Source organism: bacterium (assembly GCA_035945995.1).
Lineage (GTDB): Bacteria > Sysuimicrobiota > Sysuimicrobiia > Sysuimicrobiales > Segetimicrobiaceae > DASSJF01.
In genome coordinates this window covers 1-54,479 of the sequence record DASYZR010000096.1, presented here as the reverse complement: position 1 = coordinate 54,479, position 54,479 = coordinate 1, and the positions used below count along the sequence as shown (strand labels likewise).

Genomic DNA, 54,479 nt, shown 5'->3' with positions numbered 1-54,479 from the left:
CGGGGCGCCGCGGCCGCTCCGTCCCCGGCGGGCGACCGGCCGGTGGCGGTGTCGTAGGATGTCGAGCCGCAAGCTCATGTTCTGGGGCCTCTTGATCGCCGCGGTGCTGACGCTGAGCCAGTTCCTCGCGGCCTGGCGGAGCTGGCGGACCGTCCCGACGTTCGATCACGCGGCGGCGGCCGCGGTCCTCGGCCTGGCGCTGGTGCTGGTCATGGGCTGGCTCGGATTCCTGCTCTACGAAGTGGACCGTGCGGCCGGCCGGGTTCGTCATCAAGTCGGCGTCTACGAGTGGGTGATCGCGATGCGCCGGACGGGACAGGAGGCCGCCTGCAGGCGGCCGGGGGTCCCGCGCCCGACGGGAGGAGCGGGCCGATGACCGACCGGGAAGCGAGATACGGGTCCTGGATCATCGCGCTCGCGCTGGTGAGTCTCGTTGCCGTCGTGACGATCGCCTGGGGCGAGCTCGTGGGACGCCGGCTGCTGGCCGGCGGCGCGATCGGCGTCGTGCTGCTGGCGTATTCCTTCATCCTTTTGTTCTTGAGGAAGGGAGGGTTCACAGGTGTATAGCCGGTTGCTCGCGCGCCTGCTCCAGTGGACGCTGCGGCTCGACGTCGCGATCAACCGCGTCTACCCGGAAGACTTCAATCCGCTGTACTACACCGGCGGGCTGGCCAACCTGTTCCTGACCGTGCTCGTGCTGTCGGGGATCTTTCTGTTCCTGTACTACATCCCGTCGTTCAACGACGCCTACACGTCGGTGCAGTTCATCACCGCGCAGGTCCCGTACGGGCAGGTCATCCGGGGCATCCACCGGTACGCCGCGGACGCGTTCATGATCGCGATCCTGCTGCATTTCTTCCGGAATTGGTTCACCGACCGGTTCCGGTTCTCACGGGACGAGCCGTGGCTGAGCGGCATGATGCTGATTCTGTTCTCGGGCTTTCTTGGGGTGACCGGATACGTGCTCGTGTGGGACCAGCGCGCCGAGCTGCTCGTCGCCATGACCGCGCGGATGCTCGGGGCGGTCCCGGTTGCCGGCGGCTGGCTGCAGTCCATCTTCCAGGGCAGCGCCGGGATCTCGAACCTGCTGCTGCCGCGGATGCTCTACCTGCACGTGGGCGCCGCGGTCGTGCTCTACGTGCTGCTGTGGTGGCACTACGTGCGGATCCGGCACCCGAAGGTGTGGCCGCCGGCCGTCTGGACGCTGTTCTCCCTGGGCCTCATCGTGCTGCTGACCGCGCTCGTGCCGGCGACCAGCCAGGCGCCGGCCCGCGCCACCGTTACGCCGACGACGCTCGCCGTCGACTGGTTGTTCCTGCTGCCGTACGTCGGTCTCAAGGTGCTGCCGCCGCTCGTGCTCGTCGCCCTGGCCGTCGTGATTACGGTCTACGGCCTCTACATCCCGTATCAACTGCCCGAAACGCCCCAGGCGCTCGGCATCCGCGATTCCGGCATCGCGCAGGTCATCGACGCCAACTGCACCGGCTGCGAACTGTGCTACTATGACTGTCCGTACAGCGCGATCGTCATGGTGCCGAGTCCGCATCCGGGGGTGACCAAGGCGGCCCAGGCCCGGAAGCTCTTCGCGATCGTGCTCGAATCGCGGTGCGTCGAGTGCGGCATCTGCATCGGTGCGTGCCCGTTCGAGGCGCTCGAGTTGCCGCGATTCTTGGAACGCGACATCCAGGAGAAGGTGGTGCAGGCATGCCGGAGCTAGCCCGGCGGGAACCCGCCGCCGGAACGGGCCGTCCGCGCATCGTCGGCTTTCTGTGCGATTTCGCGGTCGACGCCTCGGCCCTCGTGGCCCCGGACGGCACGATGCGGGACCTCCCCAACGTCACGCTGATCAACATCCCGTGCTCGGGGTTCATCCGGCCATCGTGGCTGGAGTTCGCCCTCCGCAACGGCGCCGAGGGCACGTTCGTCTGCGGCTGCCCGCTCGGCGACTGCTTCAACCGTTTCGGCAACAACCTGATCGGCGACCGCGTGGCACAGTTGCGGCGCCGGTTCGAGCGGCAGAAAATCCATCCCGATCGGATCGCGGCGATCTATTTCGGCCTGCACGATCAGGCGGGCTTCCTCGCGGCCGTTCGGGCGTTCAGCAACCAGGTCGCGCAACTGCCCGGTCCGGTCGTGCCGGCACCCCGGGCGGCGGCCCCGCGGCCCGCGGCCCGGCAGGGCGCCCCGGAGCCGCCCGGCACCCCGTCTGGCGCGGGGCAGGCCCCGTCTGGCGCCCCGTCTAGCGCCCCGTCTAGCGCGGGGCAGGCGGGGCAGGCGGACCAGGCGCAGGAGGAATCCTGAATGGCAGAGCATCGGCCGGCCGCGGACGCCGCCGGCGCCGCGCGCGCCTCGCAATCCCCATCGCAGAGCGTTATCTACTGGCGCTATCTGATCTTCTGGCTGCTTCTCTTCGGCCTGATCTACTTCGTCTCGCTCTACGGAATTGTCGCCGAAGCCTAACGGCCCGCGTCGGGAGCCGTTCGTGAGGGACGTTCTGGAGGCGCGACCGTGACGCAGGCCGCAGCGCTGGACCGCATCTACGCCCCGGTGCGCGAGGATCTTGAGGCCCTCGAGCGGCTGTTCCGCGCGGAACTGTCCTCGGAGGATGCGTTTATCGGCGAGCTTGTGACGCACGTCCTCACCACGCGGGGGAAGATGCTCCGGCCGGCGCTCGTCTGTCTCTCCGCCAAGGCCACGGGCGGCGGGAGCGCGGCGCGGCTCGGCGTCGCCGCCGCCGTCGAACTGATCCACGTGGCGTCGCTTATCCATGACGACGTGATCGACGCGGCCGATCGCCGCCGCGGGCTGGCTTCCGTGAACGCGGTGTGGGGCAATCAGGTCGCGGTCCTGCTCGGCGACTATCTCTTCAGCAAAGCCTTCCATATATTGGCGCGGCTGCGCGCGGACGACGTGGCCGCCGCGATGGCGGCCGCGACCGTGCGCATGGCCCAGGCCGAAATCAAGCAGATCAAGTACGGCAACACCGCCCACACCGACGAGGCCGTTTACTTCGACATCATCGACGGCAAGACGGCGGCGCTGACGAGCGCCGCGTGCCGGTGCGGGGCGCTGACGGCCGGCGCCCGGGCCGAGTCGGCCGAGGCCCTGGGCGCGTTTGGCCTCGAGTGGGGCATGGCGTTCCAGATTACCGACGATACGCTCGACGTCACCGCGAGCGCCGACCACCTCGGCAAGCCGATCGGCAGTGATATCCAAACCGGCAAAGTGACGCTGCCGGTCATCTACGCGCTGCGCGACGCGCCGGAGCCGGATGGCCGGCGGTTGCGGGAAATTCTCGACGCCGACGGGGCGGCGGGCCTCGGGGCCATCAACGGCGACGTGGGCGGCACCGCGGCCCGGGCGGCCGCCTGCGGCGCTGCTCCCGATGAGGTGCAGGGCATTCTCACGCGGAGCGGCGCGATCGACCGCGCACTCGCCGTCGCGCGCGACCGCGCGACGCGGGCCGCCCAGGCGCTCGCCGGCCTGCCGCCGTCCGCGGCGCGGGACAGTCTCGCCGCCCTCGTGGAGTTCGTCACGGTCCGCACCCGATGACGCGTCGCTGCGCCGGGCGCGCTCGCTCAGGCGCGTCCGCCCGGGGGTGGACCCGAGTCGTGACTTGCGGTCGCGGGAACGGTCGCCCATCCGGCGGCGCTTCGGTTTGTGGTGTATAATCGAGCCGGAGGTGCGTCATGGGGCCCAAGTTTTGGGAACTGATCATCGTGCTGGCGATCGTTATTCTGTTGTTTGGCCCGAGCCGGCTCGCGGGGTTGGGCGGGGCGGTCGGCAAGGCGATGCGAGAGTTCAAGGAAGCGACGAAGCCGGAGGAGCCCAAAGGCCCGTCGGCCGACCGAAGCGGCGAAACCGGCACGAAGGCCTGATCGGCATCGAACCGCGTCCGGCCGGTCCCCGCCGGGGGACGCCCGCCGGGCGCCGCCGAGTGGATATGGGATGGGAGCGGCAGCCCGCCGCTCCCGTTTTGTATGCGCGCCGCACGGCGGGGGTGCGCGGCGAAACTCCGTTATGCGCCCGCCGCCGGAGATGAGGGTGGCGAGGACCGCCAAGCGGACCGCGCGCGACCCGTGGTGGATCTTCATCATCGTCGTCGTCGCCGGGGCGATGCTGGGAAGCGTGGTGGCCGATGCGCTGGGGCAGTTCACGTATCTTGCACCGCTCGGGCACTCCGTCGCCTTCGGCATGGATCCGCCGGTCACGCTCGACCTCCGGGTCGTGACACTGACGCTCGGCTTCGTCGTCCGATTGAACCTCGGCATCGTGCTTGGTATAATCGCAGCGATATTCGTGTTTCGCGCGCTGTAGTCGGCTCGTCGTCCGATACACCGAGGGGTGGGGCGCGTCCCAAGGGGCGCCGGCTCCGCCCCGTTCTTTGTCTATCCGGCCTTCGAAGACGGGGGTGCTGTGACGTCGGCATCCGTGAGGGCGCCGCGAATCAAGGACCTGCCGGCCGAGCTGCGCCCGCGGGAACGGCTGCTCCGCCACGGCCCCGACGCCCTCAGCACGGCGGAACTCGTTGCGGTGCTGCTCCGGACCGGATCACCGGCCCGCAGCGCGCTCGACGTGGCGGCCGATCTGATCGGTCGGTACGGAGGCCTCGCTCGGCTGGCGGCGGCCGGCGTGCGCGAGTTGTGCGGGACCGACGGGGTCGGGCCGGTGAAGGCCCTGCATCTCCTCGCCGCGTTCGAGTTGGGCCGCCGGCTCGGCACGCTGCCCGCCCGGCGGCGTCCGCGCGTGTCCGGGCCGGCCGACGCCGCCTCGGTGGTGATGGACCGGCTGCGCTTCGCGGAGGTGGAGCGTTTCCTCGTCCTGCTGCTCAACACCCGGCACGAAGTCCTCGACGCGGTCGAAGTCACGCGGGGAGGGCTGGCGAGCTCACCGGTCCACCCGCGTGAGGTCTTCAAGATCGCCGTCCGCGAGGGCGCCGCGGCGGTCATTTTGGTGCATAATCACCCGTCGGGAGACCCGACGCCGAGCCGGGCCGATCTTGCGGTCACGGCGCGCTTGTGCCGGGCGGCGGCGGTATTGGGCATTCCGGTATTGGACCACCTGATCGTCGGAGACGGCCGGTGGGTCAGCCTGCGGGAACGGATGCCCCGAGGCTGGGAATGCGGCGGCGCGGACGCTCATGAGCGAGGCCGCGGCGGGCCTCGACGCGAACGGGAGGCCGTCGAAGGGTCGCCGTTCGCCGACGCCTAACTGGGGCACAGGCAGGATAGACGGGCCTCGCGGTCCGACAGGAGGCCGCCGGGAGGCGACCGGGGGCCCCGTGTCCAGACGGGGGAGGAGTGTGAGGGGAGTGCTGAACGGATTGCTGGCCCGATTCACCCGCGACATGGGAGTGGACCTCGGCACGGCCAACACGCTGGTCTACGTGCGGCGCGAGGGGGTCGTGCTGCGGGAGCCGTCGGTGGTGGCCCGGCGCGTCGACGGCGGCGAGGTGCTGGCCGTCGGTGAGGAGGCCAAGCGGATGATCGGCCGCACGCCCGGCGACATCATCGCGACGCGCCCGCTGCGCGACGGCGTGATCGCCGACTTCGACACGACGGCGTCCATGCTGGCCTACTTCATCCGCCGCGGGTTGCGGGGCCGCAGCCTGATGCGGCCCCGGGTGATCGTCGGCATCCCGAGCGGCGTCACCGAGGTGGAGAAGCGCGCCGTGATCGACGCGACGCTGCAGGCGGGCGCGCGCGAAGCCTACCTGATCGAGGAGCCGATGGCCGCGGCCATCGGCGCGGGCCTGCCGGTGTCGGAGCCCGTGGGGAGCATGGTCGTGGACGTCGGCGGCGGCACCACGGAGGTCGCCGTGATCGCGCTCGGCGGCATCGTGACCGCCCGAAGCATCCGCATCGCCGGCGACGAGATGGACGAGGCGATCATCCAATACGCCCGCAAGGCGTACAATCTGCTGATCGGCGAGCGCACCTCGGAAGACATCAAGATCAAGATCGGCTCCGCGTACCCGCAAAAGGACGAGCAGTCGATCGAGGTGCGCGGCCGCGACCTCGTGTCCGGGCTGCCGCGGACGGTACGCATGACCAGCAACGAGATCCGCGAGGCGATGGCGGAGCCGATCGCGGCGATCGTGGAGGCGCTAAAGATGACGCTGGAACGGACGCCGCCGGAACTCGCCGCCGACATCGTCGACCGCGGGATCATCATGGCCGGCGGCGGGTCGCTGTTGCGCGGACTGGACCGGCTGCTCAGCGAGGAGACCGGGATGCCGGTGATGCTGGCCGAGGATCCGCTGAGCGCCGTCGTGCTCGGCACCGGCCGCGCCCTCGAGGAGATCGAGACGCTGAAGAAGGTCTTGATCACGAGCAAGAAGATGTGACGTGTTGCAGTCGCCCACCCTGGTCCGCCGCCGGCTCCTCGTGGCGGCCACGCTCTGCGTGCTCGCGCTGGTGATCCTTACCACGCAACTGCGCGCCCCGGACGGCCGGCGCATCGGATGGATCGGCACCGCCGTCGAGGCGGTGCTGGCGCCGCCGGCCGTGGCGCTGGCGCGCATGAGCGGCACGTTCGTGGATGCGTGGTCGTTCATCACCGAAATCGGCACGCTGCGGACGGAAAATCAGCGCCTGCGGACCGAGGTGGCTCGCCTCCGTGAGGAAAACGCACGGCTGCGCCCGGACGCCCAGGAGAACGCGCACCTCCGGGCGCTCCTCGCATTCAAACAGCAGCTGCCGTACCGCGCGGTCGCCGCGCGGGTCGTCGGCCGCGATCCCAGCCGGTGGTTCAGTACGGTGCTCGTCGACCGCGGCGCGGCCGACGGCGTGCAGCGGGACGATCCCGTGATCACGAGCGACGGCGTCGTGGGCCACGTGGTCGAGACGGCGGGGGGATGGGCGCGCGTGCTGCTCGTCTCCGATCCGCGCAGCGCGGTGAGCGTCGTGCTCGAGCGGTCGCGCGAAGTGGGCGTCGCGCTCGGCCAGGGCCAGACGCCGCTCAAAGTGACGTACCTGTCGCGGGACGCCGACGTCCGGCCCGGGGACGTCATCCTCACCTCGGGACTCGGTCCGATCTATCCCCGCGGGCTGCCGCTCGCGACCGTCACCGGCGTGACCCGCGGGCCGATGTTTCAGGATGCGGTCGCCCGGCCGGCGACGGACCTCGGCCACCTGGAGGACGTCTTGATCGTTCTGCACGGCCCCGCCCGGTGACGCGCTTTGTGGTCTACGGGGTGGCGGCGGCGGCCGGGACCGTGCTGCAGACGGCGTGGCTCGGCTATCTGCCGCTCGGCGGCGGCATCGCCGATCCGCTGCTGCCCATCGTCATGACCGTGGGGCTGCTCCACGGATCCGAGGAAGGGGCCCTCGTCGGGGCGGGCATCGGCCTGCTGCACGACGTGATGTCGGGATCGCCCCTTGGGCTCGGCATGCTGGCCGCCGTCTCCGTCGGGTTTGTCGCGGGACTGGGCGAGCGAAGTCTTTCCGCGGAGAGCCTGTGGCTTCCGGCCGTCGGCGGTGTGGTGCTCACGGTGATAAGCGGGGCGCTCTCGGCCGGGGCCGCGCACCTCGTCGGGCTGCTGCAGGCGCCGCTTCCCGACGTCGCCCGGGCCGTCCTCGGGAGCGCATGCTATAATGGCGTCATCGCCGTGCCCATCTTCCGCGGACTCCGCCGGCTCGATGCGGCGTTGGTCCGTCTGTACGAGCGGTCTCACCCGGTCTGACCATGGAACGGGACGTCTTCGAACGCCGCCTGCTCACGCTGCTCGCCGTCGTCGGCCTGCTGCTCGGGATCCTGGTCATCCGCCTGTGGCAGGTGCAGATCGTCCAAGGCGATTATTTCCTCAGGCTGTCGGAGGAGAACCGCCTGCGGGTGACGCCGCTTGCGGCCCCCCGCGGGTCGCTCGTCGACCGGCACGGCCGCACGCTCGTCGCGAACCGCCCCGCCTTTACCGTGGCGCTGCTGCCGCTCGAGCTCCGCCACCCGGGGCCCGAAGCGGCCGCCCTCGGCAAGGTGCTCGGGATGGACCCCGCCGAGATCCTGTCGCGCCTGGCGGCGGGCCGCGACCGTCCGTTTGACCCCGTGCGGCTTCGGCGCGACGTGCCGAAAGAGATCGTCGCCGGGATCGAAGAGAGCCAGCTCGATCTGCCCGGGGTGCTGGTCGAGGTCGAGCCGGTGCGACAGTACCTTTACAAGACGCTCGGCGCGCACGCGTTCGGGTATGTCGGTGAAATCAACGAGCAGGAACTGCGGCGCCTGCGCGCCGCGGGGTATGAGTCCGGCGACCTGATCGGTAAGGACGGCGTCGAGCGGACGTACGACGCGTACCTTCGGGGCCGCAGCGGAGAGTTTCAGGCCGAGGTCGACGCGCAGGGGCACGTGGTCAGGACGCTCGGGACGGTCCCCGCGGTGCCCGGCGATACGGTCGCGCTCGGCCTCGACCTCGCGCTGCAGCAGGCCGCCGAGGCTGCGCTCGGCGATCGACCCGGCGCCGTCGTGGCGATGGATCCGCGCGACGGGGCGGTCGTGACCTTCGTCAGCCATCCGGCGTTCGACCCCAACGTGTTCTCGGCCGGGATCACGGCGGCGGCGTGGAACGGGTTGATGAAGGATCCGCGGCAGCCCCTGCTGGACCGGGCCGCCCAGGGCACGTATCCGCCCGGCTCGGTCTTCAAGATCGTCACCGCGTCGACCGCGCTCCAGCTCGGCCTGGTCCAGCCCGACAGCCGTTTTTTCTCGCCCGGTTACTACAACCTCGGCGGCTGGACGTTCCATGAATGGAAGGCCCTCGGCAACGTCAACTTCATCGACGCGATCGCGCTGTCGTGCGACGCGTGCTTCTATGAGCTTGCCCGGCGCGCCGGGCCGACCCAGATGGCCGCGTTCGCCCACATGTACGGTCTGGGGCAGTTGACGGACGTCGATCTTCCGGACGATAGCCGGGGCGTCGTGCCCGATCCCGCGTGGAAGCAGCGCGTGTGGAAGCAGCCGTGGTTCGGCGGCGACACGCTCAACATGGGAATCGGCCAGGGATACGTCCTCACGACGCCGCTGCAGGTGGCGCGGATGCTCGCCGCCGTCGCAAACGGCGGGACGTTGGTCACGCCGCATCTCGTGACGGAGATCCGCGGCCCGGACGGCCGGGTGATCGCGCGGATCACCCCGCCGCCGGCCGGTCACCTGCGGCTCAGCCCGGAGACGATGGCGGTGCTGCGGACCGGGCTCGCCGCCGTCGTCACGCGCGGGACCGCCACGAACGTCCAGATCCCCGGGCTCACCATCGCTGGCAAGACGGGCACCGCGGAGGCGGCTCACGGCAAGCCGGTCGCGTGGTTCGCCGCCTACGCGCCGGTCGACGCGCCCCGGCTCGTGGTGGTCGCGATGGTCGAGAACGCGGGGTTCGGTGACGAGTTCGCCGCGCCGATCGTGAAGCGGGTGCTGCAGGCGGCGTTCCCGCCCGCGCAGGGGGAGGCGCCCCGCGCCCCGCGCGGGGCCGCCGCCCAGGGGAGCCCCCACCCGTGAGCGTGGGTCTCGATCGCCGGGTCGTCCGGAACCTGGATCCGATCCTGCTCGGTTCGACCCTGGCGCTCTGCGTGTTCGGCCTCGTCATGGTCTACAGCACGACGCGCTACGGACCGCATCCGCTCGTCTTCGTCCGGAGCCAGATGCTCCACCTGGTCGTCGGCGTGGTGCTGGCCGCGGCGATCCTCCTCGTCGATTACCGCTCGTTCGGCTCCGGCGCCCGCCTGTTGTACGTGGTAAACCTCGCGCTGCTGGCGGCGGTGCTGGTGGCCGGCCGATCCAGTCTCGGCGCCCAACGCTGGATCGGGCTCGGGCCGCTCGGGCAGTTCCAGCCGTCGGAGTTCGCCAAACTGGCCATCGTGATCACGCTCGCCCGGCATCTGTCCGAACGTCCGGGTCCGTACACCTCGGTCCGCGACCTCGTGCCGTTCCTGGCGCATATCGCGCCGCCCATGTTGCTGATCTTCCGGCAGCCGGACCTCGGGACCGCCCTTGTGTACGCGGCGATCTTCGCCGGGATGCTCTATGCCGGGGGCGCGCGGCGGCGGGATTTGGCGCTCCTCGGCGTCGCCGGCGCCGGGGTGACGCCGCTGCTCTGGCACGTGTTCAAGGAATATCAGCGGCGGCGGTTGCTCGCGTTCCTCGATCCGGCGCTCGACCCGCGCGGCTCCGGCTACGGTATCATCCAGTCCAAGATCGCGGTCGGCAGCGGGATGCTGTGGGGCAAGGGGCTCTTCGCCGGGACCCAAAACGTGCTGCAGTTCGTGCCGGAGCACCACACCGACTTCATCTTCTCAGTCGTCGGCGAGGAGCTCGGGTTCATCGGCGCCCTGCTACTGCTCGTGTTGTTCTACGTCTGGCTGGCGCGCGGGCTCCGCGCCGCCGCGGTGGCGCGGGATCGGTTCGGCGCGCTCATGGCCGTCGGGATCGTGTCCATGGTCGCATTCCACGTCTTCGTCAACATCGGGATGACGGTCGGGATCATGCCCATCACCGGCATTCCACTGCCGTTCATCAGTTACGGGGGCAGCGCGCTCATGACGATGATTTGGGCGGCGGCTCTACTGCTCAACATCGCGATGCGGCGGCAGAAGATCCTCTTCTAAGCGGTCGGGGGTGGGCATGGCCAGGGTCATCATCGCCAACGTCGAGCCGTTCGAGGTGCGGGTGGCCGTCCTCGAGGACGGCGCCGTCGTCGGCGTGCTCATCGAGCGGGAGGAGCCCCTCGCCGGCAACGTGTACAAGGGCCGCGTGGCCAGCGTGCTGCCGGGCATGGAGGCCGCGTTCGTCGACGTGGGGCTCGATCGCAACGCGTTCCTGCACCTGTCCGACATTCGGAGCCGCCGGATCGCCCCGTTCGGCGACGCCGAGGAGGTCGAGGACCAGATCGGCCGCGGATCGGTGATCGCCGAGCGGTTGCGCGTGGGTCAGGAGATCCTGGTGCAGGTGACCAAGGAGCCGCGCGGCAGCAAGGGGGCGCGGGCGACGACCTACGTGGCGCTGCCGGGCCACTATCTTGTGCTCACCCCGACGGTGCCCGGCATCGGCGTCAGCCGCAAAATCGACGACGAGCAGGAACGCCGCCGGCTGCGCGCGATTGCCGAACGGCTGCGGCCCGAAGCGATGGGGCTGATCGTGCGCACCGCCGCCGAAGGGATGGCGGAGTCCGAGCTCGCCGACGACGTCCGCTTCCTGCTGCAGCTGTGGGGAAGCGTGGCCGAGCGGGCGCGCGACGCCCGCGCCCCGGCGCTGCTCTATCAGGACCTCGGGCTGATCCGGCGCGTCGTGCGCGACCTGTTCACCGGCGAGGTGGAGCGGTTTCTGGTGGATTCACGCGACGAGTGGCAGCGCGTGCGCGATCTCGTCGGGGCGTTCGCCCCCGAGCTCGCGGACCGGGTGGAGCTCCACGAGGAGCCGGTCCCGATCTTCGAGGCGCACCAGGTCGAACGCGAGATCGAGCGGGCGCTCCACCGGAAAGTGTGGCTCCGCAGCGGCGGGTACGTGGTCTTCGACCGCACCGAGGCGGCGACCGTCATCGACGTGAACACCGGCAAATACGTCGGCAAGACCGACCTCGCGACCACGATCGTGAAGACGAACGTCGAGGCCGCGCGTGAGATCGCCCGCCAGATCCGCCTGCGGGACATCGGCGGCATGATCCTCATCGACTTCATCGACATGGAGTCCGTCCAGCACCGCCGCGCGGTCCTCGACGCGCTCGCGGACGCCGTGCGCGCGGACCGCACGAAGATCCACATCATCGATCTCACCGGGCTCGGGCTCGTCGAGATGACGCGCAAGCGCGTCTACCAGGATCTGGAAGAGCTGATGCGGATTCCGTGTCCGTACTGCGAGGGCCGCGGCCGGGTGCTGTCGCCGCGCAGCGTCGCCGTGCGGGTGCGGCGAGAACTGCGCCGGCTCGCGCAGACGGCGCGCGCCGCGTTCGTGGTCGCCGAGGTGCATCCCGAGGTGGCGGCGTTGCTCGAGCAGGACGCGGCGTGGCGTCAGGCGGTGGAGCAGGGGACCGGCAAGCGCCTGCTCGTGCTCCCGCGGCCCGGCATCCACATCGACCGCGCCAACATCCGGCAGGCCGACACGCCGGAGGGCGCGGCCCGGCAGGCCGCGCAGGCGGACGGGGCCGGCGCCGCCGTGTGGCTGGATCCCGTGCGCGGCGAAGTCCTGGACGTGCCGGACGACGAGCGGGTCGATGCGCGGATGCTGCGTTCGACCGAGCCGCGGCGTCCCGGGATCCTCGGACGGCTGTGGGATTGGCTCCGGGGCCGCCGCGCCACGCCCGCCCCCCAGCCGGCGCGCGCGGAACCGGTGCCGCTGTCGTTGGCGCCGCACGAGGACCGGGTGCGGCCGCGACGCCGGGGGCGCGGGCGGCGGGCCCGGCAGGGCGTGCCTCGCGGGCGCCGCTGAATCAAACCACCCTGGGCGGATCCAGGGCGAATCTCCGACGGCAGATTCAATACAGGCCCGGAATCAGCCGTGACGTCCGTGAACGGTAGGCACGGTACTCGTCGCCAAACTGCGTGCCCAGCAGCTTTTCCTCTGAGCGAATCCGCGCGACGACCGGCACCAGCGTAAGTACGGTCAGAATCAGACCGACGCCCGAGCGAAAAGCCAAGGCCCATCCCAGCGTCGTGACCAGCAGGCCCAGATAACTGGGGTGGCGGACCACACGGTAGATCCCGGTCGTGACCAGGGCATGCTCGGGCTGGATGGCGACTAACCCGCTGAACCGGCGGCCGAGCACGAAGACCGGCCAGAGCCGTAGCGCGCCGCCCGCGGCGAATAAAACGACTCCGAGCCACCGGATGGAATCGCCGTCTACTGTCCGGAACCCGGTGTGGTCCGTCCACGCCGGGAGGTAGGCGTCCAGCAGCCCAATCACTCCCAGGGCCGCGATAACCCAGCGGTTGGAGCGATCCTCGTGCTGGCCCGGGCTCAAATTCCCGTCGGCAAAAAACGCTACACACGCCAGGACCAGCACCGCGATCGCGAGCGCGGTCAGCGCCGGGTGGGAGAAGAACGGCGCAATCCCATCCCAGCCGACCACGGCCAGGGCAAGATACGCTATGGTGGGAAGAATGACGAACGCAACCCGCGCGGCCGGTCTCATACGTAACTCCCCGATGCAGGACGATGCCGCGTTGCCACATTCGCGGCCGGCGTCTCCCGCCAAAGTTATTTCCCCGCTTCCTGCGGAGACGTTTGCGACGGCCGCCGCGATGATCTGCGCTTCCGCGTCTTTCCCGGGCTGGTACGGTCGAACCGCGTTCGTTTGACACTGCCGGAGGGTCCGTGCTACGATCTCGTGGGCATTTGGGCCGGCAAGACGACAGGATGGTGGGACAGGCATGTACGCGGTGATTGACAGGGGCGGCAAGCAGATGCGCGTCGAGGAGGGCCAGGTCCTCGAAGTGGACCGTCTGGCGGAGGATGCGGGGGCCGAGGTCGTGCTGGGGCGCGTACTGATGGTCGTCGATGCCGACCAGGTGCGGTGCGGGACGCCGGTCGTCGACGGCGCGCGGGTCACGGCCCGGGTGCTGTCGCACGGGCGGATGCGGAAGGTGATCGTCGGCAAGTTCCGGCCGAAGAAGCACTATCGCCGCCGGGTCGGGCACCGGCAACCGCTGAGCCGGGTGCGGATCGAGCGGATCGACGTAGCGGGAGGGGCCGACCGTGGCGCATAAGAAGGGCGGCAGCAGCTCCCGGAACGGACGTGACAGCAACGCGCAGCGGCTCGGGATCAAGCGGTTCGCAGGACAGGCGGTACCGGCCGGCAGCGTCCTCGTGCGCCAGCGCGGGACCCGCTACCGTCCCGGGGTCAACGTCGGCCGCGGCCGCGACGACACGCTGTTTGCGCTCGCCGACGGGATCGTCCGCTTCGAGCGGCGCGGCCGCGACGGCCGGCAGGTCTCGGTCTACCCGGCCGGCGCTTAACGGCGAGGGCAAAATTTGGGGCTCCGGGCGCACCCGCGCCCGGAGCCCTCGCATGTTCCCGCTCTATGTTCATTGATCGCGCCCGAATCCACGTGACGGCCGGCTCCGGCGGCAACGGGGTGGTCGCGTTTCGCCGCGAGAAATTCGTGCCAAAGGGGGGGCCCTCCGGCGGCGACGGCGGCCGCGGCGGCAACGTGATTTTGCGCGTGGATCCCGGCCTCAACACGCTCCTGCCGTTTCGGTACCGCCGCCTTTTCCGCGCCTCGCGCGGCGCCCACGGCGAGGGCTCCCGGCGGAGCGGCCGCGCGGGCCGCGACGTGGTGGTCGCCGTGCCGGCCGGTACCCTGGTCCTGGACGAGGCCACCGGGACCGTGGTCGCCGATCTCCTGCGGCCGGGTGATGAAATTACGGTCGCGCGCGGCGGGCGGGGGGGACGCGGCAACGCGCATTTCGCGACGCCGACGCAGCGCGCGCCGCGGAAGGCGGAGCCCGGGGAGCCCGGGGAGGAGCGCATGCTCCGGCTCGAGCTGCGGCTCATCGCCGACGTCGGGGTGGTGGGCCTGCCCAACGCCGGAAAGTCGTCGTTGTTGGCCCGGATCTCCGCGGCGCGTCCGAAGATCGCCGACTATCCGTTTACGACCACCGAGCCGATGCTCGGCGTCGTACCGCTGCCCGACAGGGACGGCATCGTCGTGGCCGACATCCCCGGCCTGATCGAAGGGGCGCACAGCGGCGCCGGACTCGGGCACGAATTTCTCCGGCACATCGAACGCACCCGCGTGCTGGTCCATCTCGTGGACCTGAGCGCGCCCGACCCCGCGGCGGCGGTGGCCACGGTCACCCACGAACTGCGGGAGCATGCGCCGGCGCTCGTCACGCGCCCCGCGCTCCTGGTCGGCAACAAGATCGACCTGCCGGAGGCGCGGGCCCGGGTCGGGGCCTTCCTCGCCGCCCAGACGGCGCAGGGACGCACCGCGTTGGCGATCTCGGCGGCGACGGGCGAAGGCATCCCCGAGTTCATCGCCGCGTTGGTGCGGCTGCTGCGCACGGCGGCGAAGGAGGCGCTCCCGGCGGCCGAGAACACCGCCCCGGGCCGGCATGCGGCGGGAGGTGGCTGTGGGTAGAGTCGGGATCATGGGCGGCACGTTTGATCCCGTGCACTACGGCCACCTGGTGACCGCCGACGAGGCCTGCTGGCGGTTCGGTCTCCGCGCCGTGATTTTTGTGCCGAACCGTCACCCCCCGCACAAAGACCCCCACGACGTGTCCGAGCCCGAGCACCGGTACCTCATGACGTTCCTCGCGACCGCCACGAATCCGCGGTTCGCCGTGTCCCGGATCGAAATCGACCGGCCGGGACCGTCGTATACGATCGACACCATCCACGAGCTCCGCCGGCAGTACCCGGAAGACGATCTGTACTACATCACCGGGGCGGACGCCCTCGAGCAGATCCTCCGCGGCGAATGGCACGAGACCGCGGCGCTCCTCGGACTGTGCCGGTTCATCGCCGCGAACCGGCCGGGGTACCGGCTCGACCCCGAGCAGTGGTCCACGATCGCGGCGCCGTTCCGGGCGCATCTGCACAACGTGCACACGATGGAGATTCCGGCGATGGCGATCAGCAGTACCGACATCCGGTCGCGCGTCCGTGACGGACGGCCGATCCGGTACCTCGTGCCCGAGGGCGTGGAAGGGTACATCGTCAAGCACCGCCTGTACGCGCCGGCCCCGGCGTCCGCGGCGACCCCCGCTCACCCCGCTCGCGAGGCCCCTGGCAAGGGGCAGGCAGGAGGGCAGGCCGGGGCGCCCTCCGGCGGTTCCGCCGGAGGGACGTAGGTGGACTCCCGGCGGAAGGCGTTGCTGGCCGCGGACGTGGCGGAAGCGAAGCTCGCGGCCGACGTCGTCGTCATGGACCTTCAGGAGCAGACGCCCATCACGGACTTTTTCGTGATCGCGAGCGGCACCACGCGCGTCCAGATTCGCGCGATCACGGAGGCGGTGGAACACGCGTTGGAGGAAGCCGGGGCCGCGCGGCCGAGGGCGGAAGGGCGGGACGACGGCCGCTGGGTGCTGCTCGATTTCGGCGACGTGGTCGTGCACATCATGAACCCGCGCGAGCGCGAATACTACAATCTGGAGCGCCTGTGGGGCGACACGCCGATCCTCGAACGTTAGCGGGCGCGCCATAGCGTGCTGCTGACGCTGCGTCCCGCCGAAAGCGGGGACGCGGAGGCGTTGTTGCGGCTGTATGAGGGCGTCTACCGCGGGGGGTACTCCGCGTGCTTCGGCCGGTACGGCGCCATCGGGCCGAAGGACGTCTGGTGGATCCAGTCGGAACGAGAGGTGCTCATTCTCGAATTGAATCGCGCGCCGGCCGGGCTGCTGGTGCTGGGCCGGGACAAGAACCGGCTGCTGGCCGAGGAAGTGCTGCTGCTGCCCGATGCCCTGCGCCAGGCCCCCGGCCCGCAGGCGCTGCGCACCGTCGTGGAGCGCGTGCACCTGGAACTCACCAGGAAATTTCAGGAGGCGCGGCAGGACCGCCTCCGATTCCGCACGATGGAGCGCAACCCGCTCGGCATGGTGCTGCTGACGAGCGGCGGGTTCACCGTCGCCGACGCCCTCGTCGTCTCGAGCCTCGATCTCCCCGCGGCCGTCGCGGGGGCGGACACCGCGCCGGATGTCGGCGTCGTGCCGGAAGGCTACGTGGTGCGCCGGGCGTTCGCCGGCCAGGACGAAGACGCGGTCGCGCGGCTCGACGAGGAATGCCTCGGCGGGCGCGCGCAGCCCCACGATCTCGCCCACCATCTGGCCGGTCGCGACGTCCGCACGTTTCTGGCGACCCGCGACGGCTATCCGATCGGGTTCGTCATGGCCGCCGCGCGGGACGGCGTTGGGGAATGGCGGCTCGGCGTGCGCCAGCCGCACCGGCGGCGGGGGCTCGGCGGCGTGCTCGCGCACACGGCGCTCGCCGCGCTCAGTGCCCGGGGCGCGCACCTGGTGGTCGCCACGCACTGGGCCGGGGACAGCGCGGCGGAAGCGTTCGGATCGTCCCTCGGATTCGCGACGGAGCGCGTCTATCTCTACGCCGAACGGCCGTTGTGACCCGGGCGGGCGCGGCGGGCGGTATCGGCGCAATCACCGCCCGGCCGCGTAGACCTCGTCCGTATGGTCCGGTATAATACGTCCGGTTCGTTCGGTTCCCGCACGATGCGCGTGGGGCTGTAGCTCAGCGGGAGAGCGCCTCTTTGGCGTAGAGGAGGTCGAGGGTTCAATTCCCTCCAGCTCCACCAGTACTCTTCCTCGACGCGCCGAAGTATAGTCGCTCGCTTCAATAGAGGAGAAGCGCGTTTTCAGGGTAGCCCATGGCCCGCCGCGCATTCGCGCGCGGCTTATTAGATTAGCGCAACGATTCGAACGCCGCCCGGATCTCGGCCGTGAACAGCTCCGGCTGTTCCACGCCGCGAAGTGACCACCTTTGTCGACTTCGTGGAAATAGATGAGCTTGTGATACGCACGCTTGGCCCAGCTGCGTGGAGCACGGTAGAGCTCGTCGGGGAAGACCGTCACGGCAGCAGGGATGGAGATGTCCACCGCGTTGAAAAGTTGTTGGCGTTTACTTTCCCAGTAGAGCCGCGCGGAAGACGTGTCGTCGAGCATCTCGTCGCGCGTGAGTTCCCGCTCGGGGTGACCGCCAGTATACGTCCACGCGGCGAACTTGTCGTAGAATCAGGCCGCGAGGCCGGCGGGCGAATCCGCCAGGCTGTAGCCCAGGGTTTGCGGGCGGGTCCCCATGATGGCGGCATAGCCAGAGCCCTGCGCGTACCAGCAATTAATTCGATCGAACGCAGCCTTTTCCGCGGCGGACAACCCGGACGGCGCCGGATCGCTATTGGTGAGGGCCTTCGCAATATCCGGTGGCACGGTCGCGGGCGTGTTGACGTGGATCCCAGCAGTCCCGCCGGCGCCTGACGCGCCATCACGTCTGAGACGACCGAACCCTATTGGCCGCCTTGCGACACATAGCGCGTGTATCCCAGGCGCCCCATCCGCTCGGCCCAGGCGCGCGCGATGTGGTCGGGACCCCAGCCAGTGCTTGCCCGAGAAGGCATAGCCGGGCATCGAGGGCGGCACGAGATCGAAGGCGTCCTCTGCGCGTCCGCCATAGGCCGTGGGATCCGTGAGCGGACCAATGACCTTCAGGAGTTCGAAGATCGAGCCGGGCCAGCCATGGGTCATGATCAGCGGCAGGGCATTCGGATGACGAGAGGGGACGTGCACGTACTGAATGTCGAGCCCGTCGATATTGGTCACGAACTGCGGCAAGGCATTCAGCTTCGCTTCCGCCTTCCGCCAGTCGTAGTCCGTCCCCCAGTAGCGTACGAGCCCCTGGATCGTCGCCAGCTGCACGCCCTGGGATTGATCAGTGACCGTCTCGGTCGGGCCACCGTGTCGCCGCCACGCGTCGGCGGAGGTCGACGAGCGCCGCTTCCGGAACGTTGATGCGGAAGGAGCGGACTGCGTTGGCTTCGGCCGGATACTGCACTTTTTCGACTTGGGTCATTGTGTATTCTCCTTTGCATTCATTGCGGACCAACTTTGTTCTCTTGACCAGCATGACTCCCGTCAATGCTGGTTGGGGTGCCTCAGCCTCGGAACCTATATCGTAATCGGCGATGGTCTTTATGAAGTGATCGATCCTTCCGTGCGCGACCTCATTGCGCCGCTGAACAAATCGAAGCTCCTTGCCACCGAGGTGCTCCCCGACAGGCATTAGCGCGTGAACCGGTAAACCCTTTTTTCGCGCTGCCAGAAGTGACTTCTTACTCAGCGTTTGCCACTTAATGATGCCGGTCGGTGTCATTTGTTTCGTCCGGGTAATGTGCATTGTGGCGATAACGCCCAACGGTGGATAGTCGGCGCGAAACCGCGGGGTAATTTTCGCGTGGCGGATCTCGAGAATTGACGCCATGGGTTCGGCGAAGATAAAGGGAAACGGCTCGCGATATTTCAGATGCTGGACAATGTTACTGCCCAAGCTGCGGCCTCGTGCGGCTGATAGAGGCGGCAACGTAGTCCTGGACGACGCGGCGCATGGAGAAGCCTTGCGCTCGAGGCCCGAGCTTCCTGCCGAACAAACAGGCGTAGTATGAGTGTCCGGTAGGATATATGCATGACGACTTCCGGGAGGCAACCGAGATGGCAAAGCGGTGCATTCGGCAGTTTGACACGTCAGCGCTGAACATGAACACAAAGCGGATCGGTTCCAGAGCCATCGGGGCGAGAGGCGACATGGTGTTCTTTCAGGGCCAGATGGGCTTCGATCTCGACGGTAAGTTCGTGGGACACGGTGATCCTGGCGCGCAGGCGGAGCAGGCCTGCAAGAATATCAAGTCACTTATCGAGGAAGCTGGGCGACACGATCGAAGACATCTGCAAGCTCACGATCTACGTCACCGACGCCTCTTACAGACCGGCCGTCTACGCCGTCGTCGATAGGTACTTCGTCAATGCGCACCATTGCAGCACCGGAGTGGTCGTCAAAGGCCTGGCGACCTCCGACCTGCTCGTAGAGATCGATGCCTTTGGCGTGATTGACGAACGGAACAGGTAGGGCGCATCGCTGCGAAGCCGCGATCGCTCAAATGGTCAGCTTGCCTCCCTCAAGGACCACGCGAGAATCGATCCGCAGCGTGGGATTGTAGAGCACCATATCCATATGCAACGTACACGCAACTGTACCGCCATATGAAATATTGTCGCCCAAGGCCACGTGCACCGTTCCCAAGGCCTTCTTTTCCTCCTCGAACCGGCCGTTGAACTCGGCCCCATCGTTTAGCCCCACGCCGATTTCGGCGACGTTGTCGGCATTCCGATGGGTCGCTAGGAGCCTCCGGATGCGTTCGGCGACGTTCCCCGTTCCGTCAATCGACCGGACGCGGCCTTCCTCGACGTGGAAGACCAGGGGCCGCTGAGGTATTCCGAACCGAAAAAGCGGACCGTCGATCACGATCACGCCCTGGGCAGTGCCCTCGGTCGGCATTTGCGATTGTTCGCCGTCGGGGAAAGCCGCGGCCTCGCCCGCCTGCGTTGCGAATCCGAGATTTGGCTCCAGTTTCTCTCCCTCGATTCTCGCATGAAACTCCGTGCCCGCCGGCGACGTCAGACGCAGCTCCTTACCGCGCGCCCAGATCTCGCCAAGGCGATTCCCGCGGTCCCTGATCCCATCGTAATCCGCCGATGCCGCACCGCCCGTCCAGTCTTCGTAATCCCGTAGAACCATCGACATACTGCGCAAACGTCCGGCATTCTTGAGTTGAGCGATACGCTTCGCGTAGGCGCCAGCGGGAGAAGCGGTCGTGATGCCGATGACCACGTCGGCGGCTTCCAACCCCTGATCGACGAATTTCGTCAGATCGTGATTACGGATCCCGGCCCGATTCGGAATGAAGGCCAGTGAGTATTCGGCACCGACGTCCTTCAGCGTGCCTACGATCGCGTACACCATCGCGGTGTCGGTATCGGAGTCGGCAATGACCACAACTTCCTCGCCGGGCTTCACCGCAAGCAGCTTGCAGACCACCTTCCGAGCCGCGGGCAACATTTCTGCCACTCTCATAGGGGTGATTCCTCCTCCTTGACGACTGAGCGGACGGGATAGCGTTCACCTTCCTCTGCTCTTTGGATCCAAGACGTCTCGAAGGCCGTCGCCAACCATGTTAAAAGCCAAGACAGAAACCATGATCGCCAAGCCCGGCGAAATTGCCAACCACGGTGTCAAGCCTATTTGGTCGACGCCGGCCTTGATCATGGTGCCCCAACTCGGCGTAGGAGGTTGAATGCCCAGCCCGAGGAAACTCAGGCTCGCTTCGGTACGAATCGCCGTGCTCACCCACAGCGTGCCCATGACGGTGATGGGACCGATGATGTTCGGCAAGATGTGGCGGGTCAGGGTGCGCGTCTGCGTCGCCCCTGAGCTATTGCACCATTCTACATAAGCCATCTCGCGGACGGCGAGGGTGGCGCCGCGCGCGAGTCGTGCGAATTGGGGCACGAGGGATAGGGCCACGGCAACGATCGTATTCTCAAGGCCGGCACCCAGCGTGGCTACCACGAGAAGGCCCAGCAGCAGCGACGGAAACACCGGGAAGGTCGAAAACGACGCGAACAGGCGTCTCCCCGGAATGGGGAAGCCATGCGCATCTTGGCCCGGGGCACTGTTCGATCACAATCAGCGGCGAGCATGCCGGCCGGTGCTCGTTCAAGATTGCTGATACCTAAAGTACGCCAGGCTCAGAAGCAGCGTGAAGAGAAGCATCATCACTGAGAGGGCCGACGCCGTGCCAAACCGGAAGCTCTCGAAGGCCAGTCGATAGTCGTACGTCGACAGCACCTGCGTTTGGTTCATGGGCCCGCCGCCCGTTGTGAGGAAGACCAAATCGAACAAACGAAAGTTCCAGATCGCATCGAGCAAGGCCACACTTGCGATGACCGGCTTGAGGCTGGGCAAGGTAATATATCGAAACTGCCCCCACAGGTTCGCCCCATCGACGGCCCCGGCTTCGTGCAGCTCCGGAGGGATATTCTGAAGGCCGGCGAGCAAAAGCAGCATCACAAGCGGGTATCCCCGCCATAGGTTGATGACGACCAAGGCGGGCATCGCGAGCGCCGGCTCCCCCAGCCAGTCGACCGGTCTCGCCGCCGGCGTCACTCGCATCAACGCGAGTGTACCGTTGAGGACGCCGAACGGGCTCAGGATCAGCCGCCAATTAATGGCGACGACCGCCGCCGTGAACATCCACGGCACGATCAGGATGCCGCGAAAGACCGATCGAATCGACGGGCGCAGCCGTTGGTGGAGAAGGAGGGCCAGGGCCAATCCGAGAGCCAGATGGAGCAGGACCGAGCTGGCCGTGAACATCAGCGTGTTGCCGAACGACGACCAAAAGACCGGATCGCTTTTGAGTGCGACGAAATTCTGAGACCCCACAAACCGCGTGCTCGAGGCGACCAAAGAGTTGTCAAGCATGCTCAGTTGTACGAGCCTGGCAATTGGATAAACGAACAGAACGCATAGCACTACGACTGCCGGTGCCACAAGGATGTAGGGCACCACGTTGGCTCGCGTTCGCGCGCCGACCAGGCGTGTCCGCCACTGCGGTCGGCCCGCCGCCTCCCCGGTTATAACAGGGATCGGCCTCAGCGCCGGCTACCGGTATCGGGCGAGAATCTCATCCCACGCTTTGGCGGCGTCATCCATCGCTTGCTGCGTGGACATTCGACCCTGCAGCGCCGCCTGCACGTGCTCGACGAAAACCCGCCAGAGGTCAGTATTCTGCGGCGTGGTGGCATCCTCGGCCATGACGCGAGGGTCCTTCAGAATCGTCGCGGCAACTTTCAACAATGGGTCGGTTCGTATTGACGGAACGGCCGCGGCCGTATTTCCCGGTAACTGGCCCGCCATTTCGGCCATGAGCGCATTTCCCCTTGGGCTGGTGAGCCATTGCATGAACGTCCACACGGCTTCCTTGTGTCTGGTCTGAGCGGACATCGCAAGATTCCATCCGGTCAATCGAGTTCCACTGGTGGTCCCCCTCGGCAGCGGCGCGACCGAGAAATCCAGTTGCGGGTTGCGGGTCCTCAGCAGTTTGATGTGAGCCACATTGCTGACCATGAACGCGTTGCGTCCGGACGCAAAGGCCTCTACCTTATCGCTCTCGACGTTCGTCAGCGTCCCGGGAGCGTAGACCTTGTCCTTGTTCACCAAATCCATATAGAATTGCACCGCGCGCACTGCAGCCGGGCTGTTGATGTTCGCGCGGCCGTTCTTGATCGTCGTGGTGCCCTGCTGGTATATGAGCGGGAAGATCTCGATCGCACCGCCGTTGTACGGACTCTTGTCCGCCATGCCCGACGTAAAGGCATACTGGTTCTTCTCGGGCTTTGTCGTCTTAATCGCCATCTCGCGAAGCTCTGCCCACGTCTGAGGCGGGTTCGTGTAGCCGGCATCTCTCAGGATCGTCCTGTTGTAGAAGAGGAGGAACGGGATGGACGTGAGCGGCAACAAATACGTCTTGCCTTTCCAGGGCGTTGTCGGGGCTTTGACGAGCTCATGCACCCACGCCTGATCCGACCGCTGCAGGTACGGGTTCAGCGGTTCCAAGATGCGCGCCTCGGCGAATTCCACCGTCCAGGGCATGTTCATGTTGAGGACGTCGGGAAGATCCTTCGCGGCGTTTAACACCACGATCTTGTCGTGCACCTGACCAAACGGCATCGAGATTCGCTCGACCGTGATGTCCGGATGTTCCCGGCCGAAGGCGTCGAGGATGGCTTTCATCGACGCTTCGCCGATTTCCGGCGTAATCCACTCCAGCCATTGGATCTTCACGGCCTGCGTCGGAGCCGCCGAGGCCGCCGGCCAGCCCAGCACGCCCACAAGCAGGGCCAGACCAAACGCGATCCCCGCGCTCCACCAGCCCACGTTCCGCCCGCCAATTCGATGCGACATTTCCCACCTCCGTTTGGTCAGCCTTTGACGGCTCCCGCCGCGAGGCCGGCGATCAGGTAGCGCTGCACGAACACGAACACCGCGAACAGCGGGAGACTTGCGAGAAGTGACAGCGCCATCATCACGTTCCATTCGTAGGCGTGCTCGCCCATGAGCAGGGCGATCCCTACCGGAACGGTACGCATGGACGTGGTTTGGGTGAGGGTGACCGCGAATAAGAATTCGTTCCAGGCCAAGAGAAACGCGAACGCACCGGTGGCCACCACGCCGGGGACCGTCAGCGGGGCAAGGATTCGCCGCAACGCCCCAAGGCGCGTACACCCGTCGACCATCGCCGCCTCTTCCAGGTCCCGAGGAATGGTATCGAAGTAACTCGTCATCATCAGCGTCGCGAACGGCAGGGCGAACGACGTATACGTCGCAATGAGCGCCGTGTACGAATCGTACAATCCAAGCGCCGCAATGACGACGAAGTACGGAACCACCAGGGCAATCGGCGGGATCATCTGTGTGCCGATGATGAAGACGCGAAGTGCCGACGCCCCGGGGAACCGAAAACGGGAAAAACCGTACCCGGCCATCATCGCGAGGGCCAGCGATGCCACGGTGGTGGTCCCAGCCACCACGTAGCTGTTGAAAAAGAACCGAAGGGTCGCCGGGGAACCCAAGACCCGACGGTATGCCTCAAGGGTGAGCACAGCGGGCACCCATCTCGGGGGCACCGTGAAGATCATTCCGTTCGGTCGAATGGAGACGGTGAACATCCACGCGACGGGCAGCATCACCAGGAGCGACGCTACCGCGAGGGCCGAGTACACGGCAGCTGGCTGCCAGCCGGGGCTACGCACCCAGGGCTCCGCACGAACTTTTCATACCGGATGGCGCGTGGCTCACCCGGGTCTCCACGCCGTTAACAACCGGCCTGCCGGACACGCGCGGCCGCCCGTTGCAACGCGGAAACCGGATCCGCGATCTGTGATTCGTGCTCTTCCTCGAGCACAATCCAGTCTTCATACCTCCGCTGCGTCAGCACGTCGCACACCGACCGAATGTCCAAGATACCTTCGCCGAGAGGCGGAAAGGATCCGTCGGCGCTGGCATCCTTGAGGTGAATGTGGTTGATTCTCGAGAGATGTCGACGGATCGTCTCGGCGGGATTGTGGCCGCACCGCAGGAGATGCCCGGTGTCGGCGCAAACGAAGACGCGCGAGGAGTCGGTTCGGTCCAAGAACGCATCCCATTCGTCAGGCGTCCATACAACCGCGTCGGGGTGCGAGTGTAGGTGAACGTTGATCGTCAGCCCCACGGCGTCTGCTCGCCGCGCGATCTCGTTATACATCCTGCATGCGTGGGCCACCTTTGCGCACCGGTCCCGCTCGGGGTGGGGACTGGAAAGCCCCTTCAGACCGAGCCGACGCGCCCCCGCTTCCAGCGTGAACACCAACGCGCGTTCCAGACCGGTGAGTTCCGCTTCGGCGTCCCTTGGATCCGTAAAGCCGGTCGCCATGGTGTAGCGTACGCACGCCAGCGAGAGCCCGCGCGTTTCAACGGCCGTTCTCAGGTCGCGCGGTCGGCCGCCAAACCGCGCGGCGACGGCCATCGTGAGCTCGATACCGTCGAGCCGAGCGCGTTTCGCGGTGTCAAGAATGTCCTCGACCGTTCCCGTCCACCGGCCGCCTTGCATCTCCCACAGCCAGGTTTGACATGCCAGCGGCCGTCGGGATGCCCTGTCGGCCTTGTCTAACGCATCGCTCGCCGGGCCGGTCACCTTTCCGGGGCCTGATTGAGATGTATTGGGCCGTCTGCGGCATCGATGATGGCTTGGCACAGCTCGAGAGCGCGCCACCCATCGTCCAGGGACGGCGAGGGCGGTTCTTCGCCGGTCACGGCTTTCGCGAACGCCTCCAGCTCCTCCAAGTACCCCGGCCGGCTGATCCCTCGATAGTTCGCCCCGTGCTCCCAGATACGCGAGCTCTGCGCCCGCGGATAACCGCCGCTCAAATCGTCGGTGAGTGGAAAGATGCGAAGCGACGTCAGGTTGCGAACCGTGACCGCTGTACCGGCGTCCCCCAAGACCGTGAGGATCGGGCTCATGACCGTGGCGTGTGACGCGAGCAGTAGAGTACCTGTCGCGCCGCCGGTAAACGTCAGCAGCGCCGACAAAAACACCCCGTGTTCTCGTTGAGCCGAAGATGAGACGGCGGACGCGACCCTCTGAACGGGACCCATCAGAAACCGCAAGCAGTCCGCCACATGGCTGCCCTGATCCAGCATAAACCGCCACAGCGCTGATCCTCCGCCGGCGCCGCCCGGCCCGGTCGCATGAGATCCTGGGGCGATGTGCGCGCCCTGGAAGAGCACGGCGTGGCCGAACTCCGGCGCCTCAATCACGCGTTTCTGCGTCCGTACCGCCGGTGCATGGCGCCACATCGTACCGGTCATGCCGATCGTGCCCTTGGCTCGGATTACGTCGGCGACCTGCCGCGCCTGCGCGACCGTGGGTGCAACGGGCTTTTCCACAAAGAGATGCACGCCCGACGCGGCGCATGCCAGCCCTGCTTCATAGTGCATCGGGGCCGGGCCTACAACGATGACGGCATCCAGCTCTTCCGCGGCCAGCATGCGACTGAAATCGGAATAGCACCGCTTGGCTCCAAACCGCAACCCGAGAGCCGCGCGGTCCGGGTTGAGGTCACAGGAGGCAATGTAGTCGAATGCCGGGATGAGCGGGATACATGGCTGCAGGCTTGTGATCGAGTGGTCTCCGCAACCGATGATTCCTAGACGCACCCGTCGCAGGGTTGACATGCGGCGCCTCCTGGCTCAGGAGCGCGCTGAATCCACGCCCCGTCGTGACATCTCTCAGGTTATGCATTGGTCCGAGCGCCCCTTCAGGAATTCGTGCGCGAAAGTCGAGGCAGGTACACGCGGGCACATGTTTGTGAGGGCTTCGCCGTGGTCAGAAAGCGGGACAGGACCATCAATGCCTCCGAAGGGGCTCATGCCAATGTCACGGCCGGATCGATTCAGGATCGTGCGAGCGCTGCTCTCAGTGCCGTTCTTCATTGCGTTTCCAAGCATGGCCGCGCCCGGGTCTCCGGGATCTCCGGCTTCCGACCAATCGTCGTAACCGCTATCGGCGCAGCCGAAAGCTTCAGCTGGATCCAGTCAAGCCGGAGGCACGGCCGATGAGTTGTCCACCGGCTTTCAGTTAGAGCCGCGCCGAGAAGAGGCCTCCATGCGGCGGCGCCACTGACGTTCGGCATCCTTCCACCTCCCGGAACATCATGCTCTCGCGAGCGATACGAGCAGGGTGGTCTGGAAGTGGAGCTTCAGCGCGCGGCCCGCCGCCTCGACATGGCGGCGCATGGCCGTCTCCGCGGCTTCTGGGTCGTTGGCGGCGACGGCATCGGCAATGGCGGCGTGCTCGCGAACCGACGTGGCCAGGGTCCGCGCTCTCGTCGACGTGTCAATGAGCAGCCGGATCTGTCCATCGAATGCCTCCGCTGCCCTGATGAGCCGGCCGTTGCCGGAGGCCTTTCGGATGCACTGGTGGAATGCGAGGTCCAGATCCCCGTATCGCTCGAAGTCCCTCGATGACACGCAGGCCCTTTGGCCGGCGATCAGGATCTTGAGCCGCCGCGGCAACTGCTTATCGGCTCGGGAGGCCGCGAGGCGGGCGGCCAGCGCCTCGACGACCTCGCGAAGCGCATAGATCTCTTCGATATCGTGCGGCGACATGCGGGGAATGAAGTAGCCGCGATGCGGAATCGCGACGACCAATCCCTCGCGTTCGAGGGCGGACAGCGCTCCTTTGATCGGGGTGGGCGACAACCCCAACTCCTCCGCGAGGGCTCGCACGAGAAGTTTGGCCCCCGGCTGAAGGCGCCGGGCAATGATCGCCGACCGTAGCGCGCGATAGGCCTCCTGCTGTAAGGTCGTCCGCGTTCCCGGCAGGCGAACCTGGATGCCCGCGTCGCGAGTGCGAGAGGATAAGCGGGGCATGATTTTGAATCCAAAATACAATATGTGCGACTTCCGTCCCTGCCGCATTCCGCGCGAAGGCGGCGCATGACGCGTTCGCCGCGAACACCCGGTAAGGCACACGGGCTGGTCCGCATCTCCGATGGGTTCGGTCGTTACTCGATGCTTGCCGTGGATCAGCGTCCGCCGCTCCTCAAGCTCGTGTCGGAGGCCTTGGGCACACCTGAAAACGTGGTGGGCGCCGAGGTCGGGCTGCTTAAGGGACTCATCGCCGACGCCCTTGCCGGGGCGGTGACCGGTCTTCTCATTGACCCGTTCTTGGGGTACCCTCGCGTGCTCTCACTGCTCCCGCGGGCGACCGGCCTGCTGCTCACGCTCGAAGACCACCGCTTTGAGACGACGGCCGATGGCTATCGGCGCAGCGGGTTGATTCGCGGCTGGGACGTCGATGCCGCTGTTCGGGCCGGTGCCGATGCGCTAAAATTGCTCGTCTGGTACCGTCCAGACGCTCCGGCAGACGTGCGGACGGCGCAGGAGGCCCTCGTGCGTCTGGTCGGCGATGCGTGCGCCAGGGTCGACCGGCCGTTCGTGCTCGAATTGCTGCTGTATCCGCTGGCCGGCGAGCCCCCGGACGTCTATGCGCACCGGTTCCCCGATTTGTCGAGGGACCTCGTCGAGGCGTTTGCGGCGCGTTCGTTTCTGGTTGATCTCTACAAACTCGCGCTGCCCGGACGCCCCGACGGCGTGAGGGAGTGGGGTGGCACGCTCTACGGTCTACCGGACCTCGGCGATGCCATGGCGCGGACGACCAGGCTCCTTCCCGCGCCTTGGGTGTTGCTCAGCGGCGGCATGCCCTCGGATCATTTCATTGAGTCGCTCCGGTTGGCCGCCGCGGCCGGCGCGCGAGGGTACCTTGCGGGCCGCGCGATCTGGTGGCGCGCCGTGGAAGCCTACCCCGATATCGACGCGGTGCGACGACGTTTGAACGACGACGCGTCACGCGTGCTCCAGTCGCTCAACCGCATTGTGCAGGCCCTCCCGCCCGGGCCTCCTGCGAGCGACTGGCGCGTCGGCACCCGGGGTCCGGCCCCGCAGGAGGAGTGGGTGCGATAACAGGCCCGAGGACACTCCCACAGCGAAGGGGGGAGCAGATGATGAGACGGACCGGGATCATGATGCTCACGGCGATCGCCGCGGTGATCACGCTGGCAACGACGGCCGCAACCAGCGCGCCGTCGTTCGACTGGAAGAAGTACTCCGGCACGACGTTGAACTTCCTCGCCGACGACAATCCGGTCGGCGTCCTGCTGAAGAAACACGCGCCGGAATTCACCGCGCAGACCGGGATCCGGGTCAACGTCCTGCTGTTCAGCGAGCAGCAGTTCCGCCAGCGCCTCACGACGATCCTGCAGGCCAAGAGCGACCAGGTGGACGTGTTCATGTCCCTGGTCTCGCTCGAGGGCTTGCTCTATCGCCGGGCGGGATGGTACGCGGACCTCAACCCGCTCGTCCATGATGCGTCGCAGACGGCGCCGGATTACGACTTTTCGGACTTCGGCGCCGGGGTGGCCAGATCGTCCGTCGTGAACGGTCAGTTGACGGGAATTCCGGTCAACATCGAAGGGCCGGTGCTCTACTACCGGAAGGATGTGCTGGCGAAGTGCGGGCTCACGGCGCCCAAGACCCTGTCGCATATCGAAACGGTGGCCGCGGCCCTCAAGAAGTGCGTGCCCAACATGGTGCCGTTCGCCAGCCGGGGGCTCGCGCCCGCGCTGCCCTACACGTTCAGTAACTTCCTGCACAACTTCGGCGGCGTCTATCTCACGGGCGCCGGACGCTCGGCACTCTCCACTCCTCCGACACTCAAGGCGATCACGTACTACGTGACGCTCTTGAAGGAGTACGGACCACCCGGCGTGGTCAACTACTCGTTCCCCCAATTGACGGCGCTGTACGGAAACGGGCAGGCGGTCATGTCGTTTGAGTCGAGCAACGAGTTCGGCAAGGTAGTCGCCGCCCCCGAGCGGGCTCAGGACACGGGCGTCACGGTGCTCCCGCCGGGACCGGCGGGAAGCTTCCCGACGGTGATCGGCTGGGAGCTCTCCGTCTCGACGTTCTCGGCCCACAAAGACGCGGCCTGGTATTTCCTCCAGTGGGCGACGGGCAGGCAGATGGAGGTGACGCTCGGTCTCGAGGGATTGGCGCCGCCCCGGACCTCACCGTGGACAGCGCCGGTCTTCGCCAAGTGGCTCGGGGCCCTGCCGGTCAGGCGAGAGTGGGCCGAGGCGCTCGCGACCCTCTCGAGGACCGGAACGGGGCAGGTCGGACCGAACATGCTGCTGCAGCCGCAGGCCCGGCAGATTATCGGCAACGCGGTGGACAGCGTGATTCTTGGTCAAGCCACGCCCCAAGCCGCCGCGTCGAGCGCCGATCAGCAGATCGACAAGTTGATCCAGCAATCAGAAGCCAAATGAAAGGGACCGACGCCGTCCACGCGTGAGACCGGGCCGGCGGATCCGGACGCCCGGGCATCAACGTCCCAACGTCTCGACGTTCGTCCTGTGCAGATGACGGCGACAGGTCGGACGCGGCGATGGGGCGTCTCGCCCGCCGTGTGGCTACTGGGTCCGGCGCTCGCGTTCGTGGTGCTCCTGACCGGCTTTCCGTTCCTGTACGCGATCTACTTGAGCCTCAACCGGTTTCTGTTCGGAAACTCGCCGCGCTTCATCGGCCTCGGCAACTACGCCGAGATGCTGCGCGATCCTCTGTTCTGGACGGGCCTCCGGGTTACGTTCGTGCTGTACCTGGCGTCGCTGGCGGCCCAGCTCGCGCTCGGGCTGTACGTCGGTATGCTTCTCAACCGGCCAATTCGCGCCGCGCGGCTCCTGCGCACGCTTCTCCTCTCGCCGTTTGCCATGCCCTCAGTCGCCGTCGGAATGATGTGGCTCATCCTGCTGGATCCGTCATTCGGCTCCGTGAACTACCTGCTGCAACTCGCCGGCCTGCCGAAGAGCCTGTTTCTGGCATCGCCGTCGCTTGCCGTTCCGACCCTGGCCGCGATCGACACGTGGCAGTGGACCCCATTTGTCGCGCTCATCATTCTCGGCGGACTCCAGTCTCTGCCGCAGGACCCGTACGAAGCGGCGGTCATGGACGGGGCGTCGCCGTTGCAGTTGTTCCGTTTCGTCACGCTGCCGCTGCTGCGTCCCGCGCTGCTGGCCGCGGCTATCCTCCGAAGTGTCGACCTGCTGCGGTTCTTTGACACGATCTACATCACGACCCAGGGCGGTCCCGGCAACGCATCGACGACGCTGAACATCTACGCGTACCAGCAGGGATTCCAGTTCTTTGAGCTCGGGTACGCCAGCGCCCTGATGCTGACGCTGCTGGCGGCCGTTCTCCTCGTGGTCACGGCGCTGGCGAGGGTGCGGCGGGCGATCGCATGACACCGCCCCGCCGGGTCGGCGTCCTGTCGGCGGCGTGGCTCTACACGCAGTACGGGATTGTGAGCGCCGTGATCCTCGCGCCGATCGTATGGACCGTGCTCTCCAGCTTTAAGCCGTCGGCGGCGGTCACCGGGTATCCCCCGGCGGTCCTGTTCTCGCCGACGCTCGAAAACTACGAGCGACTCTTCACCACCGTGCCTTTGCTGCACTACGGACTCAACAGCGTAATTATAGCCGGCGGGTCGACGTTCTTTGGGCTTCTCCTGGCGGTGCCCGCAGCGTTCGCGGTGTCCTGGTATCAGGTCGCTTGGCCGGCGTCGCTCGCGCTCGTCGCGCGCATGGCACCGGGCGGACTGTTCCTGCTGCCCTGGTACGTGCTGTTCACCCGTCTCCACCTGATCAACACCTACACGGCGCTGATCCTCACGCACGCGGTCATTACGATGCCGGTCGTCCTCTGGACGATGATCTCGTTTTTCGACGCGATCCCGAGAGACGTGCTGGAGTCGTCCCTCGTGGACGGGAGCACGCTCGGCCGCACGATCGCTTCGGTCGCGATTCCGCTCGCGGCGCCCGGAGTCGTCGTGGCAACCGTGTTGAGCTTCATCCTGTCGTGGAATTATTTTTTGTTCGCGCTCGTCCTCTCGGGCATCAACACGACCCCCCTCACCGTCGCGGCGTTCCAGTTCGTCGGGGAAGGGGTGACGGACTGGGGGATGCTAATGGGCACCGCGACCCTGCTGGCCCTCCCGCCGCTCGCCCTGGCGTTCCTGGTGCAGCAGTGGCTGGTGGCGGGCCTCACGTTCGGGGCGGTCAAAGGATAGACGCCATGCGACAAATCACGCTGTCGCGGTACGGGTCATGACGATCCGGTCCGCCCGCTTCGTCGGCGCCGGCAAGGTGGTCGTCGAATCGACGGAACTGGCCCCGCTGCGGCCCGAGGAAGTCATCGTACGCGTTCTTCGCTGTGCGCTCTGCGGCAGCGATCTGCGCCTGTGGCGCGGAGGCGCGGCGCACGTCCCGGGACACGAGATCGTGGGTGTCGTGGATACCCCCGGCCACCCGCTGCACGGCCGGCGCGTCCTTGTCTATATCCCGGTGTACTGCGGGGAATGTGCGTATTGTCGAGGCGGCGACCCCCACCTGTGCGAACGGCTGACCGACCTGATCGGATGGCAGCGACCCGGCGGGTACGCCGAGGCGCTGGCCGTCCCGACGCGCAACCTCATCCCGATGCCGGACGACATCCCGACCGATCTTGCGCCCTTGCTGCTGGACACGATCGGGACGGCGGCCCACGCGCTCCGGCTCGCGGGGCGGGTCGTCGCGAGTGGCCCGGCCGCCGTGCTGGGTGCGGGTCCGCTCGGCCTCGGGTGTGTGATTACCCTCCGCCAGTTCGGCTTCGACCCTGTCTTCTGCGCGGAGCCGGCGGCGGAGCGAGCAACCCTGGCGCGAGAGCTGGGCGCGCGACCGCTCGCGGTGGGCACCGTGGAACGCCGGTTTCCCCTCGTCGTCGAGGCGAGCGGCAACCTGGCGGCGCGAGCCCAGGGGCTTGACGCGACGGCCCCCGGAGGAGCGCTCGTCTTGCTCGGGGAGAACAGTGCGCCGTGGACCATCGAGCCAACCCCGCGCATCCGCCGCAAGGATTTCTTCGTGCTCCGGTCGTTCTATTTCCCGCTCCGGGATGTCAACGACAACCTCACCCTGCTCCGGCGCGCGCGTTCAGACTACGCCCGGCTGGTCGACGGCCGGGCCTCGCTCGACGGCCTCGGCGCGCTCTTTGAACGATTCGCCTCGGGTGACCTGATCAAGCCGGAGCTCACCTTCGAATGATGGACCCCAGCGCCGAGCAGGTGGAGCGTTACGGACGGCGACGATGACCCGGGTGCTGTTGCTTGGCCGCGTGGTCCTCGACCACCGCTTTTGGGTCGAACGGTTTCCTCCTGCCGCGAACCGCACCCCAACGCTGGACTACGTGGAAGCCGTTGGCGGCCCGGCGGCGGTCGCGGCAGAAACGGTCGCGCAGATCGGCGGAGAAGCCGTGTTCATCGGGCGGCGAGGTGACGATCCGGCAGGGGAACGTGTGGAGACGCTCCTGCGGAAGCAGGCCGTAGACACGCGCCACCTCCGCGCGGTGCCCGGGGCGAGGACCCCTGTGGCCGCCGTCCTAATTGATTCTCGAGGAGACCGCTTCATCTTCCCCTACGCGGGCGCGGGGCTGCCGGAGACGACGCATTGGATCCCGCTGCGGGAACTGGACCGTGCAAACGCCGTTCTCGTCGACTCGCGATGGCCCGCCGGAGCGGCGGTGCTGAGCCGTGCGGCCCGCGCTGTAGGGTTGCCGGTGGTGGTTGATCTGGATACGGACAGTCCGGAGGCGTGGGCGGTGGCTGCCGCGGCCACCCACGCGATCGCCGACGAAGAACTGGCAACCCGTTGTGGTGGCGTGGCGGCCGTACTCAACCGGCTGGCCCGCGCCCGGACCTGGGGCGCGGTGACCCTTGGTCCGGGCGGAGTGGCCCACGCCGCCGGGCGCATGCCGGCGTTCCCCGTTCCCGCGCATGACACGACCGGCGCGGGAGACGTGTTTCACGGAGCGTTCGTCCTGGCGATCGCCGAGCACCGGGGGGAGGACGAGGCGCTCCGTCGTGCATCTGCGGCGGCCGCAGTGCGCTGCCGGATGGGACGCGTGCCGACGCGTTCCGAGGTTGAGTCGCTGCTGGCCGCTGAGAGTGACACTCGTGGAACCCAGTAACCCAAGACTTGCGCCATTGATGTATCCAGCAATCGGCCTGGTCACGAACGCGACGAATTCCGTTCCTTCCTCGACCCGATCCAATCGTTGCACGTTGCGGTCGTCCGGACGGCACGACGTTGCGGGTCCGGCTATGCATCACCGAACTGGTGGCCGGCTCAATTTTGTTCGCAGTGATGATAAAGGATGAGCCTCATGTCTGGCTTGTTCTCGAGGTCGCCACCTCGCAGCCTCCTGGAGGTGTCCGTGGATGGGAGCCCCATGCGCCGTCCCAACGTGACCGTCTTTTTGCACGTCGGATACCCAGAGCACGCGAGATAAGCAGGGCCGTAATTCCCCACCTTCATGATCATGGGTTGTTGACAGGCCGGGCACGAGCGATCCGTCGGGATCTTGTCGTGCTTACGGAGCCGTCGCTTGTAGCCGCATTCCGAAGCGCGTTCGCAAACGAGGGTCACGTACTCCGGCGACCACGGTCGCCCGAAGGAGCCCGCCGCACTTGGGGCAGCCTTCCTGCGTCGTGATCACTTCTCGGCGGTCGGCGTCGTTCGCCTCAGAGGTGTGCGCCAACGTCGCCACCGCATGGGCCAGCGCCGACGCCGCCCGAGCGGACGCGATTCGTCTGGCAGGAGCCTTCGGACATGCCGCGCCGCCCGGGACGGGGCATCCGTTCCAGATCACCCGGCGATCGACCACGACGTCGGAGGGTTCGTGACCAGGCGCACGGTCATCAACGCGGCCGGAGTCTGGGCGCATCGAATTGCAAACGTGGGGGATGTCCGAGCGGCGCATCCGAAGGGATACTCGTGAATATCACCTTGGTGCTGATCGACAGCCTGAACCGCCATCATCTATCCGCATATGTGCCCACGTTTGTCAGGACACCGAACCTTTCGAAGTTTACACAGCGGGCGTGGCGGTTCGACAACCATTTCGTCGGCAGTTTGCCTTGCATGCCGGCGCGACGTGAGATCTTTGCCGGCCGCAAGGAGATGATGTGGCGGCCGTGGGGACCGCTGGAGCCCTACGACGTTCGGCTTCCGGCGCTGCTCCGGCAGTCAGGATACGCTACGGGGATTGTCACAGATCACTACCATTATTGGGAGCAGGAAGCCAACGGCTACATTCAAGCGTTCGAGAGTGCGGACCTCGTGCGGGGGCATGAACTCGACTTCTGGAAGCCGGCGGTTTCTGAGGACGAACCGGTCCCTCGTTGGGTCGAGAACATCGATCGGTGGCGCCCCGGTTCGGGCCGGCGCTACTTCGGGAACGTGAAGGACTTTTCGAGGGAGGAGGATTTTTTCCCAGCCAAGGTCATGGCGCAATCGGCGGCGTGGCTGGCGGAGAACGCCCGCAACAGGCGGTTCTTCCTGCAGGTCGAGTCCTTCGATGTTCATGAGCCGTTTCACATTCCCGAGCCGTATGCTTCCATGTACGGGGACGGTTCGCGAAGAGACGTGTTCACCGTCTGGCCACCGTACCAAGACCCCGAACGGCTCGCTGCGTTCATGGCGCAGGCCAGCCCAGAGGCACTCGAGTTCATCCGCTCGCAATACGCGGGCAAGCTCACGATGGTCGACCGGTGGTTTGGTGAACTCCTCCGGACCTTCGACCGGTTGGGTCTCTGGGACAACACGATGGTGATCGTGACCACGGACCACGGGCACGACCTCGGCGACCGCCGCGCATTTGGTAAGCAGTACCCACATTTTGATAGCCACGCCAACATTCCACTGCTGATCTGGCATCCGCGCTATCCCGGCAATGGCCGGAGCGTCTCCGCCCTCACCTCCACGGTCGATCTCTTCGCCACAGTGCTGGAAGCTGCAGGAGTCGCCGTGCCGGAACCGACCCAGAGTTATAGCCTGCTACCCGTCCTTGAAGGTACGAGGTCTAGTCATCGACACGCGTTGCTCTATGGCACCTTTGGCGAAGGAATCTGTGGTACCGACGGCGAGTGGACGATCTTCAAGTCGCCGGAGCGAAATGGTCCCCTCTTCTCGTACTCGCCGTTACTCTTCAAATCCTTGACGGCCGATACCCTCGTTCTCCCTGTCGATCACGGTCTGTTCATCCCGGGGGTCAAATTTCCGCAGTGGAAGGTGCCCGTGCGGAATCGGCCGCGGAGCAGAGAGAACTGCCTGTTCAACCGCACCGACGATCCGGCGCAGAGCCGAAACCGATGGGAAGACGAGCAGCGGCAGCGGGCGAGAATGCTTGACCTGTTGCACGGACTGCTTGCCGCCGAGGGCACACCGCCCGAACAGTACGAACGGTTAGGGCTGCGCGGGTGACGATGACGATGGCATGGCAATGGTCTGCATCCCAGGGCCAACACGTTGTGTAGGTATTCGCCGTCAGTCACGACGGTGACCATTGTGCCGGCACCTCAGAGCCCTCAAGCCGCGCAGCGAAGCCGCAAGTTCCACGAGGTTGTTGCTCTTGGGCCCCGGCAAGGCGGGAGCGAGCAGTCGCTGGCAGCCCTTAACGCGGAGAAGCAACGTCCAACCGGCAGGCACGGGATTGCTGATGGCGGAGCCGTCGATCACCATCGTCTGCGCGTCTGCGCGAGGCACTCAATCGCAGCCTTCTGCTGCCCTCGGCGGGCCGAGAACGGTCAGCGCGTGTGCCCACCGCTTTGGGCGGCCGCATCGCTATGTCCGGCAGGCGGTTCATCGAGGGAGGACCTGTACTGACGAACGTCCAATTTCCGCAGCAAGAATTTGACCGGCCAGCATGAAGATCCTCACCTTCGGCGCGTATGTGAGCCGCATCAGGAGAGGGGTGGAATAGCGCGGCATGCGGCGTATCAAACTCGTCGCCCACCTCGCTGGCGTTTCCACCGCGACGGTCTCGCGGGTGTTTAGCGAGACTGTGCCTGTTCGGCCCGCCACGCGCGAGAAGGTATTGCAGGCAGCCGAAAAAGTTGGCTACCAGCCCGACGCGCTGGCTCGGGCGCTCCGCGTGGGCTCGAGTAAGACGATTGGGCTGCTCCTTCCCAACACCGCAAACCACATGGTGGCACGGCTGATGACGGTGATCGAGGACCAGGTCTACCGGCGGGGCTATCGCCTGATCGTCTGTAATACGGCGGACGATCCTGAACGCGAGCGCATACACTTGCAGGAACTGGTCGGGCGCCGGGTCGATGGGCTCATCGTGTCCTCATCCGGAGTATCCGCCCGCGAATATCGGATCTTTCTAACGGAGGGGACTCCGATCGTGGCGCTCGATCGCCGGTGTGCGGATCTGCGGATTGACGGAGCTTACCCCGACAATGCGGGTGCGACCTTCGAGGCGGTTTCGTACCTTCTGCGGCTTGGGCACTGTCGCATCGCAGCGATCGGCCCCAGGGGTACGAACATCGGTCGGGAGCGATTTGCGGGCTATCACAAGGCACTGGCGACGTCGGGGGTGATCCCAGATCCACGGTGGCAGATCGAGTTGCCTGAGGCGCGGCCGGATGTGGAGCCGCCGCTGCGGACCCTTCTGAATCTTCCACCTGGGCGCCGACCGAGTGCGATAATCGCGCTCAGCTACGCGTACACACAACCGCTTGTCGGTGCGCTGCGCGCGCTCAAACTCAAGGTGCCGGATGAGCTTTCCTTGGTCGTGTACGGGGACACCGGGTGGAACGAGTTGGTCGATCCGCCGCTTACCGCCGTCGTATACGACGGCGCGATCCTCGGTGGCGATGCCGTAGAATTGCTCTTCCGGCGACAGCGGCAGCCTCGAGCGCCGCGAAAGGAATTGATGACACCGGGAAGACTCGTGATTGGTGCCTCGTGCGCCTGCCCCGCCGCCGGGCCGTTTGTTTCAAAATGTAACCGGTTACATGAGCGAACAACTTGATGGAAGCCACAATGCGCCTTCCGCTATTGCAGACCGCGTACCTTTACCTGCGTACCATGATCCCCGTGCTGGCGATTTGGCATCTCGTCGCGCGCTCCGTTGGAAATCCGGTGCTGTTGCCCGGTCCGCTCGAGGTTGGGCAGGCAGTCGTCGCTCTCTTCGGAAGCCACGAACTCTTGGGAAACGCTCTGACGAGTCTCCGCCGCATCCTGCTCGGATATGGCCTCGCACTCGGGGTCGGCATGGTGCTTGGCATCCTGATGGGGCTGTCGGATACGATCCACGACCTGATCGACCCGGTGATCGAGTTGTTGCGTCCGATCTCGGGGATCGCGTGGATCCCGCTCGCCCTGTTGATCTTCGGTGTAGGCGATCAGCTGACGGTGTTCATCATCTTCTACGGGTCGCTGTTCGCGGTGATCGTCAACACGCTTGCGGGTGTGCGCGGCTGCGATCCGCAGCTCATCCAGGCCGCGCGCACGTTCGGCGCGAGTCGTTGGGTTGTCTTGACGCAGGTCGTCCTACCGGCCGCGCTCCCCACGGTCCTGGTGGGCGCTCGGGTCGGCATGGGGCTCGCGTGGATGTCGCTCGTGGCGGCGGAACTGGTAGGCGCACCGACCGGTCTGGGTTTCGCCGTCGAGTGGTACCGAGAGTTGCTTATGACGCCCAAAGTCGTGGCCGTAATCGTCGTCATCGGGGTCCTCGGATATCTCACGGACCGCGTGCTTCGAGATATCCGGCGTCGTCTCACGCCGTGGAGCGCCGGACAGGCGGCGGGGGTGTAGGCGCCATGGTTCGCGCGACGCGGCGGCGCGTGTGGCTCCGGGTGTTTCTCCCCGTAGCGCTCCTGATCGTGTGGTACCTTGCGACGACCTTTGCACCGACGTCACCCTATACCCCACGCCCGGTCAGGGTTCTCACGGCATTCGAAGTGCTGGTGGGCAACGGTGCCCTCCTGACCGCCATCCCCATTAGCCTCGGACGGGTGCTTCTGGGATTCCTGCTCGCCTCGGCGACGGCGGCGCTCGTCGGGCTCCTCATGGGATACTACCCGGTCGTCGAGCAGACGCTCGATCCGCTCATCGAGAGCTGCCGATCGGTGGCCCCGATCGCGCTTCTCCCGCTCGCGATCCTGTGGTTCGGCACAGGCAGTCCGGCGGCAGTGTTCATCGTGTCGTACGCGGCGTTTTTCCCGATGATCCTGAACGCCGTGGCCGGAGTGCGCCGGGTGAGCATGTCGATGGTGCGCGTGGCGCGCACCATCGGGGCGAGCGAGTGGACGATCATGCACCAGGTCATTCTGCCCGGTGCCCTGCCTGCCGTCCTTACGGGGGCGCGGCTCGCGATGGGGGCGGCCTGGACGTCGGTGGTTGCGGCAGAACTCGCGGTGGGCGCCAAGGCCGGCGGAGGCGGCACCGGCGGAATCGGACAGTTGATGTTCACCTTCTATTTGTACAACACGGACCCGAACCCGATTGTCGCCAGCATGATCGTCGTCGGCGTGATCGGGTTTGCCTTGGATCAGATGATCCGCCTGCTGTCGCGGCGGCTTATCCCGTGGGCACAGCGATCCTAGTCTGGAGAAGCGACCATGGCGGACGCCAAGATTCTGATCCGCGGCGTGGAGAAGACCTTCGTCCTACCACTGACCGGCCAACCGGTGCCGGCGCTCGCCGCCATCGACCTGGAGATCCGGGCCGGCGAATTCCTGTCGATCCTCGGGCCGAGTGGATGCGGCAAGTCCACGCTGCTGAACATCGTGGCGGGCTTGGAGGAGCCGACCGGCGGAAGCGTGCGCATCGACGGACGGACGATTGCAGGTCCCGGCCCCGACCGTGGCGTCCTCTTTCAAGATTACGCGCTGTTTCCTTGGAAGACCGTCTGGCACAATGTCGAGTTTGGCCCGCGATACGGTGCGCCGTCGCTTCGGGTGCAGGGCGAGGAGCGGCGGCGGTTGGTTCAGCGGTACATCGACTTGGTCGGCCTCACCGGCTCCGAGCAGAAGTACCCGCACCAGTTGTCGGGCGGCATGAAGCAGCGGTGCGCGTTGGCTCGGCTCTTCGTCGCCCGGCCGGACGTCCTGCTGATGGATGAGCCGTTGGCGGCCCTCGACGCGCAGACGCGCATCGTGTTGCAGAGTGAGCTGCTGCGCATCTGGGGCCAGGAGGCACCCCACGCCGAGCGCAAGACGGTCCTGTACGTCACGCACTCGATCGACGAAGCGATCTTTCTTTCGGATCGGACGGTCGTGCTGAGCAGCCGCCCCGGGCGAATCAAGGAGATTTTTGCCGTCAACCTTCCCAGACCCCGGCTGGACGAGATGCGGGGCACGGCGCAGTTTCGAGAGCTCTTCACAGCGATTTGGGATCTGATCAAGAGCGAAGCGTACTCGGCAAGCGTGCAGTAATCCGGGACGCAAGGCAGTGGTGCGGCGGTACGCTCGTCCAGAATGCATGAGCAGAGGAGGAAAGGGCATGCGCATCTTGTCTGTTCGTTGGGTTGTGGCCGCGATTGCCGTCGTCGCGGTCGCGTCGCTCTTGACGGTGCCATCGGCGATGTCCGCGACCAAGATAACCGTCTCCGTCGGCCGACAGCCCTGGGCGGCGGGAAATTCGCCCATCACGCAGTATATGATCGACCACAAGCTTTTCGAGAAGTACGCTGCGCAGTTCGGCTTCGACGTCACCGTCGACTACCGCGACTACCCGTCGGCGCTGCCGATGGTCGAGGCGATGGTCGGCGGCAAGCTCGACTTCGGGATGTGGGGTAACACCCCGATTGTCCGCGCGATCGCGCAGCAGGTTCCGCTCAGCGTGCTTGACGTAGGGGAGGGACATTTCCGGTTCATCATCGCGACGCGCGCGGGGTCCGGCATCCGCAACCTTCACGACCTCAAGGGGAAGACGGTTGGCGTCCTGCTCGGTGGCGACCCCTACAACGCATTCTCGCAAATGCTGTACTGGGTGCTTGGGAACGGCGACCCGAGGGCGCTTAACATCCGGCTGGTCAACACGCCGACGCAGGCGCAGGCGGCGACCGTTCCGAAGGGTATGGACGCCACCGTCGTCACGTACCCGGCGTACCTTGAAGCCCAGCTGACCGATCCCAATGTCAAGGGCATCGCGAACAGTTTCGGCTACACGGAGGACTACTATAAGGGCCGGCTCGGCGAAGGTGCAGGGCACCTGTACCCTGAGGTGAAGAAATCACCTTTTTATCCCGACGGGTTCTACCTCCACCGGTCGTTCTGGGTCGTCCGCAACGCGATCATGGATAAATACCCGAATCTCGTGGTGGCGTTCATTATGGCGCAACAGGCGGCGGTCGAGGCGCTGGACAAGATGCAACCGGGCCCGGTGGCGGCGCTCGTTCAGAAGTACTGGCAATTACCGCCCGATGTCGGTGCGAAGGTCGTCAAGGATGAGGTGCTGTTCATCCGCAACTGGGTGTGGCCCACTCAGGGAGATGCCTGGGCATTGGTCAAAACGTCACAATTCATGGTGGCCGGCAAGATGATCGACAAACCGCTTACCTGGAAGGAGGTCACCGACGACCTCGCAAAGGCCGCGCCGCTTCTCCAGACGGCCTATACCCGCATGGGTTCCTACCCGCCGGCCGCGGCATTCACGGACAAGAACGCGCGGGACCTCCGCGGTCTGCCGGTCTGGGATGTGAGCAAGTGGAAGCTGCCGACCCAGTAGCGCACCGGATCGAGGTGTCGGGAATGCGAGTCGGATTTGTGGGCGTCGGCGTCATGGGCGCGCCGATGGCCCAAAATATGCTGAAGGGCGGGCATACCGTCCTCGTTTACGATACCAACCGGGACGCGGTCGAGGCGCTCGTCCGGGCGGGCGCGGAGGGCGCGGCGAACGCCAAGCGGCTCGCAGCGGCGTGCGACGTCGTGATCACGATGTTGCCGACGCCCGCCGTGGTGGAGGCTGCGGTGTTCGGCCCCGACGGCATTCTGGAAGGGGCGGCTTCGGGTCTCGTCTACATCGACATGAGTACGGGTGAGCCGGTCCTTGCGCAGCGGTTGGCGCGCGCGTTGGGCGCACGGGGCGTCGTCGTGATCGACTGTCCCGTCGGCCGGACGCAGGCGCACGCGGCGGCCGGCACCCTGCTGCTGATGGCGGGAGGGGATCGCGCCGCGGTCGAGCGCGCCCGACCGGTGCTCATGTGCATGGGCAAGGACCTCGTCTACTGTGGAGGCCCCGGCATGGGACAGGCGATGAAGCTAGTCAACAACATGCTGGCGTCGATCGTGATGCAGGGCACGACTGAAGCGCTCACGCTGGGAGCCAAGGCGGGACTGTCCCTCGAGACGATGCTGACCGTGCTGACGAACACGATGGCGAGGAATGCGCAGTTGACCGATGCACTCCCGGCCAAGGCCTTCAAGGGCGACTTCACGCCGGGGTTCACCGTTCGGCTGGCTCGGAAGGACGTCGGCCTCGCGGTCGGCCTGGCCCAGCAATTGGAGGTACCCGTGCCCCTCGCTGCGTTGACCCTCCAGCTGTGCTCCGCGTTGGTCGCGGGTGGTTACGGCGGACAGGACGTGGGGGTGATCCTCGGCGCGCAGGCAGATTTCCTCGGCGTACGCATTCGTCTGGCGGAATAAGGAGAAGATGCACGGATGCGGTTAGCAGGCAAGATCGCCGCGGTGACGGGGTCGGCCGGGAACGGCATCGGGCGCGCGATCGCCCTCGCGTTCGCGCGGGAGGGGGCAGACGTGGCGGTGCTTGACATCCGCCCCGCGGCCGAGACCCTCGCCCTCGTGAAAACCACGGGCCGGCGCGCCGCGGGCGCCCCGTTGACCTCGGGACCGCCGAGCAAGCGATCGCCGGACTCGAGCAGGTCAGCGCGACCCTCGGTCCTATCGACATTCTCGTGAACACGGCGGCCGCGATCACGCGTAAGCCCTTCCTCGATATCACCCTCGACGATTGGGACGGTGTGCACCGCGTCGACCTGCGCGCATATTTCGTCACGGGCCAGTGGGTCGCGCGCGAGATGGTTCGCCGCGGCCACGGCGGCAACATCATCAACGTCGCGTCGGTCGGGAGCCTGGTCGTCACCAGGGAGCAGGTGCACTACTGCGCTGCCAAGGGGGGCGTGCTCATGCTCACCCGCGGCATGGCCGTCGAGTTGGCGCCGCACGGGATCCGGGTCAATGCGATTTCGCCGGGGACGATCGAGACCGACTTCAACCGCCACCTGCTGGCCGATGTCTGGCTCGTGCGCGGCGGCGGCCATACGATCGTCGTTGACACGGGATTCCTCGACCTGGCCCGCATGAATGCGCACCGGCCGCGGGACAAAATGCCCCTGCAAGAGACTCGAGAATCACTCCCCGACCAGCTCGCGGCCCGCGGCGTTCGGCCCGACGACGTTGACACTGTGATTCTCACCCACCTGCATCTCGATCACTGTTCGGGGTTGCCACTCTTTTCGAAGGCCCGGATCGTGATGCAGCAGCCTACCTTTACCGCAGCATTGAGATGATGACCCCGCCGGGGTTGATCACCAATCTTGGCGAGGCGTTCCGCGCCCTGGAGTGGGTGCGCGCCCGGGATGGCGTGGTGCTTCCGGGACATGATCCGGAGGTGCTTCGGCGCTATCCGGACGGCAGGGTTATCTAGGCAGTCAAATGGTACTCTCGCGGATACCGCACGCGAAGGGGGCGGTTGAGATGACGAAGCGAATGCTGGGCTGCATGCTCGCGTTTCTCCTCATCGTCTCGGTCGGCCGGGCGGCGGTGGGGCAGGGCGCGGTGACGCTCGTCTTCCGACAGAACGATACGCCGCTCGAAGCCGCTGGTCTGCTCGCGGCGATCACGGTGTGGAACCACGAGCACCCGAGCGTTCAGGTGCGCTTCGAGACGGTGCCGTGGAGCGATGCGCGCGATCAGTTCATCCGGGAGTCCCAAGTTGGAGGCGCGCCTGACGTTGCACAGCTCGCCTTCGTATGGACGCCGGACTTCGCCAAAGCGGGCATGCTGATGGACCTCTCGGGGTTCCTCAAGCAAGACCCGCCGCCCCACGGGCTCAACGACTTCCTCGCGCTGGATTATGCTCGCGCGGGAAACGCCATTGACGCGCTTCCCTGGACCGCCGACACGTTCGCAATGGTGTACCGGACGGACGTTCTCCGTAACGCCGGCATCAAGACGTTTCCAGACACGTGGCAGGACTTTCAGAAAGTGGCGGTGGCCCTGAGCAAAGAACGCGGGCGATTCGGATTCGTTTGGGGGGCGGGTGCGGCTCCCGGAGGCGCCATGGTCTTCCCGGCCACCTACTTCATCTGGAGCAACGGCTACGACTGGCTCAAGAGGAACCCCCAGCCCGGCACGTGGGACGTGGGGATCGACCAGAAGGCGCTGGCCGATTCGATCCGCTACTTCAAACAGTTCTTCGACCAGGGAGCATCGCCGCGGTCCCTCATCGCCATCAGTTCGTGGGCGGATCCCACGATCGTCCGCGGCATGCAGTCCGGCAACTTCGCCGTCACCCTGTGGCCGCCGGCTACATTGCAGGCCGTGCTCAAGGCCGACCCAAACCTGCCGCTTGCCTCCGCGCCTATTCCGCGCGGTATGGTGCGGCGGATCTCGCACCTGGGCGGCAGGACGCTCGCCATCTCTGCGCACACCAAGTATTCTCGTGAGGCCTGGGAATTCATGAAGTACCTGACATCCGCGCGCGTCTTCCGACTCTACTACACCGAGCAGATGCCGGCCCAAAAAGCTCTGCTCAGCGAGGTGAAGCTTCCGCCGCAGTTCAAGGGCTACGCGGAGATGTTGCCGATCGCGCGCACCTTCTACGCTGACACGCTCTCACCGGCGCCCTGGCCGGCGGTGTGGGACGCGGTCGACCGGGAGTACGACGCGGCGTTCTCTGGCCAAAAGGATCCCGACGCGGCCGCCCGGGACCTCATCGCGGCGATTCGACAGCTCCTGGGCCGGCGGTAGTGCGCGGACGTACAACACCGGCCTCGCCGCATCCCCGGTCAGGCGGGCGCGCGAAGACGCGCGTGCGGCAGGCGACCGGGCTCATCGCTCCGGCGCTTGCCGTGCTTGCGTTCTTCTTCATCGTTCCGTCGCTCTACAATCTGCGCCTGGGATTCTTCGACCTTGACTTGGCGAGCCTGGCGCGCGGTGGCCGTTTCGTCGGGCTGGCCAACTACGACGCCCTCACGCGGGATGCCCACGCTCGACTCGCGCTCACGAACACGGTCTTGTGGCTTACGCTGGTCACGGTCGTAGCGCGGCTCGTCCTCGGTATGGTAATCGCGCTTCTGCTCAACAGCGCGGCGCTCCAGCGCTGGCGCCTCCGCGGCATCGCCCGCGCTTTGATGCTGATCCCCTGGGCCACGCCCCCCGTGGTCGCGGTGGCGACGTGGAAGTGGATGCTCGAGCAGCAATACGGGATCGTGAATCAGGTCCTGGTGGCGCTGGGCTTGATCTCTTCCCCGATCGCGTTCTTCGCCATGACGTCCACCGTCTGGCTTGCCGTGGACACGATCATCGTCTGGCGCGAGGTGCCCTTCGTGGTGCTGTCGTTCCTCGCGGGGCTGCAGTCGATCTCCCGTGAGTACTACGACGCGGCCCGTGTCGACGGCGCCAACGATCTCGCGGCGTTCAAGTACATCACCCTGCCTCTCCTCGCGCCGATTGTCGGCGTGGTGGGCCTGCTGTCGACGATCTGGACGTTCAATAACTTCGTCTACGTGTGGCTGAGCACCCGCGGTGGACCGGGCTACTTCACCACCGTGCTTGGCACGCAGGTCTACCTCGAGGCATTTACCAATTATCGGTTGGGGTACAGCGCGGCGCTGGGGATGGCCATGACCGGCATCCTCGTGCTGTTCGCGCTCGTGTACTTCCGTGTGGTCTTCCGCCGAAGCCTGGTAACGTCGTGAGCGGACCGCCTCGAACGTCGTTCGTCCACGGGTGGAGCGCCCACCGGGGTGCGCCCGGCAAGCGCGCGAAGACCGTGCGCCGGCTGCAGGATCTCGCGGTGGTCGGGACGACGCTGTGCGTCTTGGCCTGGTTCGTGTTCCCGTGGGTGTGGATGCTGCTAAGCAGCATCACCCCGGAGCGTGATCTTTTCTCCGGCACGTTCCGCCTCATCGGCGGCTTCACGTTCGAACACTACGCGGGTCTGGTCGGTGCGGGGTTCCCGCGCTACTTCCTCAACAGCATCGTCGTCTCGACGGCTGCCGTGGGCGGCTCGATGGTGTTGGCCGTTCTGGCGGCGTACGGCTTCTCGCGATTCAATTTCCGCGGCAATGAGAGCCTGCTGGGGTTTGTCGCTTTCACCCAAATGTTCCCCTGGATCATTCTCGTCACGCCGGTGTACGTGCTCTTTTGGCGGCTCCACCTCGTCAACACCTACACGGGGCTCATCATCGCATACGTCGCTATCACCACTCCCTTCTGCGTCTTCATGCTGCTGGGGTACCTCGCCTCGATCCCGCGCGAACTAGACGACGCCGCGGCGATCGACGGATGCTCGACGTGGAAGATCATCTGGCGGGTCATCGTCCCGGTCGCGGCCCCCGGCATCGCGGGCACCGCCACGTACGCGTTCGCCCAGGCCTGGAGCGAGTTCGTTTTTGCGCTGACGCTGATGACGCACAGCGAACTCCGGACGGTCCAGGTCGGCCTCGCCTCGTTCTTCGGCGAGTACACGACGGAGTGGGGCCGCGTCATGGCCGCGTCCTCGGCGGCGACGCTGCCGACCGTGATCTTCTTCCTCCTCGTACAGAAACATCTCGTCTCCGGCCTTACGGCCGGCGCGCTCAAGGAATAGGTCGCGCCCGCTGGCAATGTCGCGGCGCCAAGTCCCAGGCTAAGAGGGAGACCGTGGGCCGTCTGCTGGTAATCGATCCCCGTGACGACGTCGGGATCGCCCTCGAAGATGTCGCGTCCGGCGAACCCCTGAGCGTCGACGGGAACCCACTTCGCGGCCTTCGCGCCGCGGAGGTCGTGCCATTCGGGCACAAGGTGTCGATCCGTCCAATTCGCACGGGAGAGCCGGTACGCAGGTACGGTGAAGTGATCGGGGTCGCCACGTCCGACATTCCGCCCGGTCGACACGTCCACACCCACAACGTGGCAAGCCGATACAAGGCCGAGGGCGAGGCGGCCACACGCTCCTCGGTCACCTTCCAGGTGCCCAAGCCTCACGATCGGAAGGTGGAGCCGGCAACCGCAGTCGGCTCCGGAGTGACGTTCTCCGGGTACCGGCGCCGTGACGGGACCACAGGGATCCGCAACCTAGTGGTCGTCCTCGCCCTTCAGGACAACAGTACCTCGGTTGTGCGGCGCATCGGCGCAACGGTCCCCGAAGCCGTTGCCGTGGGATCGTGGTTCGGATTGGCGCAGTTCGGCCCTGACCACATCCTGCGCCAGAGGGTTTGGCTCGGGCTGGCCACACACCCGAACGTGGCGGGCGCTGTCCTGGTCGGCCTGGAGGGAGCCTCCGCTGCTCCGCTGGCCGAAGCCGTGGCCGCCGCCGGACGGCTGGTTGAGGTCGTCGACGTCCAGCGGGCCGGCGGGACGGTCGCCGCGGCCGAACAAGGTGCTGGGCTGGCTGCACGCATGGTGCGAGAGGCGGCGCGTCAGACCCGCGAACCGCTGCGCGCCGAACTCATTGTGGGCCTGGAATGCGGTGCCTCCGACAATACATCCGGAATCACCGCCAATCCGGTCATCGGGCTGGTGGCCGACCGGCTTGTGCGGTTGGGAGGGACGGTGATCATCAGCGAACCGACGGAGATGTTGGGGGCTGAGCATCTCTTGGCACAACGTTGCGCCAATGAGGAAGTGGCGCGTCAGTTGTCGGAGATCATCGCGAGGCGGTACGGGTTAGCTAAGAGCTTGGGGGTGGATCTCCTGGGCGTCAACCCCGGCCCCGTCAACATCGCCGCCGGTCTCTCTACGATAGAGGAAAAGGCCATGGGAGCGATTCAGAAAGCCGGGAGCTCAACGATCTGCGAGGTTGTCGACCACGGCGCGAGTCCCGGCCACACTGGGTTGGTCGTGATGGACGCTCCCAGCCCCGCGGTGGAGAACATGACCGCCCTCGCCGCGGGAGGCGCGCATCTTATCCTCTTCGGCACGGGGACGTGCAACCCCGTCGGGAACCCTTTTGCACCTACCGTCAAAATCACGGGCAACCCTCGGACGGCGCAGAGAATGCGTGATCACATCGATCTGGACGTGAGCGGCGTCATCATGGGGACGGACTCATTGGCAACAAGCGCTGAGCGGGCGTTCAGCCTGACGCTGGAGGTCGCCTCGGGGAAGCTCACGCGTGCTGAGATTCTCGGCGATCTGGAAATCGCAATTAGCCGCTTGAATCCGTCTGTGTGAACCCGTGACGGTATCGAGGAGCCGCGGATTTGAGAACGTCACGCCCCAGGGCCGATGTAATTCAGCAGTCCAGATGCTGGTGATTCGCATGGGGCCCGTGTGCTCCGTCCTAATGCCCAGGAGCGTGGTCGTGATCAAGACAGATGCCGGCGTCTTCGGAGTGAGCGAGGTCGAGGCAGGCCACAGGCACGCCCCCGCGCTCAGAGCGGTCATCGCGAAGCAGTTTCGGGCCCCTGCTCATAGCAAGATTCTGGTTGAGGTTCTTCCGGACGGTTTCTTCGCCTTGGAGGATGGGCCTGTCCGGCGACCGGATGCCTCTGGAGTGCCCATTTCTGTGGAGGTTGATGATCTGAGAAGGCGTAGTGCAGCCTGATCGGGTTTCAGCAATGGTGATGACGCACGACCGGCTCGGCCCATGGGTAGCAGAGTCCCAGGTTACGGGCCGTCGGAGCGGCGACTTACTGACGGCAGCCCGCCGGCATATCGAGGCCCTGGGAGCCCATTCGTTCTGACAGGAGCGCGCATACAAAGTCAGGCCATGCGTATCACCCGCGTAGAACCGATCGTTGTTAACGCAACACCACACACGAACTGGGTCTTTGTGCGTCTCGATACCGACGACGGCCTCTCGGGCGTGGGAGAGGCCACTCTGGTCGGTAATGAGCCGGCCGTCGTGGCCGCTCTGGAGACGCTCGGGCGTGCGCTCGCGGGGCAAGATCCGTTTCGCATCGACGCATCGGGATGGGGCGGCTCTGCCGATATGGTCCAGGTCGTGGCCGTCTCCGGGTTAGAGCAAGCCGCGTGGGACCTACGTGGCAAAGCCTGCGGGATGCCTGTGCACGCTCTTCTCGGGAGCCGCCGTTCAATTGTGCCCGTATACGCGAACATCAATCGCGGCACGCGTGACCGTTCGCCCGACGGGTTCGCCGCGCGCGCTGCCGCGGCTGTAGCGGCCGGATATTTGGCTGTTAAGTGTGCGCCCTTCGACGAGTACCTGCCGTGGAAGCCCGAGCGGAGCGCGTTGGATATGGGCGTGCGGCGAGTCGAAGCCATTCGTGCCGCGCTGCCCGACCGGGTGGCGCTCATGGTGGACTGTCACTGGCGCTTCGACGTGCCAACGGCCATCGACGTGGGCACGCGCTTGGCGCCGCTCGGACTCTTCTGGTACGAGTGTCCTGTCCCCGAGGTGCACCCAGCCGACACTCTCGAGGTCAAGACCCGCACCGGCCTGCGCATCGCGTGCGGGGAACTCAAGACCCGCCCGCGCGACTACACCGGCCTGCTCATGGCCGGATGCGCTGACGTCCTGATGCCTGATATCAAGTTCGTGGGAGGGATTCAGGGGCTGCTCAAGATCGGCGCACTTGCCGACGCCTTTGGCGTCTCGGTGGCTCCGCACAATCCGAGCGGTCCTGTCGCGACGGCCGCTACGCTACAAGCCGCGGCGGCGCTCGACGCTCTCGTCACACTTGAGTACCAGTTTGCCGAGGTGGAGTGGTACGCGGACCTTGTGCAGGCGGAGTTCGTCGTTACGAGGGGGCATATGACGATCCCGACCGCGCCGGGCCTCGGGATCGCGCTCGACCGCGCTTTCGCGGCCAAGCATCCCTATCAACCGGTGCGTCCTCTCCAGGACCCGAAGCTCATTCAACGCGGACTGATGGCAGCAGACACGTTTCCGCCCCCACCGTGATGCCGCCGCTCGGACGGAAAGCCCAAACGGTTGTTGCAAGTTGGAGCCTCCTTTGGGCACCCAGCTTTCACGAGAATCATAGCCGCAAATGATAAGTTTGGCGGAGGTCCCATAGTCAAAGATCGGCGCCTTTGAACCCGTCCCCAGTCTTGCGACTGTTCATAGTCAGCTGGCGTTGACGACTTCCCGCTCCAGTCCAGGCGCCGCAGGCGATGCTGGCGCAGGTCTATGTCTTTGCGAACGGCGTCAAAGATGACCGGCCCTTGAAGTGTCGGCACGACGTCTTCGACAATGCTCCCGGAACGCCGGTTATAGTCCGCTACGGCGAATCTTGCTGGTCACGTGGAAGGAGGGGACACGTCCTCGGATCCTGCGGTCCGTGGCAGAGGTCAAGGACGCGGAAAGCAAGGGCGAGCTGGCGACCAAAGATACCGGCGTGGTGGTAAATATCCCGCTGTTGACCTGGCCCGGAGGGCACCGATAGGCAGGGACCCTCGCAGGCATCACCGCCATGGCGCGCGGCCTCACAGGAGGCAGGAGAGGCCCATCGAAGAGGCGGACCAACGCACTGCGCTGCATTCCGCGAGAGGAGCGACTCACATGCCGTTGCCCACCGAGCCCATTGGCAGCGTTCCCCGGCCGCAAGAACTCCTTGACGGGATCCGGGAGTTCGATGCTGGTCACATTTCGCGCGGGGAATTGGACGCACTGTACGATCGCGCGACCCGGGACACCATCGAACGCTTCGAGGCGACGGGGTTATTACCGACGGAGAACAGACGAAACCCAGTTTTGCGACCTACCCGATCCATGGACTCGAGACACTCGCAGCGGACGGCGTCGTGATTCGCTTTTCCGACGGCCATATATCGCGCACACCTGCATGAACCGGTGGCCGACGAGCACGAGAAGGAGGGTGTATGTCACAGGAGCGGGAGTTACGCTGGTCCGACGAGGACGCGGCCCGGATCGTCCGCGAGACATACGGCGCCGTCGTTCCCAAAGACACCGGCGTCGCCGCCAGTCTCTACACACCGGAGGAATTGGCGACGGTCCCGGTGCCGGCGGCCGAGATGGCGCTTGGATTGGGGAACCCAATTCGTTACGCTGCCCTCAGGCCCGGAGAGGTGGTGCTCGATTTGGGCAGCGGCGGCGGTATCGACTCCATCTACGCGGCCCGACTCGTCGGTTCCGCCGGGAGGGCGATCGGACTCGACATGACCCCCGCGATGCTCGAGAGGGCGCGCGCGCACGCCGCGCTGGGCGGGGTGGCCAACGTTGAGTTCATCGAGGGGCGGATGGAGGCGATTCCGCTGCCGGACGCCTTCGTGGACGTTGTCATCAGCAACGGCGTGATCAATCTCGTCACGTCGAAAGGGAAGTTATTCCGTGAAATCTTCCGCGTGCTGCGACCGGGAGGGCGCCTCGTCTTCTCCGACTCGGTGATCGATGGAACGCTGCCTACGGAGGTGCTCGAGAGCGAGGCTGCCTACGCCGGCTGACTGGCCGGTGCGCTTGCGGAGCAAGCGCTTTTGGAGACCGGACGCAAGGCCGGCTTTGCGAACGTAGAGATAGTCGGAGACCGGACGCCGCTTAGCAGAGAGCGGCTGCGCCTGTACCCGCTGTTCTCCGAGGACTTCCTCGCATGGCTGTTCGAGCGCATCGATCCATCATGCAGTCCGATCTACACGACGCACTTCCGAATGGAAAAGCCCCGTGAGTGAGAGAGAGGAACGCTACAAGGGACCTCCGGCTGACGCGGTACGAGGAGGTGGTGCGGTGGCGGCCCAATGGCACATCAACGGCGACTATGTGCTGAGTTCCTGACCGGTGAAAACATCTGCCCCTCCTGCGGCCGCCCGCCCGCTCCCCAACACGAGAATGGGCTCGGTGCGCCGCGGTATGTTCCGCCGCGCACCGATGTCCGCGCACTGCGTGAGCGGCTTGGCCTCTCACAGGTAGAGTTTGCGCAACGTTATATGCTGTCGCAGCGGACTATTGAGGATTGGGAGCAGCATCGACGCGAGCCATCGGACGCCGCGCGTGTGCTCCTGTTCGCCATCTCGCGCAACCACGAGGCTGTCGAGAAAGCCCTGCATGGATAAGAGCTCACTGGGTTCCTCACAGATTGGGTAATTCTAATTGGGGCGTAAGCAATGGGGTGCGTGCTGGTGCAGCGCCGGACTGGATTTGCCCGGATCGCCGCGTTGCTGGCGGGCTTGGTGACGCTTAGTCCAGCTCTGCTGCAGGCGAACGGGTCCGCGAGCACGTCGGTGATGCTGGCACCGGATACGGCGGCGGCCTCACGGGTCCAGTGGACCGTACGCATGCTCACTCCGTATTGCGGCGGCTACAAAGTCGGCGGTTACGTGACCATCCGCTTCCTCCCGCCATTCATACTGCCGCCGTCAGTCCCCTCTGCCGCGGTTTCATTTGCCGACGGGCCGGCCACGGTGACCCGGAAGGATGATATCCTCCAGATCGCTCCGGCGCCCGGCCGCATCTGGTCTATGCTCTGCGGAGCCGAACTTCCGCTGGAGATTGTGCTATCCAAGGGAGCCGGGCTCCGGAATCCGGCGAGACGCGGCACGTATGCCGTCGAGGTCAGTACGGAAGCCAACCCGAAACCAATCCGTGTGCCGGTCGTGGTGGGTCCGGCACGACCTTGACACACGATCCGAGGTGGATCCGATGAAGCGTTTGGTTCCACTGCTTGCGGCAATGCTGATGGCGGCGCCCGCCGTGTCTGCTCCCGCAGGTCCGCCCGACACCCTGGAGGCGAGGCCCCCGATCCACGTCCGGGGCAATGCGACCGTCGCACCGACCGCGTACGCACCGAGTCAGATTCGCCACGCCTACGGCTTCGATCGCCTCAACGTGGATGGCAGCTCCGTGGTTGTCGGGATTGTCGACGCCTACGACGATCCCGCGATCGCCGGCGATCTCCAGAAATTCATCAGCCAATTCAATCTGAAGCCGATGCATGGTCTGTCCGCCGCCGATCCCTGCACGGTGAGCGCCGGTCCGCACCCATGTTTTCAAAAGGTCTTTGCCCAGGGGAAGGCGCGCACCGATGGCGGCTGGGCCCTCGAGATGTCGCTCGATGTTGAATGGTCGCACGCGATTGCTCCCGGCGCGGACATTGTCCTCGTCGAAGCCGCGAACGGCCGGGTGTCCAGCCTCCTGACCGCCGTCGATGTCGCAGTGACCTACGGAGCCAGGATCGTGTCCATGAGCTGGGGAGGCTCTGAATTCTCGACCGAATCGGGGAGCGACTCTCACTTCAATCACAGCGGCGTGACGTTTGTGGCCTCCTCCGGCGACGCCGGCACCGGCGTCATCTGGCCGGCCGCGTCTCCGTACGTCGTCGGCGTGGGTGGCACGACCTTGCCGCTCGACGCTACGGGCAATCTTACCGGCTCAGAAACCGCCTGGAGCGGTTCCGGAGGCGGCATCAGCGCGTACGAGACGGAGCCGGGCTATCAGTCCGGCTACCCCATTCCGGCCAGCGGAAGCAAGCGCGGCATCCCCGACGTGTCGTATGACGCCGATCCCGGCACGGGAGTCTCGGTATACGACTCGACGAACTACCAGGGCCAAAAGGGCTGGTTCAGCGTCGGCGGCACCAGCGCCGGTGCGCCCCAGTGGTCTGCCCTCTTCGCACTGGCCGACCAGGGTCGCGCGGCGCTGTCGAGCAACAGCACGGGCAGCTCCCCCGTGTATCACGCGGCGGCGTCGGCCGTGTACGGATCGAACTACCGTGACATCACAAGCGGCAGCAACGGATCGTGCGCAACATGTACCGCAAGAACCGGTTATGATTTTGTCACCGGCCTCGGTAGTCCCCTCGCCAACAACATCGTGCCGTATTTGAACACACATTGACCGCCACAGACCTTCCGGTCCCCGTCGACAGACGCTACTTTGAGGATTACGTGCCGGGGTCGGTGCTCGAGTACGGAGCGATAACCGTGACCGAGGAGGACATGATCGAGTTTGCGGAGCGGTTTGATCCACAGCCGTTCCACGTCGACGCGGACGCCGCGGCGGAAGGGCCGTTTGGCGGACTGATCGCGAGCGGATGGCACACTGCGAGCGTGATGATGCGGCTCGTCGCCGATCACTATCTGTCCAAGGTCGCCAGCCTCGGCTCTCCCGGCGTGGATGAGCTTCGTTGGACACGGCCGGTGCGACCAGGCGATTCGTTGCGCGTTCGAGTGTCGATCATGGAAGCCCGTCGCTCCCGGTCGAAGCCTGATCGAGGCGTGGTGCGTTCGCGGGTGGAGATCGTGAACCAGCGCGGAGATGTCGTGATGAGTCTCCAGGCCCTCAACATATTGCGGTGCAGAAACGGGGGCCGATAGGGCGGAAGGGGCGCCTGCTTCTTGTTCCTTCGCGATCGTGACGCTGTGTCATCGCCGGAGGTGCCTGCCGGAGTGGTATACTGGGAGGTACTTAGTCGGCGTAGGGAGCGTGATATTTGAAGCGTCCAAACTACAATGCTGCGAAACGAGCCCGCGAACTGAAACAGAAAGCAAAACGCGACGCGAAGTTGGCACGCAGGCAGGTCCGCGCAGGCAGTCCGGCGCCGCAGCCGGACGTTCCACCCGAACCGAACGCCCCGATCCCTCAGGAGCAGGACCACGCCCCGCTGACCCATCAAGGGACCTAGGGCGCCCCGTGGACATCCGGAGGCGTCCCCTCAACGCGGCCGCGCTCGAAGTGCGGGAGCGAACCACGCGAATTCGCGCCGCGGCCCGCAAGGGCCGGACCACGGCGGAGATCGCCGAAGGGTATGACTTCCCGCTCAAGATGGTGGAGCAGATCCTCGCGCCTGTCGCCGACGTGCGGCTGTCCGACCCCGCGCATCTGCTGAACGACCGCGCCGTGGCGGCGGGACTTCCCGCCGCGGACATTCAAGTGTACTGGGCGGG

The 54,479-nt window shown here is 66.3% G+C and carries 57 protein-coding genes, 1 tRNA gene and 2 pseudogenes; 50 read left to right on the top strand and 10 right to left on the bottom strand.

The genetic code is table 11. The features are described from left to right. The 15 genes from VGZ23_10225 to VGZ23_10155 all read left to right on the top strand — a co-directional run. Nucleotides 1-376, top strand: a 376-nt coding sequence (locus tag VGZ23_10225; protein HEV2357968.1) for a hypothetical protein, incomplete at its 5' end; no start/stop codon positions are given. Continuing rightward, on the top strand, nt 373-567 hold the full coding sequence (locus tag VGZ23_10220; protein HEV2357967.1) for a hypothetical protein: 195 nt from the start codon (nt 373-375) through the stop codon (nt 565-567). The genes VGZ23_10225 and VGZ23_10220, both read left to right, overlap by 4 nt. Further along, entirely contained in the window at nt 560-1,717 is a 1,158-nt protein-coding gene (locus tag VGZ23_10215) for a cytochrome b N-terminal domain-containing protein (protein ID HEV2357966.1), read from the top strand. Before VGZ23_10220 ends, VGZ23_10215 begins: the two co-directional genes overlap by 8 nt. After that, entirely contained in the window at nt 1,705-2,301 is a 597-nt protein-coding gene (locus VGZ23_10210; GenBank protein HEV2357965.1) for a hydrogenase iron-sulfur subunit, read from the top strand. Before VGZ23_10215 ends, VGZ23_10210 begins: the two co-directional genes overlap by 13 nt. After that, the gene (locus VGZ23_10205; GenBank protein ID HEV2357964.1) at nt 2,302-2,460 is read left to right on the top strand and encodes a hypothetical protein; all 159 of its coding nucleotides are present in this window, start codon (nt 2,302-2,304) and stop codon (nt 2,458-2,460) included. 48 nt (nt 2,461-2,508) lie between these two features. Continuing rightward, nucleotides 2,509-3,552, top strand: coding sequence for a polyprenyl synthetase family protein (locus VGZ23_10200; protein ID HEV2357963.1), 1,044 nt, complete (start codon nt 2,509-2,511; stop codon nt 3,550-3,552). 137 nt (nt 3,553-3,689) lie between these two features. Beyond that, nucleotides 3,690-3,878 carry a twin-arginine translocase TatA/TatE family subunit gene (locus tag VGZ23_10195; GenBank protein HEV2357962.1) on the top strand — a complete coding sequence of 63 codons (189 nt, stop codon included), beginning with the start codon at nt 3,690-3,692 and terminating at the stop codon, nt 3,876-3,878. Nucleotides 3,879-4,044: 166 nt separating this feature from the next. Next, on the top strand, nt 4,045-4,317 hold the full coding sequence (locus VGZ23_10190; GenBank protein ID HEV2357961.1) for a DUF4321 domain-containing protein: 273 nt from the start codon (nt 4,045-4,047) through the stop codon (nt 4,315-4,317). Nucleotides 4,318-4,431: 114 nt separating this feature from the next. Beyond that, nucleotides 4,432-5,211 (top strand): DNA repair protein RadC, encoded by a 780-nt coding sequence (gene radC / locus VGZ23_10185; protein ID HEV2357960.1) that lies wholly within the window; start codon nt 4,432-4,434, stop codon nt 5,209-5,211. Between the two features lie 91 nt (nt 5,212-5,302). After that, a complete protein-coding gene (locus VGZ23_10180; GenBank protein ID HEV2357959.1) occupies nt 5,303-6,346 on the top strand; it encodes a rod shape-determining protein in 1,044 nt (347 codons plus the stop codon). 1 nt (nt 6,347) lies between these two features. After that, nucleotides 6,348-7,175, top strand: coding sequence for a rod shape-determining protein MreC (mreC, locus tag VGZ23_10175; protein ID HEV2357958.1), 828 nt, complete (start codon nt 6,348-6,350; stop codon nt 7,173-7,175). Next, the gene (mreD, locus tag VGZ23_10170; GenBank protein ID HEV2357957.1) at nt 7,172-7,684 is read left to right on the top strand and encodes a rod shape-determining protein MreD; all 513 of its coding nucleotides are present in this window, start codon (nt 7,172-7,174) and stop codon (nt 7,682-7,684) included. The genes mreC and mreD overlap by 4 nt, the downstream gene beginning before the upstream one ends. 2 nt (nt 7,685-7,686) lie before the next feature. Beyond that, complete coding sequence (gene mrdA / locus VGZ23_10165) at nt 7,687-9,483, top strand: penicillin-binding protein 2 (protein HEV2357956.1); 1,797 nt, start codon at nt 7,687-7,689, stop codon at nt 9,481-9,483. After that, the gene (gene rodA / locus VGZ23_10160) at nt 9,480-10,589 is read left to right on the top strand and encodes a rod shape-determining protein RodA (GenBank protein ID HEV2357955.1); all 1,110 of its coding nucleotides are present in this window, start codon (nt 9,480-9,482) and stop codon (nt 10,587-10,589) included. Before mrdA ends, rodA begins: the two co-directional genes overlap by 4 nt. A 16-nt stretch (nt 10,590-10,605) precedes the next feature. Continuing rightward, complete coding sequence (locus tag VGZ23_10155; GenBank protein ID HEV2357954.1) at nt 10,606-12,405, top strand: Rne/Rng family ribonuclease; 1,800 nt, start codon at nt 10,606-10,608, stop codon at nt 12,403-12,405. Between the two features lie 46 nt (nt 12,406-12,451). On the opposite strand, the gene VGZ23_10150 is transcribed toward VGZ23_10155, so the two are convergent. After that, complete coding sequence (locus VGZ23_10150; protein HEV2357953.1) at nt 12,452-13,108, bottom strand: isoprenylcysteine carboxylmethyltransferase family protein; 657 nt, start codon at nt 13,106-13,108, stop codon at nt 12,452-12,454. A 238-nt stretch (nt 13,109-13,346) separates the two neighbouring features. Between VGZ23_10150 and rplU the strand changes: the two genes are divergently transcribed. From rplU to VGZ23_10115, 7 genes are all read left to right on the top strand, one after another. Further along, nucleotides 13,347-13,682, top strand: a complete 336-nt coding sequence (rplU, locus tag VGZ23_10145) for a 50S ribosomal protein L21 (protein HEV2357952.1) — start codon at nt 13,347-13,349, stop codon at nt 13,680-13,682. Next, nucleotides 13,672-13,932, top strand: coding sequence for a 50S ribosomal protein L27 (rpmA, locus tag VGZ23_10140; protein HEV2357951.1), 261 nt, complete (start codon nt 13,672-13,674; stop codon nt 13,930-13,932). Before rplU ends, rpmA begins: the two co-directional genes overlap by 11 nt. Before the next feature lie 65 nt (nt 13,933-13,997). Beyond that, entirely contained in the window at nt 13,998-15,056 is a 1,059-nt protein-coding gene (gene obgE / locus VGZ23_10135) for a GTPase ObgE (GenBank protein ID HEV2357950.1), read from the top strand. After that, nucleotides 15,049-15,771 (top strand): nicotinate-nucleotide adenylyltransferase, encoded by a 723-nt coding sequence (nadD, locus tag VGZ23_10130; protein HEV2357949.1) that lies wholly within the window; start codon nt 15,049-15,051, stop codon nt 15,769-15,771. The genes obgE and nadD overlap by 8 nt, the downstream gene beginning before the upstream one ends. Then, entirely contained in the window at nt 15,772-16,110 is a 339-nt protein-coding gene (gene rsfS, locus VGZ23_10125; GenBank protein ID HEV2357948.1) for a ribosome silencing factor, read from the top strand. A 15-nt stretch (nt 16,111-16,125) separates the two neighbouring features. Then, nucleotides 16,126-17,037, top strand: coding sequence for a GNAT family N-acetyltransferase (locus VGZ23_10120; GenBank protein HEV2357947.1), 912 nt, complete (start codon nt 16,126-16,128; stop codon nt 17,035-17,037). Between the two features lie 113 nt (nt 17,038-17,150). Then, nucleotides 17,151-17,225 (top strand) — tRNA-Ala (locus VGZ23_10115). 107 nt (nt 17,226-17,332) lie between these two features. On the opposite strand, the pseudogene VGZ23_10110 reads toward VGZ23_10115, so the two are convergent. Next, a pseudogene (locus VGZ23_10110) lies at nt 17,333-18,496 on the bottom strand (epoxide hydrolase). 786 nt (nt 18,497-19,282) lie between these two features. Between VGZ23_10110 and VGZ23_10105 the strand changes: the two are divergent. Continuing rightward, nucleotides 19,283-19,546 carry a Rid family hydrolase gene (locus VGZ23_10105; protein ID HEV2357946.1) on the top strand — a complete coding sequence of 88 codons (264 nt, stop codon included), beginning with the start codon at nt 19,283-19,285 and terminating at the stop codon, nt 19,544-19,546. Between the two features lie 27 nt (nt 19,547-19,573). Here VGZ23_10105 and VGZ23_10100 read toward each other — a convergent pair whose 3' ends face one another. The 8 genes from VGZ23_10100 to VGZ23_10065 form a co-directional block, all read right to left on the bottom strand. Further along, on the bottom strand, nt 19,574-20,551 hold the full coding sequence (locus VGZ23_10100; GenBank protein HEV2357945.1) for a leucyl aminopeptidase: 978 nt from the start codon (nt 20,549-20,551) through the stop codon (nt 19,574-19,576). Nucleotides 20,552-20,596: 45 nt separating this feature from the next. Then, nucleotides 20,597-21,103 carry an ABC transporter permease gene (locus VGZ23_10095; protein HEV2357944.1) on the bottom strand — a complete coding sequence of 169 codons (507 nt, stop codon included), beginning with the start codon at nt 21,101-21,103 and terminating at the stop codon, nt 20,597-20,599. 90 nt (nt 21,104-21,193) lie between these two features. Then, nucleotides 21,194-22,048 carry a sugar ABC transporter permease gene (locus VGZ23_10090; protein ID HEV2357943.1) on the bottom strand — a complete coding sequence of 285 codons (855 nt, stop codon included), beginning with the start codon at nt 22,046-22,048 and terminating at the stop codon, nt 21,194-21,196. Nucleotides 22,049-22,141: 93 nt separating this feature from the next. Continuing rightward, nucleotides 22,142-23,416, bottom strand: a complete 1,275-nt coding sequence (locus tag VGZ23_10085) for a sugar ABC transporter substrate-binding protein (protein ID HEV2357942.1) — start codon at nt 23,414-23,416, stop codon at nt 22,142-22,144. A 44-nt stretch (nt 23,417-23,460) separates the two neighbouring features. Next, on the bottom strand, nt 23,461-24,291 hold the full coding sequence (locus VGZ23_10080; protein HEV2357941.1) for a carbohydrate ABC transporter permease: 831 nt from the start codon (nt 24,289-24,291) through the stop codon (nt 23,461-23,463). Between the two features lie 62 nt (nt 24,292-24,353). After that, complete coding sequence (locus VGZ23_10075) at nt 24,354-25,211, bottom strand: sugar phosphate isomerase/epimerase family protein (GenBank protein HEV2357940.1); 858 nt, start codon at nt 25,209-25,211, stop codon at nt 24,354-24,356. Next, entirely contained in the window at nt 25,208-26,251 is a 1,044-nt protein-coding gene (locus tag VGZ23_10070; protein HEV2357939.1) for a Gfo/Idh/MocA family oxidoreductase, read from the bottom strand. The genes VGZ23_10075 and VGZ23_10070 overlap by 4 nt, the downstream gene beginning before the upstream one ends. A gap of 477 nt (nt 26,252-26,728) precedes the next feature. Then, nucleotides 26,729-27,448, bottom strand: coding sequence for a GntR family transcriptional regulator (locus VGZ23_10065; protein ID HEV2357938.1), 720 nt, complete (start codon nt 27,446-27,448; stop codon nt 26,729-26,731). Nucleotides 27,449-27,514: 66 nt separating this feature from the next. Here VGZ23_10065 and VGZ23_10060 point away from each other — a divergent pair, with 66 nt between their 5' ends. From VGZ23_10060 to VGZ23_09930, 27 genes and pseudogenes are all read left to right on the top strand, one after another. Then, nucleotides 27,515-28,540 (top strand): tagatose 1,6-diphosphate aldolase, encoded by a 1,026-nt coding sequence (locus VGZ23_10060; GenBank protein HEV2357937.1) that lies wholly within the window; start codon nt 27,515-27,517, stop codon nt 28,538-28,540. 38 nt (nt 28,541-28,578) lie between these two features. Continuing rightward, nucleotides 28,579-29,901, top strand: coding sequence for a sugar ABC transporter substrate-binding protein (locus tag VGZ23_10055; protein ID HEV2357936.1), 1,323 nt, complete (start codon nt 28,579-28,581; stop codon nt 29,899-29,901). A gap of 93 nt (nt 29,902-29,994) precedes the next feature. After that, nucleotides 29,995-30,873 carry a sugar ABC transporter permease gene (locus tag VGZ23_10050; protein HEV2357935.1) on the top strand — a complete coding sequence of 293 codons (879 nt, stop codon included), beginning with the start codon at nt 29,995-29,997 and terminating at the stop codon, nt 30,871-30,873. Further along, nucleotides 30,870-31,697 (top strand): carbohydrate ABC transporter permease, encoded by an 828-nt coding sequence (locus VGZ23_10045; GenBank protein HEV2357934.1) that lies wholly within the window; start codon nt 30,870-30,872, stop codon nt 31,695-31,697. Before VGZ23_10050 ends, VGZ23_10045 begins: the two co-directional genes overlap by 4 nt. Before the next feature lie 37 nt (nt 31,698-31,734). After that, nucleotides 31,735-32,706, top strand: coding sequence for an alcohol dehydrogenase catalytic domain-containing protein (locus VGZ23_10040; GenBank protein ID HEV2357933.1), 972 nt, complete (start codon nt 31,735-31,737; stop codon nt 32,704-32,706). 43 nt (nt 32,707-32,749) lie between these two features. Continuing rightward, complete coding sequence (locus VGZ23_10035) at nt 32,750-33,628, top strand: PfkB family carbohydrate kinase (GenBank protein HEV2357932.1); 879 nt, start codon at nt 32,750-32,752, stop codon at nt 33,626-33,628. Between the two features lie 806 nt (nt 33,629-34,434). Beyond that, nucleotides 34,435-35,922 (top strand): sulfatase, encoded by a 1,488-nt coding sequence (locus VGZ23_10030; protein ID HEV2357931.1) that lies wholly within the window; start codon nt 34,435-34,437, stop codon nt 35,920-35,922. 505 nt (nt 35,923-36,427) lie between these two features. Further along, nucleotides 36,428-37,480 (top strand): LacI family DNA-binding transcriptional regulator, encoded by a 1,053-nt coding sequence (locus VGZ23_10025; GenBank protein HEV2357930.1) that lies wholly within the window; start codon nt 36,428-36,430, stop codon nt 37,478-37,480. An 11-nt stretch (nt 37,481-37,491) separates the two neighbouring features. After that, nucleotides 37,492-38,265 (top strand): ABC transporter permease, encoded by a 774-nt coding sequence (locus VGZ23_10020; GenBank protein HEV2357929.1) that lies wholly within the window; start codon nt 37,492-37,494, stop codon nt 38,263-38,265. Between the two features lie 5 nt (nt 38,266-38,270). Beyond that, a complete protein-coding gene (locus VGZ23_10015) occupies nt 38,271-39,056 on the top strand; it encodes an ABC transporter permease (protein ID HEV2357928.1) in 786 nt (261 codons plus the stop codon). A gap of 15 nt (nt 39,057-39,071) precedes the next feature. Continuing rightward, nucleotides 39,072-39,887, top strand: a complete 816-nt coding sequence (locus VGZ23_10010; GenBank protein ID HEV2357927.1) for an ABC transporter ATP-binding protein — start codon at nt 39,072-39,074, stop codon at nt 39,885-39,887. Between the two features lie 16 nt (nt 39,888-39,903). Beyond that, nucleotides 39,904-41,181, top strand: a complete 1,278-nt coding sequence (locus VGZ23_10005) for a PhnD/SsuA/transferrin family substrate-binding protein (protein ID HEV2357926.1) — start codon at nt 39,904-39,906, stop codon at nt 41,179-41,181. Then, a complete protein-coding gene (locus VGZ23_10000) occupies nt 41,160-42,098 on the top strand; it encodes an NAD(P)-dependent oxidoreductase (GenBank protein ID HEV2357925.1) in 939 nt (312 codons plus the stop codon). Before VGZ23_10005 ends, VGZ23_10000 begins: the two co-directional genes overlap by 22 nt. Before the next feature lie 15 nt (nt 42,099-42,113). Beyond that, a complete protein-coding gene (locus VGZ23_09995) occupies nt 42,114-42,371 on the top strand; it encodes an SDR family NAD(P)-dependent oxidoreductase (protein ID HEV2357924.1) in 258 nt (85 codons plus the stop codon). Beyond that, nucleotides 42,317-42,982 carry an SDR family NAD(P)-dependent oxidoreductase gene (locus VGZ23_09990; GenBank protein HEV2357923.1) on the top strand — a complete coding sequence of 222 codons (666 nt, stop codon included), beginning with the start codon at nt 42,317-42,319 and terminating at the stop codon, nt 42,980-42,982. The genes VGZ23_09995 and VGZ23_09990 overlap by 55 nt, the downstream gene beginning before the upstream one ends. 187 nt (nt 42,983-43,169) lie before the next feature. Then, complete coding sequence (locus tag VGZ23_09985) at nt 43,170-44,444, top strand: sugar ABC transporter substrate-binding protein (GenBank protein ID HEV2357922.1); 1,275 nt, start codon at nt 43,170-43,172, stop codon at nt 44,442-44,444. 62 nt (nt 44,445-44,506) lie between these two features. Beyond that, nucleotides 44,507-45,394 (top strand): sugar ABC transporter permease, encoded by an 888-nt coding sequence (locus VGZ23_09980; GenBank protein ID HEV2357921.1) that lies wholly within the window; start codon nt 44,507-44,509, stop codon nt 45,392-45,394. Continuing rightward, a complete protein-coding gene (locus VGZ23_09975) occupies nt 45,391-46,287 on the top strand; it encodes a carbohydrate ABC transporter permease (GenBank protein ID HEV2357920.1) in 897 nt (298 codons plus the stop codon). Before VGZ23_09980 ends, VGZ23_09975 begins: the two co-directional genes overlap by 4 nt. Nucleotides 46,288-46,340: 53 nt before the next feature. Then, nucleotides 46,341-47,852: an altronate dehydratase family protein gene (locus VGZ23_09970; GenBank protein ID HEV2357919.1), complete on the top strand. Its 1,512-nt coding sequence runs from the start codon at nt 46,341-46,343 to the stop codon at nt 47,850-47,852. A 130-nt stretch (nt 47,853-47,982) separates the two neighbouring features. Continuing rightward, the gene (locus VGZ23_09965) at nt 47,983-48,225 is read left to right on the top strand and encodes a hypothetical protein (protein ID HEV2357918.1); all 243 of its coding nucleotides are present in this window, start codon (nt 47,983-47,985) and stop codon (nt 48,223-48,225) included. 165 nt (nt 48,226-48,390) lie between these two features. Further along, nucleotides 48,391-49,545: a mandelate racemase/muconate lactonizing enzyme family protein gene (locus tag VGZ23_09960; GenBank protein ID HEV2357917.1), complete on the top strand. Its 1,155-nt coding sequence runs from the start codon at nt 48,391-48,393 to the stop codon at nt 49,543-49,545. A gap of 600 nt (nt 49,546-50,145) precedes the next feature. Continuing rightward, nucleotides 50,146-50,411: pseudogene (locus tag VGZ23_09955) on the top strand (5-methyltetrahydropteroyltriglutamate--homocysteine methyltransferase). Nucleotides 50,412-50,465: 54 nt separating this feature from the next. Beyond that, on the top strand, nt 50,466-51,047 hold the full coding sequence (locus VGZ23_09950; GenBank protein HEV2357916.1) for a methyltransferase domain-containing protein: 582 nt from the start codon (nt 50,466-50,468) through the stop codon (nt 51,045-51,047). Nucleotides 51,048-51,710: 663 nt separating this feature from the next. Then, nucleotides 51,711-52,214, top strand: a complete 504-nt coding sequence (locus VGZ23_09945; protein HEV2357915.1) for a hypothetical protein — start codon at nt 51,711-51,713, stop codon at nt 52,212-52,214. A gap of 22 nt (nt 52,215-52,236) precedes the next feature. Further along, on the top strand, nt 52,237-53,430 hold the full coding sequence (locus tag VGZ23_09940; protein HEV2357914.1) for a S53 family peptidase: 1,194 nt from the start codon (nt 52,237-52,239) through the stop codon (nt 53,428-53,430). Then, nucleotides 53,427-53,909 carry a MaoC family dehydratase gene (locus tag VGZ23_09935; GenBank protein HEV2357913.1) on the top strand — a complete coding sequence of 161 codons (483 nt, stop codon included), beginning with the start codon at nt 53,427-53,429 and terminating at the stop codon, nt 53,907-53,909. Before VGZ23_09940 ends, VGZ23_09935 begins: the two co-directional genes overlap by 4 nt. 316 nt (nt 53,910-54,225) lie before the next feature. Then, the coding region (locus tag VGZ23_09930) for a hypothetical protein (protein HEV2357912.1) at nt 54,226-54,479 on the top strand (254 nt) is incomplete at its 3' end.

What these genes read in the sequence shown, in the direction of transcription:
- VGZ23_10220 (HEV2357967.1), top strand. Translation starts at nt 373, where the DNA reads ATGACCGACCGGGAAGCGAGATACGGGTCCTGGATCATCGCGCTCGCG.
- VGZ23_10210 (HEV2357965.1), top strand. Translation starts at nt 1,705, where the DNA reads ATGCCGGAGCTAGCCCGGCGGGAACCCGCCGCCGGAACGGGCCGTCCG.
- VGZ23_10205 (HEV2357964.1), top strand. Translation starts at nt 2,302, where the DNA reads ATGGCAGAGCATCGGCCGGCCGCGGACGCCGCCGGCGCCGCGCGCGCC.
- VGZ23_10195 (HEV2357962.1), top strand. Translation starts at nt 3,690, where the DNA reads ATGGGGCCCAAGTTTTGGGAACTGATCATCGTGCTGGCGATCGTTATT.
- mrdA (HEV2357956.1), top strand. Translation starts at nt 7,687, where the DNA reads ATGGAACGGGACGTCTTCGAACGCCGCCTGCTCACGCTGCTCGCCGTC.
- VGZ23_10155 (HEV2357954.1), top strand. Translation starts at nt 10,606, where the DNA reads ATGGCCAGGGTCATCATCGCCAACGTCGAGCCGTTCGAGGTGCGGGTG.
- VGZ23_10150 (HEV2357953.1), bottom strand. Translation starts at nt 13,108, where the DNA reads ATGAGACCGGCCGCGCGGGTTGCGTTCGTCATTCTTCCCACCATAGCG.
- rplU (HEV2357952.1), top strand. Translation starts at nt 13,347, where the DNA reads ATGTACGCGGTGATTGACAGGGGCGGCAAGCAGATGCGCGTCGAGGAG.
- obgE (HEV2357950.1), top strand. Translation starts at nt 13,998, where the DNA reads ATGTTCATTGATCGCGCCCGAATCCACGTGACGGCCGGCTCCGGCGGC.
- VGZ23_10100 (HEV2357945.1), bottom strand. Translation starts at nt 20,551, where the DNA reads ATGAGAGTGGCAGAAATGTTGCCCGCGGCTCGGAAGGTGGTCTGCAAG.
- VGZ23_10070 (HEV2357939.1), bottom strand. Translation starts at nt 26,251, where the DNA reads ATGTCAACCCTGCGACGGGTGCGTCTAGGAATCATCGGTTGCGGAGAC.
- VGZ23_10065 (HEV2357938.1), bottom strand. Translation starts at nt 27,448, where the DNA reads ATGCCCCGCTTATCCTCTCGCACTCGCGACGCGGGCATCCAGGTTCGC.
- VGZ23_10060 (HEV2357937.1), top strand. Translation starts at nt 27,515, where the DNA reads ATGACGCGTTCGCCGCGAACACCCGGTAAGGCACACGGGCTGGTCCGC.
- VGZ23_10055 (HEV2357936.1), top strand. Translation starts at nt 28,579, where the DNA reads ATGATGAGACGGACCGGGATCATGATGCTCACGGCGATCGCCGCGGTG.
- VGZ23_10050 (HEV2357935.1), top strand. Translation starts at nt 29,995, where the DNA reads ATGACGGCGACAGGTCGGACGCGGCGATGGGGCGTCTCGCCCGCCGTG.
- VGZ23_10045 (HEV2357934.1), top strand. Translation starts at nt 30,870, where the DNA reads ATGACACCGCCCCGCCGGGTCGGCGTCCTGTCGGCGGCGTGGCTCTAC.
- VGZ23_10040 (HEV2357933.1), top strand. Translation starts at nt 31,735, where the DNA reads ATGACGATCCGGTCCGCCCGCTTCGTCGGCGCCGGCAAGGTGGTCGTC.
- VGZ23_10035 (HEV2357932.1), top strand. Translation starts at nt 32,750, where the DNA reads ATGACCCGGGTGCTGTTGCTTGGCCGCGTGGTCCTCGACCACCGCTTT.
- VGZ23_10025 (HEV2357930.1), top strand. Translation starts at nt 36,428, where the DNA reads ATGCGGCGTATCAAACTCGTCGCCCACCTCGCTGGCGTTTCCACCGCG.
- VGZ23_10020 (HEV2357929.1), top strand. Translation starts at nt 37,492, where the DNA reads ATGCGCCTTCCGCTATTGCAGACCGCGTACCTTTACCTGCGTACCATG.
- VGZ23_10015 (HEV2357928.1), top strand. Translation starts at nt 38,271, where the DNA reads ATGGTTCGCGCGACGCGGCGGCGCGTGTGGCTCCGGGTGTTTCTCCCC.
- VGZ23_10010 (HEV2357927.1), top strand. Translation starts at nt 39,072, where the DNA reads ATGGCGGACGCCAAGATTCTGATCCGCGGCGTGGAGAAGACCTTCGTC.
- VGZ23_09995 (HEV2357924.1), top strand. Translation starts at nt 42,114, where the DNA reads ATGCGGTTAGCAGGCAAGATCGCCGCGGTGACGGGGTCGGCCGGGAAC.
- VGZ23_09985 (HEV2357922.1), top strand. Translation starts at nt 43,170, where the DNA reads ATGACGAAGCGAATGCTGGGCTGCATGCTCGCGTTTCTCCTCATCGTC.
- VGZ23_09960 (HEV2357917.1), top strand. Translation starts at nt 48,391, where the DNA reads ATGCGTATCACCCGCGTAGAACCGATCGTTGTTAACGCAACACCACAC.
- VGZ23_09950 (HEV2357916.1), top strand. Translation starts at nt 50,466, where the DNA reads ATGTCACAGGAGCGGGAGTTACGCTGGTCCGACGAGGACGCGGCCCGG.
- VGZ23_09940 (HEV2357914.1), top strand. Translation starts at nt 52,237, where the DNA reads ATGAAGCGTTTGGTTCCACTGCTTGCGGCAATGCTGATGGCGGCGCCC.